Source organism: Pedobacter rhizosphaerae (assembly GCF_900111155.1).
In the GTDB taxonomy this organism is placed as follows: Bacteria; Bacteroidota; Bacteroidia; order Sphingobacteriales; family Sphingobacteriaceae; genus Pedobacter; species Pedobacter rhizosphaerae.
In genome coordinates, this window is record NZ_FOGG01000017.1 from 1 (window position 1) to 57,671 (window position 57,671).

Annotated in this window: 45 protein-coding genes and 1 pseudogene (1 of these 46 running past the window's edge); 28 read left to right on the plus strand and 18 right to left on the minus strand. The window is 40.2% G+C overall.

Annotated elements, in window-relative coordinates; all coding sequences use genetic code 11:
* Both BMX11_RS14280 and BMX11_RS14285 read right to left on the minus strand, forming a co-directional pair.
* Window positions 1-462, minus strand: a pseudogene (locus BMX11_RS14280) (hypothetical protein); the annotation flags it as partial.
* A 2-nt stretch (window positions 463-464) separates the two neighbouring features.
* Complete coding sequence (locus tag BMX11_RS14285; RefSeq protein ID WP_090885409.1) at window positions 465-860, minus strand: hypothetical protein; 396 nt, start codon at window positions 858-860, stop codon at window positions 465-467.
* Window positions 861-1,011: 151 nt separating this feature from the next.
* Between BMX11_RS14285 and BMX11_RS14290 the strand changes: the two genes are divergently transcribed.
* Window positions 1,012-1,716 (plus strand): hypothetical protein, encoded by a 705-nt coding sequence (locus tag BMX11_RS14290; protein ID WP_090885410.1) that lies wholly within the window; start codon window positions 1,012-1,014, stop codon window positions 1,714-1,716.
* A gap of 21 nt (window positions 1,717-1,737) precedes the next feature.
* Here BMX11_RS14290 and BMX11_RS14295 read toward each other — a convergent pair whose 3' ends face one another.
* Window positions 1,738-2,061: a hypothetical protein gene (locus BMX11_RS14295; RefSeq protein WP_090885411.1), complete on the minus strand. Its 324-nt coding sequence runs from the start codon at window positions 2,059-2,061 to the stop codon at window positions 1,738-1,740.
* 1,549 nt (window positions 2,062-3,610) lie between these two features.
* Here BMX11_RS14295 and BMX11_RS14305 point away from each other — a divergent pair.
* A complete protein-coding gene (locus tag BMX11_RS14305; RefSeq protein WP_090885413.1) occupies window positions 3,611-4,192 on the plus strand; it encodes a YdeI/OmpD-associated family protein in 582 nt (193 codons plus the stop codon).
* Between the two features lie 1,133 nt (window positions 4,193-5,325).
* On the opposite strand, the gene BMX11_RS14310 is transcribed toward BMX11_RS14305, so the two are convergent.
* Both BMX11_RS14310 and BMX11_RS14315 read right to left on the minus strand, forming a co-directional pair.
* Complete coding sequence (locus tag BMX11_RS14310; RefSeq protein ID WP_090885414.1) at window positions 5,326-6,204, minus strand: hypothetical protein; 879 nt, start codon at window positions 6,202-6,204, stop codon at window positions 5,326-5,328.
* Window positions 6,205-6,208: 4 nt separating this feature from the next.
* Window positions 6,209-7,474 carry a YdcF family protein gene (locus BMX11_RS14315; protein WP_090885416.1) on the minus strand — a complete coding sequence of 422 codons (1,266 nt, stop codon included), beginning with the start codon at window positions 7,472-7,474 and terminating at the stop codon, window positions 6,209-6,211.
* Window positions 7,475-7,780: 306 nt separating this feature from the next.
* Between BMX11_RS14315 and BMX11_RS14320 the strand changes: the two genes are divergently transcribed.
* The 4 genes from BMX11_RS14320 (at window position 7,781) to BMX11_RS14335 (ending at window position 14,884) form a co-directional block, all read left to right on the plus strand.
* Window positions 7,781-11,050: a SusC/RagA family TonB-linked outer membrane protein gene (locus BMX11_RS14320; RefSeq protein WP_090885418.1), complete on the plus strand. Its 3,270-nt coding sequence runs from the start codon at window positions 7,781-7,783 to the stop codon at window positions 11,048-11,050.
* Between the two features lie 11 nt (window positions 11,051-11,061).
* Entirely contained in the window at window positions 11,062-12,588 is a 1,527-nt protein-coding gene (locus BMX11_RS14325) for a RagB/SusD family nutrient uptake outer membrane protein (RefSeq protein ID WP_090885420.1), read from the plus strand.
* 83 nt (window positions 12,589-12,671) lie between these two features.
* Complete coding sequence (locus tag BMX11_RS14330; protein ID WP_090885422.1) at window positions 12,672-13,580, plus strand: glycerophosphodiester phosphodiesterase family protein; 909 nt, start codon at window positions 12,672-12,674, stop codon at window positions 13,578-13,580.
* An 833-nt stretch (window positions 13,581-14,413) separates the two neighbouring features.
* Window positions 14,414-14,884 (plus strand): hypothetical protein, encoded by a 471-nt coding sequence (locus BMX11_RS14335; RefSeq protein ID WP_090885424.1) that lies wholly within the window; start codon window positions 14,414-14,416, stop codon window positions 14,882-14,884.
* Window positions 14,885-14,936: 52 nt separating this feature from the next.
* On the opposite strand, the gene BMX11_RS14340 is transcribed toward BMX11_RS14335, so the two are convergent.
* The 3 genes from BMX11_RS14340 to BMX11_RS14350 form a co-directional block, all read right to left on the minus strand.
* Window positions 14,937-15,470 carry an OmpA family protein gene (locus BMX11_RS14340; protein ID WP_090885425.1) on the minus strand — a complete coding sequence of 178 codons (534 nt, stop codon included), beginning with the start codon at window positions 15,468-15,470 and terminating at the stop codon, window positions 14,937-14,939.
* A 99-nt stretch (window positions 15,471-15,569) separates the two neighbouring features.
* On the minus strand, window positions 15,570-16,394 hold the full coding sequence (locus BMX11_RS14345) for a helix-turn-helix domain-containing protein (protein WP_090885426.1): 825 nt from the start codon (window positions 16,392-16,394) through the stop codon (window positions 15,570-15,572).
* 71 nt (window positions 16,395-16,465) lie between these two features.
* Window positions 16,466-17,356: an oxidoreductase gene (locus BMX11_RS14350; RefSeq protein WP_090885427.1), complete on the minus strand. Its 891-nt coding sequence runs from the start codon at window positions 17,354-17,356 to the stop codon at window positions 16,466-16,468.
* Between the two features lie 781 nt (window positions 17,357-18,137).
* Here BMX11_RS14350 and BMX11_RS14355 point away from each other — a divergent pair.
* The 4 genes from BMX11_RS14355 (at window position 18,138) to BMX11_RS14370 (ending at window position 25,030) form a co-directional block, all read left to right on the plus strand.
* Window positions 18,138-19,469 (plus strand): TlpA family protein disulfide reductase, encoded by a 1,332-nt coding sequence (locus BMX11_RS14355; RefSeq protein ID WP_090885429.1) that lies wholly within the window; start codon window positions 18,138-18,140, stop codon window positions 19,467-19,469.
* A gap of 43 nt (window positions 19,470-19,512) precedes the next feature.
* On the plus strand, window positions 19,513-19,737 hold the full coding sequence (locus BMX11_RS14360) for a hypothetical protein (RefSeq protein ID WP_090885431.1): 225 nt from the start codon (window positions 19,513-19,515) through the stop codon (window positions 19,735-19,737).
* 512 nt (window positions 19,738-20,249) lie between these two features.
* Window positions 20,250-23,450 carry a SusC/RagA family TonB-linked outer membrane protein gene (locus BMX11_RS14365; RefSeq protein WP_090885432.1) on the plus strand — a complete coding sequence of 1,067 codons (3,201 nt, stop codon included), beginning with the start codon at window positions 20,250-20,252 and terminating at the stop codon, window positions 23,448-23,450.
* Between the two features lie 23 nt (window positions 23,451-23,473).
* Entirely contained in the window at window positions 23,474-25,030 is a 1,557-nt protein-coding gene (locus BMX11_RS14370; protein ID WP_090885434.1) for a RagB/SusD family nutrient uptake outer membrane protein, read from the plus strand.
* Between the two features lie 668 nt (window positions 25,031-25,698).
* Here BMX11_RS14370 and BMX11_RS14375 read toward each other — a convergent pair.
* On the minus strand, window positions 25,699-26,445 hold the full coding sequence (locus tag BMX11_RS14375; RefSeq protein WP_090885572.1) for a LytR/AlgR family response regulator transcription factor: 747 nt from the start codon (window positions 26,443-26,445) through the stop codon (window positions 25,699-25,701).
* Between the two features lie 10 nt (window positions 26,446-26,455).
* Window positions 26,456-28,378, minus strand: coding sequence for a tetratricopeptide repeat-containing sensor histidine kinase (locus tag BMX11_RS14380; protein ID WP_090885436.1), 1,923 nt, complete (start codon window positions 28,376-28,378; stop codon window positions 26,456-26,458).
* A gap of 742 nt (window positions 28,379-29,120) precedes the next feature.
* Here BMX11_RS14380 and BMX11_RS14385 point away from each other — a divergent pair.
* The 9 genes from BMX11_RS14385 (at window position 29,121) to BMX11_RS14420 (ending at window position 35,951) form a co-directional block, all read left to right on the plus strand.
* A complete protein-coding gene (locus BMX11_RS14385) occupies window positions 29,121-29,315 on the plus strand; it encodes a hypothetical protein (RefSeq protein ID WP_090885438.1) in 195 nt (64 codons plus the stop codon).
* 83 nt (window positions 29,316-29,398) lie between these two features.
* Window positions 29,399-29,599, plus strand: a complete 201-nt coding sequence (locus BMX11_RS14390; protein WP_090885440.1) for a hypothetical protein — start codon at window positions 29,399-29,401, stop codon at window positions 29,597-29,599.
* A gap of 33 nt (window positions 29,600-29,632) precedes the next feature.
* Window positions 29,633-29,836 carry a hypothetical protein gene (locus BMX11_RS14395; RefSeq protein ID WP_090885442.1) on the plus strand — a complete coding sequence of 68 codons (204 nt, stop codon included), beginning with the start codon at window positions 29,633-29,635 and terminating at the stop codon, window positions 29,834-29,836.
* 33 nt (window positions 29,837-29,869) lie between these two features.
* Window positions 29,870-30,067 carry a hypothetical protein gene (locus BMX11_RS14400; RefSeq protein WP_090885444.1) on the plus strand — a complete coding sequence of 66 codons (198 nt, stop codon included), beginning with the start codon at window positions 29,870-29,872 and terminating at the stop codon, window positions 30,065-30,067.
* Between the two features lie 148 nt (window positions 30,068-30,215).
* Window positions 30,216-31,148 (plus strand): grasp-with-spasm system ATP-grasp peptide maturase, encoded by a 933-nt coding sequence (gene gwsG / locus BMX11_RS14405; RefSeq protein WP_175474567.1) that lies wholly within the window; start codon window positions 30,216-30,218, stop codon window positions 31,146-31,148.
* Window positions 31,149-31,219: 71 nt separating this feature from the next.
* Entirely contained in the window at window positions 31,220-31,381 is a 162-nt protein-coding gene (locus BMX11_RS24525) for a hypothetical protein (protein ID WP_217643844.1), read from the plus strand.
* Window positions 31,378-32,460 (plus strand): hypothetical protein, encoded by a 1,083-nt coding sequence (locus tag BMX11_RS14410; RefSeq protein ID WP_090885448.1) that lies wholly within the window; start codon window positions 31,378-31,380, stop codon window positions 32,458-32,460. Before BMX11_RS24525 ends, BMX11_RS14410 begins: the two co-directional genes overlap by 4 nt.
* 1 nt (window position 32,461) lies before the next feature.
* Window positions 32,462-34,654, plus strand: coding sequence for a peptidase domain-containing ABC transporter (locus BMX11_RS14415; RefSeq protein WP_090885451.1), 2,193 nt, complete (start codon window positions 32,462-32,464; stop codon window positions 34,652-34,654).
* A complete protein-coding gene (locus BMX11_RS14420; RefSeq protein ID WP_090885453.1) occupies window positions 34,644-35,951 on the plus strand; it encodes an HlyD family secretion protein in 1,308 nt (435 codons plus the stop codon). Before BMX11_RS14415 ends, BMX11_RS14420 begins: the two co-directional genes overlap by 11 nt.
* A 1,452-nt stretch (window positions 35,952-37,403) precedes the next feature.
* On the opposite strand, the gene BMX11_RS14435 is transcribed toward BMX11_RS14420, so the two are convergent.
* Window positions 37,404-38,498, minus strand: coding sequence for an acyltransferase family protein (locus tag BMX11_RS14435; protein ID WP_090885459.1), 1,095 nt, complete (start codon window positions 38,496-38,498; stop codon window positions 37,404-37,406).
* A gap of 223 nt (window positions 38,499-38,721) precedes the next feature.
* Window positions 38,722-39,588 (minus strand): aldose 1-epimerase family protein, encoded by an 867-nt coding sequence (locus BMX11_RS14445; protein WP_090885462.1) that lies wholly within the window; start codon window positions 39,586-39,588, stop codon window positions 38,722-38,724.
* Between the two features lie 445 nt (window positions 39,589-40,033).
* On the opposite strand from BMX11_RS14445, the gene BMX11_RS14450 reads away from it, so the two are divergent.
* Window positions 40,034-40,438: a hypothetical protein gene (locus tag BMX11_RS14450; protein ID WP_175474568.1), complete on the plus strand. Its 405-nt coding sequence runs from the start codon at window positions 40,034-40,036 to the stop codon at window positions 40,436-40,438.
* A gap of 156 nt (window positions 40,439-40,594) precedes the next feature.
* Here the strand turns inward: BMX11_RS14450 and pepT are convergent, their stop codons facing one another.
* Window positions 40,595-41,851, minus strand: coding sequence for a peptidase T (gene pepT, locus BMX11_RS14455; protein WP_090885464.1), 1,257 nt, complete (start codon window positions 41,849-41,851; stop codon window positions 40,595-40,597).
* Window positions 41,852-41,912: 61 nt separating this feature from the next.
* On the opposite strand from pepT, the gene BMX11_RS14460 reads away from it, so the two are divergent.
* The 3 genes from BMX11_RS14460 to BMX11_RS14470 are packed head-to-tail and all read left to right on the plus strand — an operon-like array spanning window position 41,913 to window position 45,026.
* Window positions 41,913-42,644: a hypothetical protein gene (locus BMX11_RS14460; protein ID WP_090885466.1), complete on the plus strand. Its 732-nt coding sequence runs from the start codon at window positions 41,913-41,915 to the stop codon at window positions 42,642-42,644.
* A gap of 26 nt (window positions 42,645-42,670) precedes the next feature.
* A complete protein-coding gene (locus tag BMX11_RS14465; RefSeq protein ID WP_245738673.1) occupies window positions 42,671-44,410 on the plus strand; it encodes a M14 family metallopeptidase in 1,740 nt (579 codons plus the stop codon).
* 4 nt (window positions 44,411-44,414) lie between these two features.
* The gene (locus BMX11_RS14470; protein ID WP_090885470.1) at window positions 44,415-45,026 is read left to right on the plus strand and encodes a rhomboid family intramembrane serine protease; all 612 of its coding nucleotides are present in this window, start codon (window positions 44,415-44,417) and stop codon (window positions 45,024-45,026) included.
* 77 nt (window positions 45,027-45,103) lie between these two features.
* Here BMX11_RS14470 and BMX11_RS14475 read toward each other — a convergent pair whose 3' ends face one another.
* Together BMX11_RS14475 and BMX11_RS14480 are read right to left on the minus strand one after the other, a co-directional pair.
* Window positions 45,104-46,087 (minus strand): hypothetical protein, encoded by a 984-nt coding sequence (locus BMX11_RS14475; RefSeq protein WP_090885472.1) that lies wholly within the window; start codon window positions 46,085-46,087, stop codon window positions 45,104-45,106.
* A 139-nt stretch (window positions 46,088-46,226) separates the two neighbouring features.
* The gene (locus BMX11_RS14480) at window positions 46,227-47,363 is read right to left on the minus strand and encodes a hypothetical protein (protein WP_090885475.1); all 1,137 of its coding nucleotides are present in this window, start codon (window positions 47,361-47,363) and stop codon (window positions 46,227-46,229) included.
* A gap of 80 nt (window positions 47,364-47,443) precedes the next feature.
* Between BMX11_RS14480 and BMX11_RS14485 the strand changes: the two genes are divergently transcribed.
* On the plus strand, window positions 47,444-48,481 hold the full coding sequence (locus tag BMX11_RS14485; protein ID WP_090885477.1) for a dipeptide epimerase: 1,038 nt from the start codon (window positions 47,444-47,446) through the stop codon (window positions 48,479-48,481).
* A 218-nt stretch (window positions 48,482-48,699) separates the two neighbouring features.
* On the opposite strand, the gene BMX11_RS14490 is transcribed toward BMX11_RS14485, so the two are convergent.
* Window positions 48,700-48,891, minus strand: coding sequence for a DUF6358 family protein (locus BMX11_RS14490; RefSeq protein ID WP_090885479.1), 192 nt, complete (start codon window positions 48,889-48,891; stop codon window positions 48,700-48,702).
* Window positions 48,892-49,012: 121 nt separating this feature from the next.
* Window positions 49,013-49,330, minus strand: coding sequence for a rhodanese-like domain-containing protein (locus BMX11_RS14495; protein WP_090885482.1), 318 nt, complete (start codon window positions 49,328-49,330; stop codon window positions 49,013-49,015).
* 180 nt (window positions 49,331-49,510) lie between these two features.
* Between BMX11_RS14495 and BMX11_RS14500 the strand changes: the two genes are divergently transcribed.
* Window positions 49,511-50,671, plus strand: a complete 1,161-nt coding sequence (locus BMX11_RS14500) for an acyltransferase family protein (protein ID WP_090885484.1) — start codon at window positions 49,511-49,513, stop codon at window positions 50,669-50,671.
* A gap of 66 nt (window positions 50,672-50,737) precedes the next feature.
* The gene (locus tag BMX11_RS14505; RefSeq protein WP_090885486.1) at window positions 50,738-51,757 is read left to right on the plus strand and encodes a LacI family DNA-binding transcriptional regulator; all 1,020 of its coding nucleotides are present in this window, start codon (window positions 50,738-50,740) and stop codon (window positions 51,755-51,757) included.
* A gap of 1,178 nt (window positions 51,758-52,935) precedes the next feature.
* On the opposite strand, the gene nagB is transcribed toward BMX11_RS14505, so the two are convergent.
* The gene (gene nagB / locus BMX11_RS14510; protein ID WP_090885488.1) at window positions 52,936-54,861 is read right to left on the minus strand and encodes a glucosamine-6-phosphate deaminase; all 1,926 of its coding nucleotides are present in this window, start codon (window positions 54,859-54,861) and stop codon (window positions 52,936-52,938) included.
* A gap of 145 nt (window positions 54,862-55,006) precedes the next feature.
* Between nagB and BMX11_RS14515 the strand changes: the two genes are divergently transcribed.
* Together BMX11_RS14515 and BMX11_RS14520 are read left to right on the plus strand one after the other, a co-directional pair.
* Window positions 55,007-56,203 (plus strand): anhydro-N-acetylmuramic acid kinase, encoded by a 1,197-nt coding sequence (locus tag BMX11_RS14515; protein ID WP_090885490.1) that lies wholly within the window; start codon window positions 55,007-55,009, stop codon window positions 56,201-56,203.
* Between the two features lie 245 nt (window positions 56,204-56,448).
* Window positions 56,449-57,671, plus strand: the 5' end (the start) of a protein-coding gene (locus tag BMX11_RS14520; protein ID WP_090885492.1) for a SusC/RagA family TonB-linked outer membrane protein. Its footprint extends 1,864 nt past the window's final position; the window shows 1,223 of its 3,087 coding nt (coding positions 1-1,223); the start codon lies at window positions 56,449-56,451; its stop codon lies beyond the right edge, outside the window.

Below are 57,671 nucleotides of genomic sequence, written 5' to 3' on the forward strand. Positions count from 1 at the left end.
TACAATCTTTCTGGAATAAGCATCAGTAATCAGACTTAAATAACTAAAGCCCAACTGGGTCCGGATGTAGGTAATATCGCTTACCCATAGTTGTTCAGGGGCTGAAAGCAACATGTGTTTTATCAGGTTAGGATACCTTTTTAAGGCATGATTGGAGTCAGTAGTCCTGATAGAGCGCTTCCTTCTACGTATTAATAGCCCATGAAACCTCAAAAGATCATAAAGTTGGTCCCGCCCCATTTTTATATTGTGCTTTTCCATCTCCGGAGATAGCATATGAAGGATTTTGCGTGTTCCTAAAAGTGGGACCTCCGAACGGAATTCGGACACCAGGGCCAATACCACCATGTGGGAGATATCGGTCTTCAGCGCCATTTTCTGTGCCAGATAATACGCCTGGCGGCTTACACCAAACAGTGCACAAAGTTCTTCCAGAGGCTTATCTGGTCGTTTTTGCCGCATTCTTAAGACCGTTTGGTACCACGCTTTTTTCTGATGTTGATCTTAAGTTCGCTTTCCGCAACTTCAATCATGGTTTCTAGTCCAGCATTTTTCAGTTGAGCATCGGCGAGGGCCTTGGTCAGTTCATCAATCTTTTTCTTAAGAAGTCTTGTTTCCTGGTTTTCGTCCATTGCTGAAAGTACGTTTAAAGGGTTGACTTGTGCCAAGATAGTTAAATTACGCTTCTCAAACCAAAGTCCTATGGTACTCCTGGGTAAACTGTATTTTCGACTTGCGGCACTCTTGCTTAGCATCCCTGAATTTATCTCACAGAGGATTTTTTCCTTAACATCCTCACTTAACCGACCCCAAGGTTTCCTGGTCGAAATTTTTGTTTTGTCTTTGTTTTTTGTTGCCATTTTTCAATTTTTAATGACAAGCTATTTCAGGACGAGACAGAGAAAAGGTTATTGATTATTTTCATTGGGGCAAATAACTACCTCGCTAAAATATGCTTAGGTTTCCACTAAGTCCAAGGCTTTTTATTACCAAAATCTATATCTTAGATAAATGTCAGTAGCCGAATTAACACTTGAAATTTTAGGAGAAAGGTTACTCGCCCAGTTCGACAGCAAAAAGTTTGTTGAATGGGCAGTAAGTGCTTTAAAGCTCGGCTGTGAAAGTGAAAATCTTTTTATTCTGGCAGGCCTGGATGATGAGGCCACTGAGGAACGGGAAAAATATTTCTGGAAATCAGTGCAAGACCTCGATATTGAGGTAGCAAGAACCGAAGACGAACTGATCTATTGTTATGCATTGATGATTGCAGATAAGGCCATCAAAAAAGAAATCGGTATTGATTATGCTTTCAGCCAGATGCTTAAAATCGTTTATGCTTCTGATTATGAACACCGCTACCTACCTTTTTTTTATATTAATGAAGACCTGGATTACATAAGATATGATAATTCAATTTGGATAACCTCTGGGCTGACAGCTGAAAATTCAAAAGAATTTATTTTAGAGGAATTTAAGATCTTCGTTGAAATGGAACGCTTAATGATCCCCTGCGGGGAGCGTGACAAATGTTATTGTGAGCGGTGTAAGCAATTAAACACGCCAGTAACCAAAATCAAATACCAATTGAGAAAGCCCTTTAAATGCCTGGTTTGGAGCTGTGGTTTTTGCCGATCAGATAAACTGATATTTGATAGCAGGCATGAGGTAAAAAAGATGATTATCGAAGCATATCAACAATCAGCACCCTATTTATAGATACAGAAGCTAATGCTCTAACTATCCTGCTTTTACCCTTAAACCTTTTTTCTTAAACTGCCAATACACAATAAGGTTCGCAGCGCTGAGTAAAAACAGAAGAACCTGAAGTGTTTCCAGTAATTCACATTTGCTCAACGATTCTTTCCATTCTTTTATTTTCGAATCCCATAGCCTCCAATATTCTTGCTTAGTGATCAAGTGGCTTTGCAATTCCGCCCAATGTTGTATCCTGTAAGCATCGAGTTCCCTGTTCCTTTTATAGTAATGGTAATAAAATCCACATACCAACACGCATAGGGCAAAAAGGAATAACTGTATTTTACGATGGGTTGCTTTTGTCATTTGAGATGCAAAGGTAAATTATTATTTATCTCTCCCGTGTATCAATCATCTCTGTCCCATTGCCTGGCCAGTTCCTCTACATAATCCACAAAACCTGATATGCTAATCTAGATTTTGTGTTTTGAACCAGGTTAGGTAATTCTCGATTTGAGATGCCTGATACCATTTGACAAACTTCAATTCCAAAACTACTTGTTGTTACAAAATTAGGGTTAATTAATCAATATTTCGTCACAGAATTAGGGTTAATTAGTTGCTTTTCTGTCACAGAATTAGGGTAAATATAATTAATAATTGTAATAGAATTAGGGTAAATGGATGTGTTGTTGTAACTGAAATGTTCGCGAAAATCATTTAGTAATTTTCTTGATATTTTGTAGCTGGTTGTATTTACATGATTTTCTAGTGTAAACGAATTCATTTCGTAAATTTGAGTGATAACATTGGAGCCCAATAACAGTCATTTTGGATCGTTAGTGAATAGTAATTGTGTTTTGCAAGTAATTGTTAGTCAAGAGGTTGTTTAAGTAAAGCTTGTTCTGGCTTTGTCGGTTCTTAATAATGCTGCGGGAAGTAAAATAAGGATATTCAATCAGATTGCTTCAGCTCATTCACCCCGGCTTCACAATGATGGAGTTTACATGAACGGCCCTCATTCTCTCGCAAGAGGGAATCTTAAAGCGGTTTTTAGGGTATGAAAAGATATTGTTTTTACTTATTGCCTTTTCATGCCTTCTCCTTCAGGTGTGGGATTTCATTTGCTTTGATAGGGTTAGGACAAAATAAGCTGTGCTTATATTTTCTTCTATGGCTTATATGGTTCGATCCTTTTTTACCATTTAAGGCATGTAAATTCATTGTAATAACCACCCCCGCCACTTCACTCTCCATCTACACCCCCTCCTTGAGAAGTAGGGGAATTGCGACCGCCTAAACCTTCTGGATATTTTTCCGTGTGTTCTGTGTTTCCGAGGCAAAATGCAAGTGATAGGAATTGTTATTTGCTTTGCCTTAGTACAGGTTTTGATTGGCTAAGGTCGTTACATTTTCTTCTATGGTTAAATCCCTTTTTACCATTTAAGGCATATAAGTTCATTGTAATAACCACCCCGCCACTTCACACTCCATCTACAGCCCCTCCTTGAGAAGTAGGGGAGTTGCGACCGCCTAAAGTTTCTGGAGTTTTTCCGTGTGTTCTGTGTTTCCGAGGCAAAATGCAAGTGATAGGAATTGTTATTTGCTTTGCCTTGATACAGGTTTGATTGGCTAAGGTCATTAAATTTTCTTCTATGGTTAAATCCTTTTTTACCATTTAAGGCATATAAGCTCATTGCAATAACCACTCCGCCACTTCACACTCCATCTACACCCCCTCCTTGAAAAGTAGGTGAATTGCGACCGCCTAAACCTTCTGGATATTTTCCGTGTGTTCTGTGTTTCCGTAGCAGATAGTTAATGATTTTGGTGATCTATCATGTTGATTCGTAAAATTAATTCTTGTATTTTACAACATCATTTGTTCGGTTTAAAACTGGCTTGACAACTCAAAATGCAGGAAAAAGAAACAGAAACATTTTATGCCAAAAGCGTTGCAGACTGGCGAAAGTGGCTGCAGGATAACCACCTTTCCAAGCAATCGGTATGGCTGGTTTGCTACAATAAAAGTTCAGATAAAAAATCGATCACCTGGGCTGAATCTGTTGAAACTGCTTTATGCTTTGGCTGGATAGACAGCAAGAAAATAAAAATTGATGAGCAAACCTCCCATCAGTTTTTTAGCAGAAGAAAAGCTACTGGCACCTGGTCTAAAATTAATAAAGACAAAGTTGTGCAATTAATTGAAAGGGGTCTAATGACAGATGCCGGATTAAAAAGCATTGAAGTGGCCAAGCAAAATGGTTCCTGGACCATTTTAGATGAGGTAGAACAACTGATTATACCTGATGATTTAAAAGAGGGGTTTAAAAATCAACCCGCAGCTGGCGATTTCTTTGAAACGTTGAGTAAATCTTCCAAAAAGGCCATGCTTCAATGGCTGGTGCTGGCAAAAAGGCCAGAAACCCGGCAGAAAAGGATTAAGGAGATTGTGGAGCTTGCGGCTCAAGGGCTAAAACCGAAACATATACAGTAGTGAAGCTGACTGAGGTTATATTTTAATCCTTTTTTACCATTTAAGGCATATAAGTTCATTGTAATAACCACCCCGCCACTTCACACTCCATCTACACCCCCTCCTTGAAAAGTAGGGGAGTTGCGACCGCCTAAACCTTCTGGATATTTTTCCATGTGTTCTGTGTTTCCGTGGCTGAATGCAAGTGAGAGTGATTGCATTTGCCTTGCATATTATTGGCTTCTATGGTTCGATCCTTTTTTTACCATTTAAGGCATATAAGCTCAATGCAATAACCACCCCCGCCACTTCACTCTCCATCTACACCCCCTCCTTGAAAAGTAGGGGAATTGCGACCGCCTAAGCCTCATCGAGGATTTTTCCGTGTGTTCTGTGTTTCCGTGGCTGAATGCAAGTGAGAGTGATTGCATTTGCCTTGCATATTATTGGCTTCTATGGTTCGATCCTTTTTTTACCATTTAAGGCATATAAGTTCAATGTAATAACCACCCCCGCCACTTCACTCTCCATCTACACCCCCTCCTTGAAAAGTAGGGGAATTGCGACCGCCTAAGCCTCATCGAGGATTTTTCCGTGTGTTCTGTGTTTCCGTGGCTGAATGCAAGTGAGAGTGATTGCATTTGCCTTGCATATTATTGGCTTCTATGGTTCGATCCTTTTTTTACCATTTAAGGCATATAAGTTCATTGTAATAACCACCCCGCCACTTCACTCTCCATCTACAGCCCCTCCTTGAAAAAGTAAGGGGAATTGCGACCGCCTAAGCCTCATCGAGGATTTTTCCGTGTGTTCTGTGTTTCCGTGGCAAAATGCAAGTGAGAGGAATTGTTATTTGCTTTGCCTTAATACAGGTTTTGATTGGCTAAGGTAGTTACATTTTCTTCTATGGTTCGATCCTTTTTTACCATTTAAGGCATGTAAGCTCATTGCAATAACCACCCCCGCCACTTTACACTCCATCTACACCCCCTCCTTTAAAAAGTAAGGGAAGTTGCGACCGCCTAAGCCTTCTGGAGTTTTTCCGTGTGTTCTGTGTATCTCGCGCTATACAACTTCGTAACGTCGGGTTATTTTCCTAATGGCTACTGCCCTATTGAACCATTGAAACCATTGAACTAGTAAACCAAACTCCCTTACCTCCCGTAAGACAATTCTACCATACTCACATTGTTTTTTCTGGCCGAACTCACGGCAATCCCCTTTGTAACATCAGCCGTTAAGGTAAAACCTTCAAGCTCATCTGCTTTATCGAGGTCAATTACTTTAATCACTTCTTCCTGTCCATTGGCTATAGATTTGGCTAAATCAAGAAAGGTGAGTCTCCATTTACGTCCTTCAATTTGATTTTGAATGAGTACTAAAATGCCTTCCTGCTCTATGAAATGCAAATTTTGCACCCATGCAGCGCAGGTAAATTTCTTAAATAAAAGTCCCTTTTCACTGGTTTTGTTAGCCTTGGCCAGCAATGTTGGATCATATAAGCGCACTTCATTGGCCTTATTGCCATAATCGGCGGTTGCCATAAACCATTTACCTTTGTACCTTACATACTCAGGTCTGGCACCTTGAATGCAGGCATCATCTTCAATGGTTTTAATTAAATTTCCATCCAGGGTTTTGCTTTTCAAAAATCCATCCCAGTTTATGGCATAAATAAAGGCTTTCCAGGCAGTACCCGAAGCATTTTGCCGAACAGAGTTGCCTACAAAAGTGGGTAGCCGCTTTCGGTAAGCAATGCCGGTAGGATGTTTGATGATATTTTCGCCATTGATGGTAAAACGGTATTCTGTGTTTTCATAAATCAAGGAGTCTTTTATAAGGCTATAGGCGCGCATCACCCCCACTTCGCGGTCGCCATATAAGAAGTACTTTCCATTTTGAAAAGATATGCCCTGACATGCCCCGAGCGAATCGAGGGTAAAGGTTTTGCTTATTGTTGCAGATAAGGGTTTCTGGCTAAATGTACTTATAGCCAAACAGCTTACAATAGCCGCTATACCGAAAAGTTTCATGGGCTTAAGGATCTAAAGGTTCGTCAAAATCAATTTGTAGGGAAAGACTGTTGGGGAAAAATTCCACTTCGGTAGCGCTCAGTGTTTTGCCTATCTGGTAGGGATCATAACCCAACTCCTTTCTACAGCGTTCGGCCAGGATGCCGGCAATGTAAGGAATGGTAGATGCCGTGGTACTCACCAAGCCGGGCTTGTTTAGCGGCATGCCATAGCGGAACATCAGGCGAACACAATTGCGCATATTGGTAGTGGTATGCCTGGCCTGTGGCTCCATTATAATCGCATTTTCGGGAATATGCAGCGTGTTGATCATGAATTTCTTCATTTCATAAGCTTCGCTATACTTGGTTTTATAGGGATGCACCCGCCCGCCAGAAACCACCACAAATGGTGCTACACCTTTATGGTATTGGGCAGCTGCAATGCGGCAACGGATCATTCCACCAGCGCTTAGTTCCGTATCCCGGTCTTCGGGCCCTGCACCAGGAACCAGTATTACGCTATAGAGATATTTGTTGAAGTTCGTTTTCTTAATCTGGGCTATCGCATTTGCATTGGGGCCACTAATAAGGGGTTCGTAATCGGCCGCATCCAACCTGCCATTTAGCTCCAGTGCCCCGAGTGCGAAATTCATCGTCGGCTCAAAGAATAGTGTTTCTTTTTCGGAGGTATTGAGCAAGAGATTTGATTGAATAAGTGATGCGAACGCTTTATCGCCAGGCTGAAAGGAAATGGAGTCTATTTTAGGATAATTGGGCTTCTGTCCCTCAACATAAACACCAATTGCATAATTAACGGCCTTGGCATCCTGTTCCCAGGCTTTGGTTAGCACCGTTTTTTCTGGCAGCTGCTGGTATAAACCATAACAGCCCGAGGGTAATAAATGGTTTTTGATGGTGGTTCCGAAAATATTGTCGGTTTGATACAATGCAGAAAGCCTTTCACTTACTTGGGTAATTTCGGCATCGGTAAACTTAATACTATTGGCTAAACAGCCGATATCATTTTTGCAGGTCTTTAAGGCCGAATTACCCTTGCTTAATTTACTTCGCAGCAGTTGCTTTAAAACCTGATCTGCTGCTACAGCCTTTCTCAAATCTGGCAACTCTTGCATCAGCGTAAGTAAATAATAGTTTTTGTGCTGTACGAAGGGATTGTAGGCAGAAGTTTTGCCCACAACCAGTTGGTAGGCTTGTACAGCGGTATGCTGTTGTGCCCCTGCCCTAAACAAAGTCAGCAGCAGCAAAAATAGGGCGATTGGTAACCTCATAAAAAATTTTTGCAAGCTATACAATGTTCATTAAGCCAGTATTAATGCTGTATTAATTCGCACGAGGGATTTTTTTAGAAAAAGCATCCCCAGGCGGGAATTCGATTTTTTACCGCTGAAATATTCTTGCAGACTTAATATTGAGTATACATAGTGTTAAAAGTACACACCTAGTTTTGGCGCAATTAAAGCACTCGAAATATCCTGGTTATGAATTAACACAATGCCTATGTGAATCTTACTTCGACATGCCTTTTTAACACCATATCAAAAACAAATTAATCAAACATTACTAACAACTAAGAGATGACATCATTTTCTTTTATTGCGGGTTTAAAGCCTACCTGCAGGAAATTGCTTTTGCCTATAGGATTACTGGCCATTTGCAATTCGCCTATCATGGCCTCCTATGGCTATAAAAACAAGCTATCTGATTTTAGCCGCAAAGCAGCTTTTACCATTAGCGGTACAGTAACCGACGAGCAGCACCAGCCTTTACCAGGTGTGAGCATTTACGATAAGAAAAATAAGAAAACCACTGTAACTGATTCAAATGGTAAGTACATCCTTGCTGTGCAGGAGCAAACTACTTTGGTTTTTGCTTTTGTGGGATACACTACACAGGAAGTTGCGGTAAGCGGATCGCGCACCTTGAACGTTATTTTACGCGAAAGCACCAATACCTTAGATGAGGTTGTGGCTATTGGTTACCAAAAAGTACGAAAATCTGATCTTACAGGTGCAATTAGTAGCGTAAAGGCTTCAGAAATGAACCTTACCTCGCCAACTATAGGCCAGGCTTTGGTGGGTAAAGTGGCTGGTGTACAGGTTTCGCAAACCAGTGGTGCACCCTATGCAGGTACCAAGATCAGGGTTCGTGGTGTAGGTTCTATTAATGCCAGTTCTGATCCATTGTATGTAATTGATGGTTATCCGGCAGGAAATAATGTATCTATTAACCCCGAAGATATTGAAACGATAGATATCTTAAAGGATGCGGCATCGGCAGCTATTTATGGTTCAAGAGCTTCTGGAGGTGTGGTATTGATTACCACCAAAAGAGGAAAAGATGGCAAAGGCCGCTTTGAATACGATGTGCAGGGAGGTGTTTCTCAACTGGCCAAAAAGATTGATCTGTTAGATGCCAACCAATTTATCCAATTGCTTATTGATGGCCGTAACAACGCTTATAAAGATTTATGGGTAAACTCTGGCAAGACCTGGAACGATTCGATGTTTGGCGATGCTAATGCTACCCGTATCGCCAATGTGGGTAACGGTAGTAGCGTGAGTATCCCTACAGACCTTTATAACTTCTCTACTCAACAGGCCATTCCTGCAAAATACAATACCGATTGGCAGGATGAATTGTATAGAAATGCGGCCTTTCAGCGCCATAATCTCTCTTTTAATGGAGGCAATAAGGATGTGAAGTATTTTATAAGTGGTGGCTACCAGAATAACGATGGTATTGTAACCAATACCAATCAAAAAGTACTCAACTTTAGGGCAAATATTGATGGCAACGTGAGCGAACGCTTGCATGTGGGTGCGAATGTATCTTATACGCAAAACGACAATCGCGAGGTGCAGGAAGGGCGTTACAATTTAAGCCCGATGATGTCTGCCTTGCTTTATCTGCCTTATCTCCCGGCAAGGGATGCAAATGGCAACCCGATTCAGTTTGGCATGGCCGCTCTGGCATCTCAGTTTGGTATTCAAAACCCCGAGAACCCTTTGGCTACCGTAGAGCAGTTAAAAATAACCCGCAAAGGAAGCAGAAGTACTTATAATGCCAATGCAACCTATAAAATTCTTAATGGCTTAGATTTTAAAGCCAATTTGGGTACACAAACATACAATGAAAAGTACGATTATTATTTGCCAACCAGTTTAAGTAGTGGCAATAACCCACCTTACTCTACGGCCTCTATTACGGCAGCCAATGCCATTGCAAGAACGCTGAGCCAGCTAGATCGGTTGGCGGAGTTTACATTAAATTACAGCAAGGAATTTGGTAAACATAAATTGGATGTTTTAGGCGGTTATTCTGCACAAAAAACTACCAGCGATGTGATCCGTGTTTCTGCTAAAGGTTTCCAGAATGATTATATCGGCGAGATTTCTGATAAAGGTGCAGATCCAAGTTTCTTTGCGCTGGATAATGCAGCAAAATCTACCAATACGCTACTTTCTTATTTTGGCCGCGTGAGTTACAACTATGCGGGTAAATATTTCTTGTCTGGAACTTTCCGTCGCGATGGTTCTTCCAGATTTGGTCCCTTAAACCAGTATGGTAATTTCCCGTCTATTTCGGCAGGATGGAATCTTTCTGATGAAGATTTTTACAATAATTTACTGGGTGAGCATTCTACCGTAAAAATCAGAGCGAGCTGGGGCTTAAGCGGGAATAATAACATTCCGGATTACAGAACACAACAGGAAATGAATGCTCCGGGAGGGGTAGTATTTGGAAACACCATTTCTACTGCCATTTGGCCTAATTCTATTCAGGACCCAGGTTTAGGCTGGGAATCTACCTCTCAGTATAACATTGGTACTGATATTGGCTTGTTCAGAAACCGCCTTTTTATCATTGCCAATTACTACCTCAGTAATTCTTATAACCTTTTGTTTAATCAGCCTATATCGGGTGTTTCTGGTAGCGCTTCTATATTGACCAACCTGGCCGATAGCAAGGTTCGCAATACGGGTTTTGATCTTCAGTTAGATGGCAGGATTATACAAAACCAGGATTTTACTTTAGGACTTAGCGGAAACATTGCCCTAAATCGCAACAAGGTATTGGATATGGGGGGTGCAAGTACCATCTTTACCAACGGTGCAGAACGGTCTTACATTACCCACGTTACCCAACAAGGCCAGCCAGTAGGTATGTTCTATGGGTTTAAGGTTTTAGGCAGAATTACAGCAGAAAACCTCGGTAAAGTTGCTCCATCGGCTTCTACTACCAATCCGGCTAAAATTGGCGATTTGTACTTTCAGGATACCAATGGTGATGGAATTGTGAACGATGCAGATAAAACGGTTATTGGAACGCCATATCCTAAGTTCACTTACGGATTTGCAATAAATGCTTCTTATAAAACGATCGATTTCAGGGCTTCGTTTAATGGCTCGCATGGCAACCAGGTATTGGATGGGCAAGATTATTATTTATACAACTTTGAGGGTTCTGGTAATCAATATGCAGAAGTTGCAGACCGTTACCGCAATGAGGCTAATCCGGGCAGTGGCTTAAATTACAGGGCATCGCGTGCTGGAACGCAAAGTAATAACACCCGTTTATCTTCTTTCTATCTTCAGGATGGATCTTATTTCAGGTGTACCAACATTACCCTGGGCTATAGCTTCCCGAAATCAATTGCCAACACGCTTAAAGTAAGCAATATCCGCATTTATGCGAGTGTAGATAACGCCTTTACCATTACCGATTATAAAGGTTATAACCCTGAGGTTGACTACAATAACGGCGCTAACTTAACGCCTGGGGTAGATTACGGAAATTATCCTTTGGCAAGAAACTATAACCTTGGTGTTAAACTGACCTTTTAGAATCTAAAAAAATGAAAAAATATATTGTAATGGCTGCAATAGGCACAACAGTTTGTTTAAGTGCTTGTAAAAAGGAATTCTTGCAGCAAAATAACCCCAATGCAGTAACGATTGAGAATTATTTTAAAACAGAGAATGATGTGCTTCTTGCGGTTAATGGTGCTTACCAGGCTTTAAGAAGTAGCAATACCCTAGGTGAGAACAGTGGCTTATTTACCGACGAGCGTTCTGATGATACGGGAAGAAATGACAATCAGAGTAATGCCGGAGAACCCTTTCAGTTTAACGATTTCTCACTTTTGCCAAGTAACTCTTACTTAAAGTCACATTGGCTTGCGCTGTATAACTCGATTACGAGAAGTAATGTGATTCTATCTAATATTGATAAAGTTGCTTTCGCTAATCCGGCAACCAAAACCAATTACATTGCAGAGGCCAAGTTTTTAAGGGCCTTAATGTACTTCCAGTTGGTACGCAAATGGGGGCCGGTGCCCTTGGTTACCAGGCAATTGGTTACAACTGATGAGGTTACCGCTGCTACTTTCCGCGTACCTGAAGTGGATGTTTATAACCAGATCGTTGCAGACTTAAAGGATGGCTTAAATAGCTCTTTGCCAAACTTTCAGCCTACTGCCGGAATTGGCAGGGTATCTAAAGCGGCTCTCAATGCCTATTTGGGTAAAGTATACCTTACCATGGCTGCTACACTTCCGAATAATAAAGCCGAAAACCTAAGCAATGCCAATACCTATCTTTTGGCTGCTTATAACATGAAAGCTTTCGGAAATTTAGCTGAAATTCCTTATGCAGATGTATTTGATGTGGCAAAAAAGACTACTTGTAAAGAACTCATTTTCCAAATTTCTTACAAGCAGGGCGATGTTAACTACAGCTCAAGCATTGCCGCAAACAACCAGGCCAAAGGCGAAACCATTAACTCATTAAAGGTAGCCACCGGTATTGGCGGTAACGTTACCTTGGATTTAATTAACGAATATGAAGCTGCTGATAGCAGAAAGGATTTCTCGGTGAAGTATGCCAATGATCCTATTGTGAAGGATTGGTTCATTACTAAATTTAGAGATGCGAGCACAGGCGCAACGTTGAACGGATACGGTGGTAACGACTGGATTTTGATGCGCTATGCAGATGTTATTCTGATGCTTGCCGAAGTAAACATGCTTCAGGGAAATGATGCCCTGGCTATTCAGTACTTGGATATGGTGAGAACGCGTGCCGGAATGCCAGGCTATGCGGTTTCGAGAACAAATGCCGCTTATGCAGCCGCTTTCCCAACCTTAAAGCTGGCCATTTTACACGAGCGCAGAGTAGAGTTTGCTTTTGAACACCAACGCTGGTTTGATCTGATCAGAAATTTTACCGCAACTGAACTGGTAACTTATTTAAAGGCTAAGCCTCAATCTGCATTCGGTATTGCCAAGCTTGCCAATGTAACCACTAAAGACAGGTATTTCCCGATTCCTTTCGATGAGGTTAAGCTTGATCCGGTTAGAATGTATCAAAACCCAGGCTATTAATTATTGGGTAAATTCTTCAATTGAAATGGTGGCTGAGCTTTGGCCACCATTTTCATATATACTTTTAAATTAAAACGTTATTTATGATTAAAAACAGTCCCTTTAGCTTTCTTTTGCTGGGCGCATTGATTTGTACAGCCATAGGCGCTTTTGCGCAGCAACCAGACCAAAAGCTTGCTTCAATATTCCAGAAAAACAAAAAAGAGATTTTAGTTGCTGCACACCGCGGTGATTGGAGAAATGCTCCGGAGAACTCTATGCAAGCCCTTTTAAACAGCATCGAAAAAGGCTTCGACATTATGGAACTTGATGTGAAAATGACCAGAGATAGTCAAATGGTAGTGATGCACGATAATACCATCGATCGCAGCACTAACGGAAAAGGAAAGGTAAGCGATTATGCTTTGGCAGATCTTCAGAAATTCCGATTAAAAAACGGTCTGGGCAGAGCAACTCATCATGGCATCCCAACCTTAAAAGAAATGATGATTGCTGCTAAAGGCAAAATCATTATCAATGTAGATAAAGGTAACGACCACCTGAAGGAAGTATTCCAGATTCTACAGGAAACGGGTACTTTGAATGAAGCCATAGTTAATGTTGGCGATAATATAAATTACGAACTTTTGAAGCGTCAGGAGGCTATTCCTGAGCAGGCTTATCTAATGGTCGTGGTCAACATGAAAAGAGCAGATGCCATGCCCATTATGAACAGCTATCAGCCTAATCTGAAAAGTATCATCCAGCCTATTTTTGATACTGACACTATACAAAATCTGAATTTACTTCCTGAAGTGGCTAAAAAACAGGTGCTTTGGCTCAATAGCTTATGGCCATCTTTAAATGGCGGTCATGATGATGATCTTGCTGTAGATGAAAATAAAAAGGTGGAAAGCTGGGGCTGGCTAATAGATAAGAAACCAGCTATTCTACAAACAGACAGGCCTACCGAATTACTCCTCTATTTGAAAAAAGAAGGTTTTCATCAATAGGGGTTTGTTTGGAATGGAGTAAAGAGTGTTATTGAATGGGTAACCAAAAATCAAGGCTTTTAAACTACCGGTTGGTGTCCCACCCAACGCTATTAACTTAAGCTAAATGCTGTCAGGCTGAGCTTCTCGATGTGAAATCGGGACAAGTAGTCGAAGACCTTCTTAATAAGTCGAAAACTAAAATGGATTACCCTTCGACAGGCTCAGGTTGACAATCTATTTTAGTTTTCTCCTTAAAGTTAACAGCATTGGTAGCGTCTCGCTACGACTTTGCATTTGCCTTATTGTTGGCGGATAGGGAGTGGTACTTATGGTTTCTTTTATGGCTTACATGGTTCAATCGTTTTACCATCTAACGCATGTAAGTCCATTGCAATAACCACCCCGTCTACGCACATTCCATCCCGCCCCCCCTCCTTGAAAGGAGTGGAGTTGCGACCGCCTAAACCTTCTGTAGGATTTTTCCGTGTGTTCTGTGTTTCCGTGGCTGAATGCAAGTGATTTTAAACTACTGGTTGGTGTCCCACCGACCGGAATAATTCCTTTTGTTTTATGCTTTTGAAGAATCTTGGTGAAAAATAGTAACCTCCAAATGGATTCTAAAAGATGATCCACTAAAAATGTAATAGAAATCTCATCAATTCAAAAAATATATTTTTCTTGAAACAAATCGAAAAGTTAGGCGTTTTAGCTATAGTTTGTTTGGTTTAGTTTTATCAGTGGATACTCATAAAACATTCTATATGGCCCCATCATAGTATGGGGCTTTCTCGTTTTTAAAAAGTTGATTTAGAAAATTATGATTATAATTGGTTACTAAATCATGTGTATTAATGCTCTATTTTAAGAATGTACTTTTCCCTGTTGGAGTTAAGCAACCGCAAGTTGAATCGGCCTTAAGAAAATATGCGTTGAAAAAGACTTCTCCGTTAGACTTTCAAAGCACGACGATAAATATCGGGACAGACAAGGTTTTTATGGGCTTTGAGCGTAAAACAGATCTTCAGTTTAGCCGAATCAAAACTTCTTTTGTATTCATGCTACCCAAACTAATCATAAGCTTGCCCTTAGATCAGTCAGCAACTGCTTACCGCATACGGTTGGGAGGCATACCTTTAATTATTAGTTTGTTTTTAGCTTTCTGTATATTGGTGATCATCAAAAGCGTATTTAATGGCAGAACCGAAACAGCGTTCAGTATTTTCATTCTTGCTTTTTCGATTGCCTTTTATTTTTTAGTACGATTTGAACTTAAACTTACCCAGTCTCGTGTATTGAAATGCTTAGAAAAAGCAGTAAACTAAAAAAGGCCTTCAAAATAAATTGAGGCCTTTCCAATGGTGATAAGGATTTAAATTAATTCTGAACTTTGATTTCTGTTCTTCTGTTTAACATTCTTCCCTCTTCGGTTGCGTTGCTGGTAATGGGTTCTTTCTCTCCGTGGCCTACGATAGAGAAATTTGCCGCATTAATTCCTGCATTTACAAAATAAGATTTAACCGAATTGGCGCGATCTATAGATAAAGACATATTATGCTCTGGTGTACCTTCGGCAGATGAGTGGCCATTTAATACAAATTTAGTGTTAGGAGCTTTCTTAATTTCAGCTACGGCCTTATCTAAAATAGCAAAAGAAGCTGTTTTTAAAACGGCCGAGTTAAACTCAAATTGGATGTTACCAATATTAAAATTCGGTTTTTCTTCTGGTACGGGCTTTTCTGCGGCAGGCTGTGGTGCAGGCTCAGGCTTTTTCTCTTCTACTGGCGGTGGTGGAGGTGCTACAGGGGCCGGTGCAGGTTTTGCTGCAAGCTTCTTGGTTTTGCAAGAATACATGGTTAATGTAGATAATCCGATAAGCGCTGTAAAGAAAAGTTTTTTAGTAATGTTCATTTTAAACTGTTTTTAGGTTCAATTGTGTTTTGCAATATGCACAATTTATTCATTACAGCTATAACGATACTTTTCTAAAGAACGTGTGTAAAGTAGCGATTAAGTAAAACTAAGCAGCTTCGAAGGCGGCATTCCATACTGCTTTTTAAACACAAAGGAGAAGTGGGAAAGGTCTTCAAAGCCCAGTTCCAGATATATATCAGATGCTGTTCGCCCTTTTTCGCTAATTAAGTAATGAGCTTCTTGAAGCCTTCTTTGCTGCAGCCATTTGCTTGGCGAAGTGTGAAAAATGTGATCAAAGTCTCGCTTAAAAGTCGCCAAACTCCTTCCGGTAAGGTAGGCAAAGCGCTTAAGTTGTACATTGAAGTGAAAATTTTTATTCATAAAAGCTTCCAGATCGATCTTACCGGGCTCACTGAAATCGAATAAAACATCCTTTAATTCGGGCCTAAGCCGCAACAAAAGCATAATGGCTTCCCTTTGCTTCAAATTCTGAAGTGGGCCATTAATTGCCTGGTCGCCCTGAATATAAGGCCAAAGCGAATCCATAAACCCTGTAAAGAGCGGATTGGGCGCTAAAGGGGTTACAGCATCAGACACTAAACCATTAACATGATCTGACTGATAGCCATATTCCATAGCAAAACTCCTTAAAGCAGCCTGGTCCAGGTAAATGGAGATGGCCTTAAACGAACCCCCTGGCGCAGGTTCTTTATTAAATTTAATGAGTTGATTACGTTTGATAAAACGAAAATCTCCTTCCTTAAAAACATTCTCCCTGTCGCCTGTATTAATGGTTAACATTCCTTCTATCTGATAGCTAAAAACATGCTCACTGGCAAACTGTTCTCCTTCGCGGTTACGTGAAAAATAACAAGAATATGCAATAACGGGAACGGGATGATCTATTTTAGATTCGGCCATATACAAAGTTAAAAAAAAGCAGGCAGCTATACTGGTAAAAGACTAGCCACCTGGTGTAAACGATAATTGAATTAAACTTTTCTGGAAATACCTTTGGTATACCACTTCCCATCTTCACTATTTAAAAAGTCTGTTGATTCTTCATGATCGGTAGATAAAGAAACGTTCAGCCATGCTTCCATCTCCGCATTGCGCATTTCATTGGCATTTTTTAATATCCCAATGGCCTCACTTCCCAATACCAAATGAACTGGGGGGCTGGGATGATTGGCCAAATCGACCATTACTTTTGCCGCTTTATCGGGATCGCCAACAGGCACGAAGTTACCACCTTTGAAAAAGTTTACGCGCTGGTTTACCTGCTCATACTCTTCCATTTCTCTGGCATAACTCATAGAATCGCCCGCCCAATCAGTACGGAAGCCGCCCGGCTCTACACTTGTAATATAAATACCCAAAGGCGCAACCTCTTTTGCCAGGGATTCAGTAAAGCCGCTCAACCCAAATTTTGCTGCCTGGTACATGGTTAAACCCGGATTGCCTACACGTCCACCTACCGAACTGATCTGTAAAATACGCCCACCGCCTTGTTTGCGCATATAGGGCAATACCGCCCGGGTAATCTCTATGGGGGCATATAAATTGGTTTCCAGCTGACGGCGTACCTGCTCCTCTGTGTAAGCTTCGGCTGCGCCAGTAATTCCGAAACCTGCATTGTTAACCAATACATCAATTTGTCCGAAATGCTTTACCGTTTCGGCTACCGCCTGGTATACCTGCTCATAGTCGGTTACATCTAAAGCTATTGGAAATATTTGATCGGGATATTGCTGAACTAAATCATCTAACTGACTAATATTGCGTGCTGTTGCGGCTACCTGATCGCCGTTTGCTAACACTGCTTGTGTAAGGCTACGTCCTAAACCACGGGCACTGCCTGTTATAAACCATACTTTTTTCATTGTCTTATCTTTAATAATTACAATACAAAGTTATGGTATGGAACAGCCCCTAGCTTTGCTGTAAAGCTCAAAGTTGGTTTGTTGTAAAGCTCGTTATTAGTGATTGGTTCATTAGGCATGAGTTCATTGGGCTGGATGTATAGACGCATTGCTACCCTGAGTACGCTTATCCTTAAAAGGGAACTCCCCAAGAACGTGCCAATCATTGCCGTGATACCTTTAAACTCGGTGCAGAGATTTTAGAATCAGATTTAACAATCGAAGTAGCAGAGGCGATTAGGGTCGTATTAAATGGGTTGTGGGTTATGAGTTACAGGTTACGGGCCTGGAGGCCTAAACTACCATCGCTTATAGTTTCTTACATGGAAGATGTTTTAATGGAAGATGAGCCAAAAAACACCCCCGCTAACACACAACCTTACGTCCCCCTCCTTAAAAAAGCAGGGGAGTGGCGATCCGCCAACTAGATGGATTAGGTGCCTTAGGTGGTTAAAATGGTTACGGGTTATGAGTTGCGTATTACAAGCTGGAGGCCTAAACTTACATCGCTTATATTTCTTTTGTGTGTTACATGTTGAAAAAAAATGTAATAAACCTTTACCATATAAGACATGAAGCTCATAAAAAAGACCCACCCCCGCTAACACAATCACAGAGTTATCTTCCAGTAACTAAACTTTATCTTTCCCATCATCGTTTCAGTTTTCCGCAAAAGTGTAGGCTAGTTAAATTGAATTACTTATATTTAACCTAATTCTAACCATCTAATTAGCCCTCAAGCATGAAAAAGATTTTATTTTTATTACTTCTTAATCTTTTTGTTTTCTACAGTTATTCTCAATCACCTCTTCATTGTTTACCAGATTCATCAATAGTGATATCGTTAAATAAAAATGTAGGTTTTGGCCCATCGGGGCAGGTGAGTTCTGCCATAGGCGCAACTCATAATAACAGTAAGGAGGAAATAGCACTCTATCCTGTTCTCACTAATATTCCAGCTCTAAAAGATGTACAAATCTTTTTTTTCATTTACAACAAGCCCCAGCATTATTATCAGAATTATATAGCTGGAAAACTGAGCAAAGATTTGTTATTAGAATGGTATAAAAGAGATAACTTAACCTTATCAGACACATTACTCCTATCAAAAAATAGCATGAATACGGGAATTTCTGTTGTGAGTGCAAAAGACTCCACAGGCAAAAAGGTATTTATGGTTGATGCCAATCATAATTATGATCTCTCTGACGATGTGATAAGAACACTTCCTGATGATGGCTATATTTCTAATATTATGGAGCTTGCCACTAAGATCTCCATAGAATCTTTTTCCAACAATAAGATAAAGCAGGAAGATGTTTTGTCACTAATCAGGTTCAGTAGAAGCAGTACCGATAAAATGCCTCTTATATCTTTCGCATTTCCCGAATTTCGTTATGCGCGGTTTAGCTATAAAGGCAATCAATATCTCATCTGTTCCGATATGTTGGCTCCCACAAAATCTGTTTTCCTATTGCCAGATCTACCCTCGTTTAGTCCGGCACCAAAAGAGGCCAGGGTTAACCTAAACCAGTTTATTAAATTAGGCAATGACGACTTCCAGTATGAAAGAGCAGAAGACAACGGACAGCGTGTAATCTTTAAGAAAAGGGCGAAAAATGAGAAGTCAATGCATGATACTTCCGAAAATCCGTCTTCACAGGCCGGATACTTTGCTCCCGAAATCAAGGGGCTAAACTTGATTGATGGAAAGGATATTAGCCTAAATGGCTTGAAAGGAAAATATGTATTTATTGATTTTTGGAGTACAAGTTGTGGGCCATGTATTGCAGATTTCCCAAATCTGGTTAAACTTTACAACAGTTACGATAAAAATAAGATAGAGTTTATTGGCATGGCAGATGAGCGGCAAAATGGAAAAGTATCTGAGTTATTGAGCAGACACAAAATTACATGGCCAACTTTGATTTCCAATAAACAAACCACATTTTCCAAGGGATACAACATCTTTTCTTATCCAAGTTCTTTTCTGATTGCCCCAGACGGGCGCATTGTTAAACTGGATCTTAGAAGCGAGGAGTTAAAAAATGTCCTCAATGCCTTATTGAAATAACCTGGTACATTCGCCAAAATCCCGCTATTGCAAATTTTTATTGATGGAAAAAGCATTAAATTTTCTTGGAATTATCTTTAGTATTTGGTTTCTGCTTACCGCTTGGGTATGGACTTACAATGCAGCACTGTTTATCTCTTACCCTATTGGAATAATTGCCCTGTTGATTTTAATATTTTCATCATCCCGCTGGGGTAAAAAGGTAATTAAAACTATCTTATTGATTGGTTTCATCGCTTCAACCGCAGCCTTATTTTTATACAAATAGATATGATTAGGATCTAAAAAACCTTCTTCATAACCTCATATCATTTTTAATTGACAGTTTTTTTAAAAATAAATCCAAACCCAGGTAGGTAAATGCTAAATCGCTGGTTAGCAAATCGTTTTACCAGTTAAAGAAGAGCTTCACCATCAATTTCATGTTCAAAAAAAATGAACGTTGTAAAAGGAATCATACTGTATTTAAATTAATACTTAAACGTAAAATAACGCTTAAAAATTTATTCTTGTTGTTATTACAATAAATACGTAACATTGAATTGATAAATCGTTTTATCAATAACCAAATATAAATATTGAGCCAGGTTATCCTGAGTGTTTTTGCGTTTTGATCTGTCTGTGTAATTGATATAAGTTGTACTGAATTTAATTACATGTGTATAGGGGGCAGCTCCTTTCCGCAAAAATTAACATCCCCTCAATCATTGTGTTTGAATATTGCCTACAGCGCCTTATCCATTAAACACCATTAACTAACCATTTACTAAACCTAAACCTATGAAAATCAATCTACTCAAGATTTCAGGGCTCTCTGCGCTTTTTTTGCTCAGCCACCCTGCCTTTTCAAAGCACCTTCGAGCCGAAAATCCAAGCGGATTTTCATTCATTGAGCCACAAGCTGTGCAGGTCAAAAGCCGAAAAACAGTTACCGGAACAGTGCTCGATGAAAAAAACATGCCCATCCCCGGTGTCGGGATAAAAAACCTAAGTTCGGGCAAAACGACTGTAAGCAACGAGTCCGGAAAATTTAGCATTGAAGCCGATGCAAACCAGGTTATCCGTTTCTCTTATATCGGTTACCAAAACAAAGACATTACCGTTGGCAATGACAACAATATCAGCGTTAAAATGGTTCCAGCAGAAGCCAACAAACTGGAAGAGGTGGTTGTAATTGGATACGGAAGTGTTAAGAAAAGCGACCTGACGGGTTCTGTAGGTGTGGTAAAGGCCAGCGAACTTCAGGAACGGCCTTCTTCATCACTCAACCAGGCATTGGCGGGTAGAATTTCCGGAGTTCAGGTGAACACCAATTCAGGTCGGCCGGGTGGTCAAACCAATATCAAAATCAGGGGCTTCAGTTCCATCAACACCAGTAACAATCCGCTGTATGTAGTAGACGGTGTGGCTCTACCTGTAGGTTCTCAAACCCAGAATAGTAATGCCATAGATTATATCAATCCCAGCGACATTGCTTCTGTAGAGGTTTTAAAAGACGCTTCATCTACAGCCATATACGGTGCAAGGGGTGCTAATGGGGTAATTCTCATCACCACTAAAAAAGGAACTGCGAATGCTCAGCGCATCAGCTATGACGCTGATTTTGGGGTAAATACGCTTGCGGCGCATCATGTTAAAATGCTCGATGCCTATGAATATGTAAAGGTTCAGGATCTGGCCTATGAAAACATTAAGGTATATGATCCGGTAGGCTGGGCAGCAGGAAATTACGCTTCTACACCTGTACCTAAAGCCGCCAGAATTGCCTTACCTCAATTTTTCGACGCAAGTGGAAATCCTCTTTATAATACCGACTGGCTAAAGGAATCAACCCAAAATAAGCTCTCGCAAAATCACCAGCTTGGTTTTACGGGCGGCAATGAAAATAGTACCTATGGTGTATTTGCCGGCTATCGCGATGACCAGGGGCTCTTATTGAACTCTTATTTAAAACGCTATTCTGGCAGGTTCAATTTTGACAGTAAAATTAAACCCTGGTTAAAAGTGGGAGGAAATCTAAGCTATAACAACCAGGAAGAGAATATTGTAGATCAGGGTACTGGCGGACTTAATTCTGTTAGGATGATCACAGAGGCTTTTCCCTTTCTTCCAATCAAAATGGCTGACGGGAAATGGGGCGATAACAAGCTGATTCCCTGGGCAGAAGGCGGCTCCAATCCGGTTCATATCCTAACCGATCAAAAGTATGGCATGATTACCCAAACTTCCCTTGGAAGCATTTATTCTACCATAACCTTTAGCAAAGACCTTGAATTCCGCACACAGTTAGGTGCCAACATTGTGAGTCGCAATATCAACGAATATAATGCGAAGCAACTATACGGAATTTCTGATGGACAAAATGGAACGGCCAATGTAACCAACGACAGGGAAACGTTCTGGTCGCTGGAGAACTACCTGACCTATAACAAACGTTTTGCCGAATCTCACGCCATTAATGCCTTACTCGGTATTTCCTGGCAGGCAACCAATTTTTTCAGCAACACCAGTCATGCAGAGAACTTTGTGACCGATTTTTATGGCAACAACAACATGGGATCGGGCAGTAAGTCTATTACCACAGGCTCGAGCAGAAACCGTTCGGCATTTAATTCTTATTTCGGCAGGTTAAACTATGCCTTTAAAGACAAATACCTGGTAACCTTTACGGGAAGGGTAGACGGCTCGTCTAAATTTGGGGAGAACCATAAATTTGCCTTTTTCCCTTCTGCCGCCCTGGCCTGGAAAGCATCTGATGAGGAATTCTTAAAAGGTAATAAAACCATCTCCAATTTAAAGTTCAGAACCAGTTATGGCTTGAGTGGAAATTCAGAGCTTCCTGCTTACCAGTCGCTTTCTACACTGGTTAATAATTCGGCCATTATCAACGATAGCCGGGTAACGGGTATAGGTATAGGCAGGCTCGCTAACCCTGATCTCGTTTGGGAAAAGACTGCACAGTACGATGCCGGGCTGGAACTGGGCTTGTTTAATAACCGCATCAACTTGGAAGCCGATTTATATTACAGAAAAACAACCGATATGCTCCTGGATGCACCAGTACCGCGCACAACAGGATATGCTGTGATCAGAAAAAACATTGGTTCTATGCAAAACAAAGGTATCGACCTCGGTATCAACACGGTGAATATCCAAACGGATAATTTCACCTGGAAAACCGCATTCAATATCTCACTGAACCGAAACAAGGTATTAGCCCTGGCTACGCCTGATGATATTTTCGGGGTAGGTAATCCGAACTTTACCAACCAAACCGGTATCATTAGGGTTGGCGAACCAGTAGGATCTTTCTGGGGCCTTGTGCGCTTGGGTACCTGGAGTGAAGCTGAACGCGCAGAAGCAGCTAAATACGTGAGCTACCGCGGGGGTAAAACCTTGCTTCCTGGTGATATTAAGTACCTGGATGTGAATGGCGATAAGGCCATTACCGATGCCGACCGCCAGATTATCGGAAACGGAACACCTAAAGGCTGGGGGTCATTTTCCAACTCCTTCCGTTATAAAAACCTAGACTTAATTGTAGAACTACAATATTCTTATGGAAATGATGTGCTAAACATGACGCATCACTCGGGTGAGGACAGACAAGTACAGGCCAATAGCTTTGCCAGTGTGCTCAATGCCTGGACACCTCAAAACCAGGATACACCGGTAGCTGCAATCAGAGATCAATCTGCCGGATATGTAACCAATGTGGATACCCATTGGGTAGAGGATGGCTCATTTATTCGGGGTAAAAACCTCTTGTTGGGCTATAACTTCAATAAAACCCTTGTTGAAAAATTACGCTTAAACAGGCTTCGTTTGTATGCCTCCGTGCAGAACTTTTTCCTGGCTACCAAGTACACAGGTAATGATCCGGAAGTAACCACTTACGGCAATGCATTTGCACAGGGCCAAACATTTTTCGATTATCCAAAGCCAACAACTTTTACGGTAGGCTTAAATATTGGATTATAAACATTAACTAGAAAGGATATCATATGAAAATCAATATAAAAAATCTCGTTGCACTGCTTTTATTGGGCGGAACCATAATAGGAAACTCGGGATGTAAGAAATTTTTGGAAGAGACAGATCCAACCAACCTATCGCCAAGCAGCTTTTATACCTTACCCGAACATGCCGAAGCTGGTATTGCTGCTGTTTATGCTGAAATCCGATTTATTGGCAACGGAGCAGGTATTTACTCCAATAACTGGCAGATGCTGGATGCGCCAACCGGTATACAATCTACTGAAACGGCACAAAACTCCGATTTGAATAACCTTTATTCGCTGATTTATGACGGCACCAATTTGCATGTGAACCAGAACTGGAGCGGATTTTACAAGGTCATTGCACAAGCCAATCTGGTATTGGATAAAACTCCGGGCATCAGCCCGATGGATAATGCACAGAAAAAGCGCATTCTGGGTGAGGCTGCTTTTGTGAGGGCCTGGGCCTATTTTTATCTGGTACGCTTGTGGGGCGATGTGCCCTTAATTGTAAAGCCGATTACGAGTGCTAACGATCCTAATTTTGCTCCTGCAAGAACACCACAGGCGGATGTATATAACCAGATTGTTGCTGACCTTACTGCTGCTGAAGCCGCAGGCCTACCTTTTATGGATGCGAGTGGCAGGGTTTCTACTGCGGCCATCAAATCAGAATTGGCTAAAGTATACCTTACCATGGCAGGACAGCCACTTAACAAAGGTGCCGCTTACTATAAATTAGCTGCCGACAAAGCGAAAGAAGTAATCGACTATTCGACAGCAAACCCTGCTACACTTGGATTATTCCCTTCGTATGCGGCATTGCATGATGCCAAAAACGACAATAAGGTAGAGCACCTGTTTGGTATTCAGTATAATGATGCCGCAGGAGCGGGAAACCCTTTGCAATCAACCTACCTACCCTTACACCAACCTTTAGTATCTAAAATTGATGGAATTGGAACAGCTATTCCAACAGGAGATTTTTATGCTTCATACGAGGCGAATGATTTGAGGGCAAAAAACAGAGAAGGTTATTTCTTTACCGATTATTATACTGACGGATTTAAAATGCCACTGGTTAATCGCGGTAAACCTTATATTTTTAAACATTTCGATTTGATTGCCAACGGTACATTAGGTGTTGAAGGTACCAGCCGCAGCGATCTGAATATTCCACAAATCCGCTTTGCAGAAACCTTGCTCATTTATGCTGAGGCTCAGAACCGGGCGGACGGGGCAGCAAATACAGCAGCATATGCTGCGGTAAACGCGGTTAGAAAAAGGGCACAACTTTTAGAGCTTGCCGGCCTGAATCAAACACAGTTTGAAGAAGCGGTTTGGAGAGAACGCTGGCATGAGCTGTGTTACGAAGGTATTATCTGGTTTGATATGGTTCGCTTGCGCAAAGTTTACAATGAAAGCACCAATGGGTTCGATAATTTTGTTGGGCACATCAATAAGAGTGTAAATCAGCCCCTGCAATCTAAAAACCTGCTTTTTCCAATTCCTACCCCAGAAATTAAAAATAACCCGAAGCTAACGCAAAACCCGGGTTATTGAAAAACATAAGTTAGTTTGTTAGTTTGGTGAGGGTGTCCGAGTTTGGGCACCCTTTTTTACGTCCCCCCCTGGTCCGTGACACATGGAACAGTTTGTGTGTTTTTAACTCCAAATGAATTTAGGCATATTGCCCCGGTAACCCACACCCATTTAACCACAAAGTACGCAGAGGGAAAGGCGCAGAGGACACAAAGCCAGTTGTCTATTCCCCTGGTCCGTGACACACGGAACAGTTTGTGTGTTTTTAACCGCAAATGAATTTAGTCACATTGCCCCCGTAACCCACAACCCATTTAACCACAAAGTACGCAGAGGGAAGGCGCAGAGGACACAAAGCCAGTTGTCTATTCCCCGGTCCGTGGCGCACGGAATGCTATGAACTTAAGGAGAAAACAAAAATGGATTGTCATCCTGAGCCTGTCGAAGGGTAATCCATTTTAGTTTTGTCCTTATTAAGAAGGTCTTCGACTACTTGTCCCGATTTCACATCGGGAGGCTCAGACAGACAGGGTTTAGCTTAAGTTAATAACATTGGTGACATACGGAACAGTTATAAAATCCAAAGAGCTTAGGCACTTTAACCTATAACACGCGACACACAACCCATAACCCTCCCCCGGTCCTTGGCGAACGGAACAGTTGTAACGCAGGGAACAGGAGGAAATCAACTACGCAATATTCTCTAAATACCGTAGTACCTCTTCTTTTTTTCTGCTGGATACGAGAATACTTTCTTTGTTTTCCATTTGCAGGTAACCTTCCCGGTAATACTTTTTCACGTATTTAAAATTGACCAAAAAAGACTGATGACACCTGAGGAAACCAAAGGGTGTAAGCAAACTTTCGTACTCTTTCAAGCCTTTAGAAACCAGAATTTCACTTCCATTATTTAAGTAAAACGTGGTATAGCCCTTATCACTTTTGCAGTACAGGATATCTTCAATTGCTACCACTTCTATATATTCCAGGCTCTTTAAAGCAATCCTTTTAGCTGCCGCTACACCCTGAGCAAGATAGTGTTCTTTAGCAATGGCGAGTTGTTGCTGCCCTAAAATTTCCTGTTCGCGGTGATGGTAGCATTTATTTAAATGGGCCGTTAGTGATACCTCATCAATAGGCTTAAGTAAATAGCCAAAGGCACCTAGATTAAGTGCCTGAATAGCGTATTGATCATACGCTGTCAGAAAAATAACCTGAAAGTCAGTAGCCCCGATCTGATCAAACAGCTGGAAACTATCGCCATCCTTCAGCCGGATATCGGCCAAAATAATATCTGGTTTTAGGGCCGGTATTTCCTGCTTAGCCACTACAATTTCAGCGGCAGAGCCTACTATTTCCAGATATTCTATTTTTTTTACAATCTGTAAGATATGTTGTAAAATCCGGATTTCGTCTTCTAAAATATAAAGCTTCATAGGCTTTTGATTAATCATTAATTATTGGAATCTGTATTTCAACAAATACCCCCGTATTGGCGTTTCCGCCTTTATCATTTACTTTAAATTGCGCCTGCTGTCCTTTGGCTGTAAAAAGCAAATCTATTCGCTCTTTTAGAATTATCTGCGCAAGCGATTGTTTCTTCGGATTTTGTGTCGGCTTTTTGCTTAGTCCACTTCCGTTGTCATCAATTTCAATGAGCAACATTTCGTCTTTGATGCGGAAAGATATGGATAACAATCCCTTATAAGCAATGTTTCTAAAACCATGTTCAATGGCATTTTCAACGAAGGGCTGAATCAGCATCGGCGGAATAAGGGTTTCGTTGATATTCAATTGCTCGTCAACCGTAATTTTATATTCGAAAGCATCGGCATAGCGCATTTGCTGCAACTGCAGATAATTGTTGAGGGAACACATTTCCTCTTCGATTTCGATAAAGTCCTTTCTGTTTTGTTCCAGAATACCACGCAATAAGCCAGAAAAAGATTTGAGGTAACGTACAGATTCTTCAATATGCCCCGAAGCTACAAGGCTTTGTAAATTGGCAATGGCATTGAAGATAAAATGTGGGTTTAACTGTGCTTGAAGCATTTTCTGCTCTACATTTAACCTTTGATTTTCTGACAACAAGAGTTTGTTTTTTTCTCTCAGTCGTTGCTGGCGATAGAAGATATAGGAGAAAGAGACCACCCCTACAAAAACGAGCAATGTTAAAAAGATTGTCCAGCGTTGCTGTTTAATAATAGTTTCGTTAAGTCTGTTGCGGCTATTTAATTGAGCAATATTCTGATCTTTTTTTTCCGTTTCATACTTCTCACTCATTTCTGCAACTTTAACAGCTTCTATTGCCTGATAATTACGCAGCTCAATAGTGTAGGCAGAATCTGCGGCTTCGAGCGCATTTTTAAAATCGCCTTTCATCTTATAGGCATCTACTAAGCCATTGTAGTACATATCCTTCTGTTTACCTGGCGTAACGCGTTTTTCGAAAGCAATACCTGCCCTAAAATACTTAATGGCAGAGTCTGGTTGATGATCTTCGCTAAAAGCTGTAGCAAGGTTGTTGAAAGCCACATCATTTAGGGTATTAGACTTTTTAAGGTAGTTAAAATAGATTTTACTGCAAGCTAAAGCCTTGGCCGATTGCTTCTGCTGACTATAAATCTGCGCTTCATTGTCGTAGGTACGCGCTATAGCCAAACTATCGTCAAATTGTAGTGCTAACTTTCTGGCCTGGCTGTTGTAGAAGGCCATCTTTTTGAAATCGTTTAACCGGTAAGCCAGCAGAAATGAAATATCAAAATAACGCTGTTTAATTACCGGATGATAATTGAAAGGATGGTGTTTAAAATAAATTGCAGCATATTCAATTGATTTTTTTTCGTTATGGTTCTGAAAATAAGCCTGTGCAAGTAAATCATAAAAATAATAAGTGATCCGGCTATGCTTTTGCTCTGCGGTTTCCAGGGCAGCATAAATCTGACTCATCAAAGCCGATTCAACAGCCGAACCATTAACCATTTTCCGAAGCAAAATGGCATAGGTTTTTAAAAGCTCTACATCATCGTGGGGCTTTAAGCCTTTCATCTTTTGGTAGGTAATTAGTGCGCTGTCGCCTTTCTTTTCATAACTGTACTTTCTACCCTTAAAATAATAGTAAAAGGGATTAGAATCCTTATTGTCCATTTGATTGAACAGGCTGTCTTCCAGATATATTTTTTTCTTTACCGCAGCAGAGGATAAGGTATCAAAAGACATAAAAACAGCCAGATAGTCTTTTTGCATAGTAGGCTTGTTGCCGGGTTGTTCCTTCACTTCAGGACGCCTTTCTTTATCTCTGCATGAAGAGATGATTAGAAAACATAAAATAGTACAAAAGACAAATATGGGTTTGAGGCTGACGTTCATTCACAAAAAATTAGCTAATCATAATTACAGCTTAAAAGTATAAATAGTAATGTCTAAAAAAAACTACTGGTCAATATCTGTTGGGTTTCATTTTATATCTGTAAGGATTGAGTGTTTATCTGAACCGGAAAGTTTGTTGTGGCTACGTGGTATCGGGTTGACCCAAAAGTGCGTAACCCCCCTGGTCCGTGACCCACGGACCAGCAAATAAAACCTACATGGGTTGTGAATACAAACCACCCCTACCCCTTCACAACCTTGCCCACCCCCTCCTTGAAAAAAGGAGGGGAGTTGAGAAGCCCCGAGTCCGTGACCCACGGACCAGCAAATAAAACCTATATGGATTGTGAATACAAACCGCCCCTGCCACTTCACAGCCTTGCCCACCCCCTCCTTGAAAAAAGGAGGGGAGTTGAGAAGCCCCGAGTCCGTGACCCACGGACCAGCAAATAAAACCTACATGGATTGTGAATACAAACCACCCCTACCCCTTCACTGCCTTACCCCCCCTCCTTGAAATAAGAAGCGCAGTTAATCACCCAGCATCACCATACAACTCAGCCACACCATTTTTACGAATATTAATGCAGCATTCACGAAAAGATGCTCAAACCGCTCACATATCAACTGTCCCTTGTAATCCCTCCCGTTTGTATCGAATTTTAGATTGATTAATCAACAAAACCCAAACGCCAGGGTGAGATGGCGAAATTTACCTATCTATTTTAAATTTTAATTTATTATGAAAACAAACAAAAGCTTATTCGAAAAGAAAATCGAATTAAAAGATTGCCAGATTAATGGTGGAAAACTTGGTATTAGCAACCAGTTATCAGTTGCAGAAACAGGAACAAGAGACAACCCTGATTCATGCACAGACATTGGCTTTGACCAACCAGGAACTGGCTTACCAATAGGTTTCGACACTACTTTATAATTGGTAAGTAATACCTGCAAGGGTAAACTTTTAAAAGTTATCAATCGAAAAAATATTGAAGTAGAAAACTTAACCAAAGGAAAATGAAAAACAGCAACAAATTGTTCGAGAAACAAATCGAACTCAAGAATAGCCAGATTAGCGGTGGACGTGCTTCAGGGGAGAGTTATAAAAATGTAAACCGTACTTACACCAATCAACATGGTTGTACAGTAACCGTGTCAGAAGTACGCACAGATGGCAACGTACTGGTTGAAGAATGTTTTTTCACAAACTGCCCATAATAACCATCTATTAAAAAAAATAATTTCTAAGTTATGAAAAACAGCAACAAATTGTTCGAGAAAAAAATCGAACTCAAGAACAGCCAAATCAGTGGTGGACTTTCTTCGGATGTAACCTATAAAACCGAAACAAAAGTATATCCTAAAAATGACAAGGGCTGCACCAGCACTTTATCACAAGTACTCACAGATAAAAACCAACTGGTTGAAGAATGCTATTTCTCGCATTGCCCATAATAACCATCTATTAAAAAATTTAAATTATTAAATATGAAAAACAGCAAAAAATTATTAGAAAAAAAAATAGCACTAGATAGCTGCCGGGTTAACGGAGGCCTTGCTATGGGAAGTCTTGCTACTTGCAGCAAATTTACCTATGGTGATCATTGTGAGGATAAAACAACCACAATTTACGACGATCAGGGCAACACACTTGGCTACCCTGTGAGTTCAGCATGGCAAGTTTAAATAATTAGGTCAATTAATCATCGGGCGAGAATAAGCCCGATGGTTAAATTAAAGCAATGCTATAACCTGGACATCATTCTTACGCAAATAAATAACAATAGGCACAACAGCCGACTGAATAAGCTATAAAATTATAACATCGAGTGACGTGATATTAATATTCTCCATTAACAGCGATTATTCTACCAGTGCAGTAATTAACTGGCTTATACAGCTGAAAAAGCCGTTTATCAGAATAAATGAAGATACCTTACTGGAACTGCTTTGGCTTAATTCTTCAGACTTTGCCATTAACATCAATGGTAAAACAGTTTTGGGCAGCCAAATTACCAAAATGTGGTACCGCCGGGGGGCATTGGATCTGTTCGCAAAATTTAAGCATACTTTAATTAAAGACTATCTGCGTACTGAGCATACTGCACTGATAGCCTATTTTTATCATAGACTGGATAAAATTCCGTCGGTGAACAAATTTAAAAATAGCGATATCAACAAATTATATTTAATGGACCTTTGTCAGCAACACGATATTTTAGCCCCTAAATACCTGGTTACTGGCTGCAAAAACGAAGTTGCCAGCTTTTTTGAGCAAGAAAAGCATATTATTTCAAAGCCCATTAGCTCACCTTTTTCGTTACAGGATGAGGAAGATTTCTCGCACATGGCTTATACCTCCATGGTTAATCGGGAAGACATTGATGCCCTGCCTGAGCAATTTGTGCCCACTTTTTTTCAGCAGGCCATTGCGAAAGCTTATGAGATCAGGGTGTTTTACCTCAACGGCAAATTTTACGCCATGGCTATATTCTCCCAAAACAATAGCAATACAAATGTAGATTTCAGAAATTATGATAGAGATAAACCCAATCGGGTTGTACCCTACACACTGGAAGAAAGCTATGAAAAAAAACTTAAAAAAATGCTCGATGCATATGGCCTCAACTGCGCCTCATTCGATGTGATTTATTCAAGTGATGATGCTCAATATTATTTTTTAGACTTAAATCCCGTTGGCCAGTTTGGGATGGTATCAAGCCCTTGTAATTACAATCTGGAGAAAGAGGTGGCGTTGGCACTTTAATTTTAACCCCTCAGGTTTGAATACTAAGCAGGCCAAACACATCAATAAATTAACCCACATCCATACTACCTATGAAAAAGATAAAAGATCTGATAGATAGCGGGGAAGCACCTTTGCACATCAAATCATTGGTAAAAAAGCCCAAGCCTACCTACCTTATTAAAACGAGGGTTTCTAAAATTTACCATACCAACAGTTTACAGCTCGACCTATTCTTTAAATCACCGATATGACCAGATTATACCTTCGAAACCAATTGTGCATTCCGGTAATGGGATTTAACCGGGCTATTATTTACGATTTGGGGCGCAAAGACTATCACTTTATTTCAGAAGCGCATTACCATATGCTAAACACCGATGGACTTATTAATTTTGATGGGATTTCAGACGAATCTGAGCGTAGCGAACTGATCGATTTTCTTTTAGATTTAGAGATTGTTTTTGAGGTTGCATCTGCACACGAAGCGGAAAGATTTCCGAAAATATCAACAGCTTTACATCATACTAACCCGCTCAGCCATGCTGTAGTACATACCAATATCAGCCGCAATTTTATCGATTTTATCAGTCAGAACCACCTCCAGAACTTGAGTATCATTTCAGCGCAAATGAACGATGAGGTTATCCGTGTAATTAACTCATTTGCACATCTGGAAATTGATGGTATATATCTCTATATTGAAAAATTTGATCCACACAGCCTTTCTCTCTATGAGCGGGAATTAGCCCGGCTGCCAGCTGTGTTCTCTGTTAATTTTTTTAAGGCCGATAAGCCGCATACGAAACTGGAAGCTAACATCTACTATAATTTTTTCACTGAAGGTTTTGGAGACTATAAACAGCTGCTAACCGTAGATAAGTTGTATGTAAATCAGGATTTTTTTCTGGAAGCATACAACAAACACTCCTATTATAACGGCAAAATATATATAGACCCTAGTGGTAATATTAAAAACGGACTCAATAACACACAAATTTTCGGCAACATTAATTCAATGAGCGATGATGAATTTCATCAAACCATCAATAGTGAGCTATTTTTAGCGCTTGGCAACATTAGCAAGCAAAAAACCCTGGTTTGCCAGCATTGCGAATTCAGATATATGTGTACCGATACACGCGTGCCCGAAAAGGAAGCTGAACACTGGTTTCATCATGCTGAATGCGTGTATAACCCTTATATTTCTAAATGGAACAATGAAGAAGGTTATCTTAATTTAAAAGCATCCGGAATCACCGTTTCAGCATCAGGCTGTACCATAAATAAAGATCAATTGTCAGAAACCTTTAATAAAATCTGGTCAGAATAGAATGAAAAAATTCCCCTTTTATAAACAACCAGATGCCAAAGATTGTGGCCCTACCTGTTTGCGTATTATAGCTAAACACTATAAACGGAGTATTGCCTTACAGCCCATCAGAACGCTTTCTGAAACCACCAGAGAAGGAAGTGGCTTACTCGGATTGAGTAATGCGGCAGAGCGTTTGGGCTTTAGAACATTGGGGGTTAAAATCGATTTTAATACGCTGGTTGCCGATGCTCCCCTGCCTTGCATTGTACATTGGAACAAAAATCACTATGTGGTGGTGTATAAAATTGATAAAGCCAACAGGGTATATGTGTCAGATCCGAGTTATGGCCTGATTACTTACAGCAGGGAGGAATTTATTAAATACTGGATTGGCGAAAATGCCAACGAAAATACGGAAGAGGGTATTGCCCTTATTTTAGAAACAAGCCCTTCATTTTATAAAACTGAGTTTGAAGAGGAGGAGCGAAAAACCAGCTTCTCCTTTTTGTACCGGTACTTATTTAAATACAAATCGCTGGTTATCCAGTTAGCTGTTGGCCTGCTGGCGGGCAGTTTACTATCACTTATTTTTCCATTTCTTACCCAAAGCATTGTTGATGTAGGGATCCAAAATCAAGACATTAACTTCATTTACCTGGTGCTGCTGGCCCAGGTGATGCTTTTCATGGGCAAAATGGGCATCGACATTATCCGCAGCTGGATTTTACTTCATCTTTCTACACGAATTAACATCTCCATTATCTCCGATTTTTTTATCAAACTGATGAAATTACCCATCAGTTTTTTCGATACCCGGATGACCGGTGATATTATGCAACGAATAAATGATCACCATAGGATAGAGCAATTGCTTACCAATTCTTCGCTCAATACCCTCTTTTCTATGGTTAACCTCTTCATTTTTAGTATTGTATTGCTGCTTTATGATTACCGTTTGTTTGTGGTGTATTTACTGGGTGCTGCGGTATATGTAGGCTGGATTACTTTCTTCCTGAAAAGGAGAAAAGAGCTGGATTACAAAATGTTTTCTCAGGTTTCGCAAGAGCAGAGTACCGTGATTGAACTGATTAACGGCATGCAGGAAATAAAAATGCATAATGCCGAAAAGCAGAAGCGCTGGGGCTGGGAGTTTTTACAGGTAAGGCTATTCAAAATCAAAATTAAAGCACTTTCTCTTGAACAATGGCAATCGGTTGGTGGAGGCTTCATAAACCAGATCAAAGATATTCTGGTGAGCTTTCTGGCGGCAAAACTGGTGCTAAGCGGCAACCTCACCCTGGGGATGATGCTTTCTGTGCAATATATTATCGGCCAGCTCAACAGCCCCTTACTACAACTGATTGATTTTATTAAACAAACGCAGGATGCCAAAATATCGCTCGAACGCTTAGGCGAAATACACGATAAAGAAGACGAAGAAAGTAATGAAGAACAGTATGCAACTGAAATTCCACAAAAAGATATCGAACTAAATAATGTTTCTTTTAGGTATACCGGGTCTGATGCGTTTGTTTTTCAGGATTTGAACCTGGTGATTCCCTATCAGAAAACTACGGCTATAGTTGGGGCCAGCGGAAGTGGCAAAACTACCCTGCTTAAGCTCATCACTAAGTTTTACGAACCTAACCAGGGCGATATCAAAATTGGCAGTACAGATATGAAAAATATCTCGCCCAGATTTTGGCGCGATCACTGCGGCGTAGTGATGCAGGAAAGCTATGTATTTAACGATACTATTGCCAACAACATCGCCATTGGCGAAGACACCATTGATAAGCAAAAACTGAGAAAAGCCATCGAAATTGCCAATATACAAGGCTTTATAGAAAGTTTGCCCTTAAGCTACAATACCAAAATTGGTAATGAAGGTATTGGCGTAAGTGGCGGGCAAAAGCAGCGATTGTTTATTGCCAGAGCAGTTTATAAATCGCCTGAATATATATTTTTCGATGAGGCTACGAGTGCACTGGATGCCAATAACGAAAAGATTATTATCGAAAATCTGGAGCAGTTTTTTAAAGGAAAAACGGCTATCGTTATTGCCCATAGATTATCTACTGTTAAACATGCCGATAAAATTATTGTGCTGGATAAGGGGAAGGTTATCGAAGAGGGCAATCACCAGGAATTGGTGGCAAAAAAAGGAGAATATTACAGATTAATTAAAAACCAGCTCGAACTTGGAAACTAGAAAAGATAAATTAGAAGAGATCAATCTTCGCTCAGAGAGTGTACAGGATGTTTTAGCAGAGCCACCGCACTGGATGTTCCGTTGGGGCAATGTGGTGATTTTGGCTATTCTTTTAATGATTCTGTTAATGAGCTATTTCATTAAATATCCTGAATTTGTGCCTGCCACAATCATTGTTACCTCGCAAAATCCACCAGAAAAACTCCAGATCAGGGCAGACTCTAAAATCGAAAAAATATTTATTACCGATCACCAAAAGGTAAAAGCGGGCGAAATTTTAATGGTTTTACAATCTACTGCTAATTATAAAGATGTTTTGCAGCTGCGTAAAATAGTGGATGGCCTTTCCGCTGATGAGCTGGTATCCTTTCCACTGAACCAAGTTTCGGCTTTTAAATTAGGCGAGCTACAAGGCGATTACAATAATTTTGCAAAAGCACTGCAAGATGAAAAGTTATTTACCAGGCTTAAACCTTATGCTCCTGAAAATGTAGCTACCGCAGAAAATATATTGGCAAATAAAAGTAGAATCGTTACCCTGAAGCGGCAGAAAACCTTTGAGCTTTCGAAATTTGAACTGGTGAAGAAAAATTATCTGCGTGCCCAGCAACTATTTAACCAGAAGGTAATTTCAAGCTTTGAATTTGAAACTGAAAAAATGAAGTTTTTGCAAGCGCAGCAAAGCCTGGAAAATATAGACCTTACCTTGTCGCAAACTGAGGAAGCGATTTCTAATCTCCATAAAACCAAAAGTGGGGCAAACATCAATGCCGAGAAAGACAAAATCAATTATGCTTCGCAAACCACCCAGTTGCTGGAGCAATTAAGGCGTTCGTTAAGGTCATGGGAACAAAATTATCTGGTTATTTCTTCTACCGATGGTATAGCCAGTTTTCAGCAGTTTTGGGGCGAAAACCAATTCGTAAAGCGTGGAGATGCTGTTTTATCTATTCTGCCCGACCATAAAAAGGCACTCATTGGCAGGATGTTTGTTCCTGCGGTTAATTCAGGGAAAATTGCCAAAGGAGAAAAGGTTTTAATCAAACTGGACAATTACCGTTACCAGGAATATGGTATTGTAGAAGGACGGGTTCAAAATATCTCTTTCACGCCAGATGACAAAGGCAATTACTATGTGGATGTAACGTTGCCTAAAGGACTCAAGACCTCTTATACTAAGATTTTACCCTTTGATACAGAGCTTAAAGGCAATGCAGAAATTGTAACGGAAGATTTAAGGTTAATTGAGCGGTTCTTTTATCAGTTTAGAAAACTGATGGGATATCAAACAGAATAAATGGGTTACGAGTTGCGGGTTGTGGGTTACGAGTCTGGGCGCATAGCCACGCTGAGTTTTTTACCCATAACAGGCAATTCACAACCTGTAAGATAAACAAAGGGTGTGGATGGCGTGTGAAGTGGCGGGGGTGGTTATTACAATGAACTTACATGCCTTAAATGGTAAAAAAGTATCTAACCATATAAGCCAAACAAGAAAAAATAAGTTTCAATTTAAACCGCAAAGTTTAACGCAAAGCATTAACCACAGAGATAAAGAGGATTTCACAGAGCACACAGAGAAAGCTTCGCTATTGGTAAAAGCTCATAAAAAGAGAAGCAGGGTGCCTTGAGTGGTAAACAAAAATTCCGTGCATTCCGTGTTTCCATGGCTAAAAAAACATAATGCATTCAGAAAACATCGAGATCCCAACTCCCTATTTTTTTCAAGGAGGGGGTGTAGAGGAAGTGTGAAGTGGCGTGGGTGGTTATTACAATGAACTTACATGTCTTAAATGGTAAAAAAGTATCGAACCATATAAGCCAAATAAGAAAAAATAAGTTTCAATTTAAACCGCAAAGCCCGCAAAGTTTAACGCAAAGCATTAACCACAGAGATAAAGAGGATTTCACAGAGCACACAGAGATAGCTCCGTTATTGGTAAAAGCTCATAAAAAGAGAAGCAGGGTGCCTTGGGTAGTAAACAAAAATTCCGTGCCTTCCGTGTCTCCGTGGCTAAAAAACGCAAAGCATTCAGAAAAACAAATCGAAGTTCCCAACTCCCCTACTTTTCAAGGAGGGGCTGCGGATGATTGTGTAGTGGCGGGGTGGTTATTACAATGCACTTACATGCCTTAAATGGTAAAAAAGTATCGAACCATATAAGCCAAATAAGAAAAAATAAGTTTCAATTTAAACCGCAAAGCGCGCAAAGTTTAACGCAAAGCATTAACCACAGAGATAGCTTCGTTATTGGTAAAAGCTCATAAAAAGAGAAGCAGGGTGCGTTGAGCGGTAAACAAAAATTCCGTGTATTCCGTGGCTAATAACTTAACTTCCCTTAACTCCTTAATGTTTTTTTCACCATATAAGCCATATAAGAAGAAATAAGCTTTGATCCTACTAACCGCCAAGCCCGCAAAGTTTCACGCAAAGCATTAACCACAGAGATAAAGAGGATTTCACAGAGCACACAGAGATAGCTTCGCTATTGGTAAAAGCTCATAAAAAAGAAGCAGGGTGCATTGGGTAGTAAACAAAAATTCCGTGCCTTCCGTGTCTCCGTGGCTAAAAAACGCAAAGCATTCAGAAAAACAAATCGAAGTTCCCAACTCCCCTACTTTTCAAGGAGGGGCTGCGGATGGCGTGTGAAGTGGCGTGGATGGTTATTACAATGAACTTACATGCCTTAAATGGTAAAAAAGTATCGAAACATATAAGCCATAAAAGAAATATAATCACTTTACCCTATCAAGACCTGAACTGCTCAGTCTTTCTTTTCCTTTTGAGGAATTTTCTTACCGGTGTATCAAAAATAACCATCGCCAGATAACCAAATCCAAGCAATAGAATTGTTCCTGCAATAATCACTAATGTAAGCTGTTGTGTATTGGGTTTGTAAGCCTGATAATAATTTCCAAACATCCAGATAAAGGCATAGTGGGTCATGTATAGCGGGTAGGAGATCTTCCCCGAAAAGTTGCAGAGTTTTTTCAAACCTTTGGAAAGTTTAGCACCTGCGCCTAATGAAACCAGTAGCGGGAAGTAAAGCAATACAACCAAAAGTTGAGTTAGCCAGTTGAGCTTACTGTCTGGCATGATGAAGGGTAATATCAACAAAACAGCCAAGCCAATAAAGCCGATTTTGGTTTTAAGGATCAGGTTTGCACGATAAATTAAAATCCCCGCCAAAAATGAGAATAAAATACGCGCGCCTCCATCCCAAAAAGAATCTTTGTTCCAGCCGCCAAGTAAACCGCCCTCGCGATAGCTAACAACAGCCAAAGTTATTGCGGAAATACAAAATAAAACCCATAAAATACGACGGGGAGTTCTGTATAATATAAATGCATAAACAATGTTGGCAACATATTCCCAGAATAACGACCATGAGGGTGCATTTAAACCGAAATTATTAAAAGCTCTCTCTTCCATCATCGGAAAGGGAATTAAAAAAACCGAAGCTAAAAAGATGAGCACGACTTTACCAATACTATAGGCATCTGCTTGTCCGCCAAAGGGATCGAACAGAAAAGTAATTAAGCCCAACACCGATCCCAAGATTACTAATGGATGTAGCCTGATCATTCGGGATTTGAAAAATTCGGTAATTCCCATCCTGCCCATACGGTCATCATAAGCATAGGCAATTACAAATCCAGATAAGCAGAAGAAGAAATCTACAGCCAGAAAGCCATGGGCAATAAAGTTTTTATCGGGTAGATATACCATCTCCATAAAGTGGAAGATCACTACACAAAGTGCCGCTACACCTCTTAATCCATCAAGAATTTCAAAATGTTGTTTCGTTTTTAAGAGCGTAGGGTCAGTGGTGTTAAATGTCATCATGAAAAGTATAGCCAATAGAATCGGGGGTCAAGATTACAGAAATCTTATGGCATGCACAAATGTTGCAGGTGACAAATTAGAGACAAAGGGCGACAAGTTGTTTTGCCGCCGTAGTTTTCGGATTGCAAATTTCCTCTCCATCAAAGTAATTTTACAATGGCAGTATTTTGCTAAACTGCTTATTTGCAATATGTAATAGGGTGTTTCGCTAAATTAATCGTTAAAAACATTCTACTTCCCAAAATCTGGTCCAGCTTTCCCCCTTAGGCAGTTTAATAATGCCTTCTTTCCTGGTCAGATCTTGATTATGATTTATGCCATCGGCAACACCACACCAGGGTTCTAAGCAAACAAATGGTGCCTGGGGCGCTGCCCAGATACCAAAGAAGGGAAACTCTTCGAAATGGAAATGTAATCCGTAGTCGTTTTTGGTATTTAAAAGGCTGATGCAACTACTTTGAAGGGTTTTAAAAACCAGTGCATCATTATCAAAAAGTGAGGCTTTGAGGTTTAGTTTATGCCCGTTCAAATCGATGTTTTCTGTTTCATTGTCTACTAAGCCATCGGCTAATTTCCAATAGGTGAGTTTTTCATCATCGTTGAAGGCTAAATAGTAATCTTCATAAACCGTATCAGGAGTATTAGGTACGGCAAATGCCGGATGTGCTCCTAAAGAAAAGTACATGGCCGATTTGCCTGTATTCTTTACCTCGTACGTCAGGTTCAGTTTTCTGTCTATTAATTCGTATTTGAGTTTTAAATCAAAATAGAACGGATAAACCTTTAAAGTGTCATCAGTTTGTTTCAAGCTGAAAACAACTTCTGAATCGCTATTTTGCATTGCAGTAAAAACATGATCGCGGGCAAATCCATGTCTGGGTAGGCTGTAATTTTTACCTTGAAAAATATAGCTGTTATCTTTGAGCGAGCCTACAATTGGAAATAGTACAGGGCTATGTTTTGCCCAAAATTTTGGGTCAGCGTTCCACAGGTATTCCAATGCTGTTTCTTTACTATATAGGCTTTGAAGCTCTGCTCCTTTGTCGGCCAGCTTAACTTTTAAATATTGATTTTCTAAGGTTATCATCACATTTTAAAAATAGCAATTTCCCTGTGGTATAGAATTTTTTTAATAAAAAATAATACATTTTATTTAATGATCGAATTTCGGGGTAGAGAAGGAGTGAATTTTGAATAGCGATTGCCTTTTATTTTGTCATTCTCTCATTCATTCATTCTCTCCTTCATTCATTCTGTCATCCACTCATTGATTCGTCCACTCATTCATTTTACTTCGTAGCGAAAAATTGGCGTTATGTCTTATTTTATTTATTTTTGATGCGATCATCCCTGTTGTTTTATATTTTATTTTAAGTAGAAATAGAGAGAATGGCAGATAAGCAAAAAAAATCAGCCCTTAGTCTTCTTCCCCAGATGGAAAGGAGCACAAGTATAACTGATAATAAGTATTCGATAAGCATGATTTTGGAAGGTGGCACACAGGCCCTTTCAAGTAAATTGGAATTAGGCTTATGAGAAATACGATGATATTACTTTGCCTGTTGATAGGCATTACCGCATCTGCTCAAAAACCAGTTACCAAAGGCGTACAACTCGATCTGACGAAAGTATCTAACTTACAGATTAAAACGGCTATTACTGCACTTCAAAATAATGATGCGCGCACCTGGTTTTCATTATTTACCCCCAATGTAATATTTTGCTATGACGGCTATCAGACCTCGTTTAAAGGTTTTTTCAGAAAATCATTCGGTCATGAGCATTTTACCAGCATTGATCGTGTAGAAAACAATGGCCTGGATATTTACGGGAGCTTTCATTCCGATCAATGGGGCGACTTTAAAACTTATTTTAAGTTTCAACTCAACAAGAGCGGTAAAATATGGCGACTTGATGTTGGCCAGGCGGCTTATTAATTATAAAGGATTGAATTTTGAATTAGAGAATGAGTGAATTTTAGCAGCGACTGCCTATCATTCACCCATTCCATCATTCCATCATTCACTCATTCATTCATTCAATCAATCAATCATCCACACATTCAATCCCTCACTCATTCAATATTCATCAGTTTATTTTGCTTTTTCTTCCCAAATACAGGCAATATTGATGATGGTTTGTACTGCTTTCTCCATATCCTGAATGCTTACCCATTCCTGTTTGCTGTGAAAAGCATGCTCACCAGCAAAGATGTTAGGGCAAGGTAATCCCATAAACGATAGTCTTGAGCCATCTGTTCCGCCTCTAATGCTTTGTTTTTTAACAACAACACCTGCGCGTGTAATCGCTTCTACCCCATAGGCCACAATTTGTGGGTGTTGGTCTAGAACTTCTTTCATGTTGCGGTATTGAGCTTTAATTTGAAGGTTATAACTAGAATTAGGATAGTTTACCATCACCTTTTTTATCGTCTCTTCCAGCAACTCTCCGTGCGACTGAAGTTTGGCATTATCAAAATCGCGGATAATGAATTGTGCTTCTGCTTCCTCTACCTGACCTTTAAAGGCCACAGGATGAATAAATCCTTCTTTTAATTGAGTAGTTTCTGGGGTTAGGGTATCTGTTGGAAGCGCATTTAAGATTTCGGTGATTATTCTGATTGCACTTTCCATTTTTCCTTTGGCAAATCCGGGATGTGCACTCACACCTGTAACCGTTAGTTTTGCACCATCGGCCGAAAATGTTTCATCCTCAATAGAACCTAAGGTTTCTCCATCAATGGTATACGCAAAATCTGCAGCAAGCTTTTTAAGGTCGGCCTTGTCTACGCCTCTTCCAATTTCTTCATCGGGGGTAAAGAAAATTTTAATCGTTCCGTGCTTTACATCCGGATTTTGCATTAAAAAAGCAGCCGCTTCCATAATTTCTGCCAGGCCAGCCTTATTGTCTGCTCCGAGCAGGGTTGTTCCGCTAGCAGTAATAATGCTGTTGCCAATCTGATGTTGAAGGTCGGGGTGTTCAGCCATTTTTATGATCACTTTATTATCATCTGGCAGAATCAGGTCCTCACCTTGATAATTATCATGAATAATTGGTTTAACATTTTCACCACTGCTATCAGGTGAAGTATCCATGTGTGAGCAGAAACAAATTACGGGAACTTGTTTCGTGGTATTGCTTGGAATGGTACCATAAACATAGCCGTTAATATCTATTTCTGCATCAGAAATACCCATTTCTAACAACTCGGCCACCAATGCTCTTCCCAAATTTTTCTGCTTTTCTGTAGAGGGGCAGGTGGGTGAACCAGGGTCTGATTGCGTGTCAATCTTGGCATATTTTATAAATCTGTTCTGTAACGAACCATTGGAATTGTTGTATTTACTCATAATTCAAAGGTAAAAAGTTATGGATATTCAATAAACATATTATTTTTGAAAAAAAAACGATATGATCCCTAACTTATTGAAAACTATCTCTGTATCACTTTTCTTCGTTTTGATTACGGGTTCTATTTTTGCGCAATCAAATTATTTTAAGCTTTCGTATGGTTTTGGTGTGGGTGCTAACCGCTCATATACTGACGTAGTTAAGGGCGGAACAGGCTACACTGCATACGGTGTTTTTGATGTGCATGTTACCCCGTTTGTTACTGCAGGATTGGAAGCTCAATATGGTATGGTTCAGGGAGGAGATATTGTTACAGATCCGCATAACAGACAGTTTATTAATAAATATACTGCTGTTAGTGCTAACGTTAAGTTTATGCTGGGGGAGGTGCTTCGCTATGAAAGAAGCGACTTTTTATACAATATTCGCGGTTTATATGTTGGAATTGGCGTTGGGGTGATTAACAATAAAATGGATGACATAGTGCGCTATAAGCCATCTTGGGCCGCTTATGACCCAGGCTTTGGACCCTTTCCTGGTAAAGATAAAAGTTTAAACCTCGTTACACCCGTTAATTTAGGCTTTAACTATTTCATCAATGATGGTTATGGATATATGAGATACATCATTAATTTTAATGTTCAATCGAATATCACTTACGGTGAAGGTTTAGATGGTTATGATGACCCGAGCCGCAATTTTGAAAATTATTCGCCAGATATTTATAATACCTACACTATAGGTTTCCGTTATATGTTTGGCAATATCAAGGTTTACCGTAAAACACTTTAAAGCCCCCCTGTTTACCGTTAATTGCAATGAGGAAATTTCTCCTATGGGCATCAGTTCTTTTCTCTTTAAGTACGATGGTACAAAAAACACCCTACGAACAAAGCGGGAAAAAGGAAACGACAACCTATACCGCGGCTATCTCCTATTATGAGCATTTGGCGAAGGAATATAATGAGGCCAAACTACTCACTTATGGTTTAACAGATTTCGGGAAGCCTTTGCACCTCCTGGTTTTGTCAAAGGATAAGATTTTTGATCCAGTAGCCATCAAACGCAGTAACAAGCGTGTCTTATTAATTAATAACGGTATTCATCCGGGAGAACCCGAAGGTATAGATGCTTCAATGATGCTCGCCAGAGATTTATTGCAAAAGCATCAACTGCCCAAGGATGTGGTGATTTGTATCATTCCCATTTATAATATTGATGGGAGCTTTAACCGGACAAGTACCTCAAGGGCCAATCAAAACGGGCCTGCCGCCTATGGTTTTAGAGGAAATAGTAAAAATCTGGATCTTAACCGCGATTTTATCAAAACCGATTCTAAAAACTCAGCAGCCTTTCAACAGATATTTAATAGCTGGCAACCAGAGATTTTTGTAGACACGCATACCAGTAATGGAGCCGATTATCAATATGTAATGACGCTAATTCCTACTCAAAAGGATAAGCTCAACCCATTGCTTTCTAATTATTTAACGCAGGTGCTTGTCCCGGATCTCTATCAGGGTATGGAGAAACAGGGCTATCCAATGGTTCCCTATGTTAATGCTATTGGCGAAACTCCAGAAAGCGGAATCACGGGTTTTATCGAGTCGCCCAGGTACTCTACAGGCTATACCACACTGCACAATACCATCGGCTTTATGCCCGAAACGCATATGCTTAAAGATTATCATCTTCGGGTAGATGCTACCTATAAACTATTGGAGCAGTATATACACATCACGCAAAGAGATGCAAAAATAATTGGGGAGAATAAACGCAAGGCAGATGAAGCGGTAGCGGTACAAAAGATCTTTCCTTTAGCCTGGAAGTTAAATCAAGCTGAATATACAGATTTGCGCTTTAAGGGATATGAAGCCGGCAAGAAAACCAGTGCCGTAAGCGGAGCTGATCGGCTATATTATGATCGGAGTAAACCCTACACCAGGAATATAAAGGAATGGAATAAATTTGAGCCCGCAGTTACAGTAGAAAAACCTATAGCCTATATTATTCCAAAAGCCTGGGATAGGGTAATCGAACTGCTAAAACTCAATAATGTAAAACTAAAACAGCTTAAGGCAGATACCAGAATAACTGTTGAAAGCTATTACATTGCTGATTTTAAAACCACTACCCGGCCGTACGAAGGGCATTACCTGCATTCGGGCTTGAAGGTTGAACCTGTTTTTCAGGATCTACAGTATTATGCCGGTGATTACGTGGTCTACGTAAACCAGCCTACTAACCGGTACATTGTAGAAACGCTCGAACCTCAGGCTACAGACTCTTTCTTTAACTGGAATTTCTTCGATTCGATTTTGGATAGGAAAGAACATTTTTCTGCTTATGTGTTTGAAGACACCGCGGCAGAACTCTTAAAGAAAAACCCAAAACTGAAAGCGGCGTTGGAAACAAAGAAGGCTACAGACAGTACATTTGCTAAAAATCCTGCTGCTCAGCTTGATTTTGTCTATAAAAATTCTGATTATTACGAGAAAACACATAATCGATATCCTATTGGGCGCTTAATTTCTGCTCAGGAGCTCGATTTAAAATAATTTTATGGAATATTTAAACGCTGCACCCGTAGCTTCACTCATCTTCGTTTTTACCCTCATTACGAGTTTATATGCCTTTTACGATCACAGTATTTACGGTAAGTTTATGCTCCACCCATACAGCGTATCTAAAGGCCATCAGGTTTATACCTTAGTTACCAGCGGATTAATTCATGCCGATTGGATGCATTTGTTTTTTAACATGTTTACCTATTATGCCTTTGGTTTTGCCTTAGAAGGCTTGCTTGGGAGCTGGCAGTTTGGTTTACTCTATCTTTTGTCGCTGGTTTTAAGTGATTTGCCAACCGTTTTTAAATACAAAGACAACTACAATTACCACAGTTTAGGGGCCTCTGGAGCCGTAAGCGGATTGCTGTTTAGCTTTATACTTTTTAATCCGATGTCTAAAATATATATCATGTTTATTCCGATTGGAATTCCTGCTGTGGTTTTTGGCGTTTTATATCTGATTTACTGTGTTTATGCATCCCGCAATTCCAGAGATCATATTAACCATGATGCACACTTTTTTGGGGCACTTACAGGATTGATTTTCACCATTATCTTTAAACCAGGTATTATTATGCATTTCTTTGAAGCACTTACTGGAAGGTAGTTTGGAGTATCAGTCTTCAGTCTTGATTAACGATTTAACTCCTTAATGTTTAATATTTTTTCAGCGATTCCCATCCACTACCCTGCATTCGGCAAACAAGGCTTTTCAAAAAAGCTCATAGGCTCTTCAGGGTTTTTAATAATCTCGAACAAGACATAGCCCCAGGGTTTCCAGAAATTTTCTAAAACCTGACCATAAGTTTTATGTTGCCAGGCATCAAACAGGGGTTTGCTCATGTTTCCCCTTAATGGCATAGCCTCAATATAAGTGATCCCCTCTACAGGCATAAATGTATATTCGGGCAGGCGATTAAAAAGGTAGGCTGAATAATAGAACCTCGCGCTTAGCTCTTCAAATTGCTCTGCTGTGAGGGCTTTACCCTGTATTTCATTAATAATATCCTGATGGTAACGCTTGTTGGTTCCGTTATCCTGAAGGCAGGCAATGATGCCAAAATCCTTCATTTTTAAAGAAAAAGTGAGCGTATTAATCTCGTCGCGGAAACTGAAAGGAGTGGCTTCGTCAGCAAGCTTAACCACGGTGATAGACCAGGGAGTAAAATCCTCAAATTCAATCTGCGTATAAAGATTCTGCATCATGAAATTAAGGTTAGCAAATTTCATCATCAAAGACTGCGACATATTTAAACCGTCAGCAGTCATTTCTTTGCGCAAGGCCGAATGCATCTCAATGTAGATAAAGCCATAAAGGAATTTGCCTATCCAATTAAAAAGGTCTAATTCTGATAATGCAGAAACCCCGGCGTAACCTTGCTTAAAAGCATCACTGATTTTAGCTTCCAAAGGATTTAGAAATTGCTCGTTAATCTCTGTATTAACAGGGATAAATAAATCCTGATAAGAACGGATACTCTCATCCAAAAATTGAATTTGCTCCTCACCTGTTAATCGCGCAAGGTTTAATAGCCACTGTGGTAAAAGCGGAACCTGGACTACAGGAGAATTAAAGGTTTTGCCACTTAAGAAGCAGGTTTTGTATAGAAAATCGAAATTTTGGAATGGATTGTATAAGCCGTTATTCATCGCTACAATATTAACCATTATATTTTTAGGCCATTGTACCGGCAGGAATAAATGACTGAATTTTGAATGAGAGAATTATTGAATGAGAGAATGAGAGAATTTTGAAGGGCGCATGATGGACAGCGTTACTAAACTCACTCATTCAAAACTCACTCTTTCAATAATTATTGTAAAAGGCCCCCACCTGATCAACCAGCTGGTTATATATTGGTTTGGTAAATTCTACAAATAAAGTGCTCGGTGGCGGAGGTACAATTTGTTTTCTCCTCGTTAAAGCCAATTGTTGCTTGCTCAAAGCACGTTCATCTCCCTTAAAACTAGCCCATCTGTCTCTCCAAACATAAGTGCCGGGAAACTTTTGTTGGTTTACTATTTTTCTGCTTTGCCAGTCGGTAATGGTCATGTCCAATAAGCCTGATGAAGATATGTTTTTCTCAAATATGCTTAAAGTAGCCTTAACCGTTCCATAGATAGGCTTTCCATCACGGGTTTGCCCAATTTCTACACTATCGCGTTTAAGCTTTTCTACCCTTTCTTTCACGTAAGTTTGTCCAACAATGAAATCATCAAAATCCAGGCTTAACACCTGATCTGGAGCTATTTTCTGATTAGTTGCCTGTTGTTCGGTATAAAAAACAACGAACTTATTTCTGGCATAATCGGCAATAAACTGATCAATCTGCTGTTGAAAATAGTCGGCACTTAACTTATAAGTCGGGCTATTTACCCTAATCGGTTGAATAACTACTCGTGTTACGGCGGCCCAATAGGCATCTTCCAGTTTAATTTTGATATCCTTATAGTTAGCCTGCAGGTTTTGTACCTTCTCAAATTCATAGTAGGCTTTCTTAGCCGATTGACGGGTGTTTACTTCAAGATAGCTTAATCCCGAATTGTATCGGGCAGTAGCTGCATTGTATTTACTTTCCTCAACCGCTTTAATGTATTTCCCTGCATTGGGAACAATTACTAAACAAGCCGGACAGCTGTTAATTTCATCAGCCAGTTGATTGAGCTTTTGATAATCATATAAGATAGATTCCCAACGGAAAGGATCATTGCTGAGTTTGGCATCTTCAATTTTTCTTAAATGATCTTGTAAGGCAAAGCTATAGGCAGTTTTTAAAACTTCCTGTGCTTCTGTATTTTTAGGTGAATTTTGCAAGCGACCTACTGCTTTCAGCACAGATGCGTCATAATCGCCTTTTTGAAGTGCTTTTTTGCCAGTGGTACATCCTCCTATAATTATTAAGGATAAATAAATAAAATACCGTAATCTTGAGATGTTTTTCATGACAGCGCTTTTTTGTGTTAATGAACAAATATACTTTTGTTAGGCGAAAAATAGCCTACTTAATTAGATGACGATTGATGATGAAAATAAGTTGCAAGCCGTTTGAATTAGAATTAAAGCATCCATTCTCGATTTCAAAATTTACCCGAACCAGTACCCCCTTAATGCTACTCCAGGTTCAGTATGAAGATGTAATCGGGTATGGAGAAGCTTCTATGGTGCCCTACATGGGCGAAAGCTATGAAAGTGCACAGGCTTTTCTAAACTTAATAGATTGGAGCCGGATTCAGTATCCATTTAATTTTCAGAAGATTATTGCTTATCTGGATCGTTTAGCCCCCGGTCAGCCAGCCATTAAGGCGGCCGTGGATATTGCATTGAATGACATAAACGGCAAAGTATTGGGGAAACCCTGCTATGAGATTTATGGCGCAGACCCAGCCAAAATGCCTGTCACTTCTTATACCGTGGGAATTGATACGCCAGAGGTAATCAGAGAGAAGTTAAAAGATGCCGCAGCATTTAATGTTATTAAGGTTAAACTGGGAAGGGATAACGATCAGGAAATTATCGAAACCATTAGGAGCATGACGGATGTGCCCTTGTATGTAGATGCTAATCAGGGCTGGACAGATAGAATAAAATCTATCGACCTCATTTATTGGCTCCATAGCAAGGGGGTTGTGCTCATAGAACAGCCTATGGATAAATACGATATGGAAGGGAATGCCTGGTTAACAGAACGAAGCCCGATTCCGTTATTAGCCGACGAAGCCATGCAGCGCCTGGCCGATATGGATCAATTAAGAGGCGTTTATCATGGCATCAATATTAAATTGATGAAGAGTTGTGGCATGTACGAAGGTCATCAAATGATTTTAAAAGCACGCTCCTTTGGTATGAAAGTACTAATTGGCTGCATGAGCGAAACCAGTTGCGCCACCTTAGCAGCAGCAGCCCTAGCCCCCCTCTGCAATTGGGCCGATTTGGATGGACCTTGGTTAACAACCAATAATCCATTTACCAACCCAGCTTTTGAAAATGGAAAATATCAATTGCAGCAACTACCGGGTTTAGGGTTAACGGGCATTGATCCTGGTTTTTTTGGTGGTATTTAATTATTGAATTATAGAATGAGAGAATGATGGAATGACAGGATGAGAGAATGACAAGATGATTAGAGGCAATCGCTAGATTCTATCATTCTAAATCCACTCATTAAATTATAGAATTATAGAATGATGGAATGACAGGATGAGAGAATGACAAGATGATTAGAGGCAATGGCTAGATTCTATCATTCTAAATCCACTCATTCACTCATTAAATTATTTCGCTACTTTTTTTCTTTAAAAGATTTGCGGAGCTCTTTAGTAAGCTGATATTTGAAATAGAAGAGACAAGCGGCTACGCCTACCAAAAAAGCGGAAGGCAGGTATTTATGGTTCTGATAACACCAAACCACGCCACATATAGATAAAATAATAGCGAGGTTGTAAAAGATATTTAAAGCAAATTTCTTACCCATCAAGTTAATTGTTGAATTAGAGAATGATTGAGTTTTGAGTAATTGAATTTTGAATGAGCGAATGATGAGGTTGATCGCTACATTCCTCGCATTCAAAATTCAATCATTCACGCATTAATATTTAGTAAACAGGCATATTCGGGTCAAAAGCTTCTTGCCAGGCTAAAATCCCGCCTTTTAAATTGTATAAGTTGTCGTAGCCATACTGTTGCTCCAATTGCATTACTGCTGCAGCACTTCTTTTGCCACTGCGGCACTGAATAATTACAGGCTTGTCTTTAGCTACTTTGTCTGCTTCAATTAAAATACCTCCCAAAGGGATATTTTCTCCATTAAGATTAGAAACCTCATATTCAAATGTTTCACGAACATCTATTAGCTGAAAATCTTCGTTATTATCGATTTTCTCTTTTAGTTCTTGTACCGATATTTCTTTCATTTTGTCAAGTGTATTTATGCAAACTTAGATAAAACTAAGCAGCATTGTGTAAAAATTAAGCAAAAGTTTATTAATGGAAAGGGATATTCCCAAAAGCATTTAAAATAATGATGCAGGGATATTTCGAATTATAAAAACAATAATCTAAATTAGGTTGCTTAACCAAACTATACTACACCAATGAGTGAACCCAAACCACGTCTGCTTTCATTAGATTTTTTTAGGGGATTAACTGTAGCAGCAATGATTTTGGTTAACAATCCGGGCAGCTGGGGACATATTTACGCCCCTTTAGAACACGCAGAATGGAATGGCTGTACACCTACAGATTTGATTTTTCCTTTTTTTCTGTGGATTGTAGGCGTTTCTATCGCTTTTGCTATGAGTAGCAGCAAAGCAAATCCAGAACTTCATGGCAAAACCATTTTAAAGGCCATTAAAAGGGGTTTAATTTTATATGGCTTAGGCTTCTTTTTAGCCATTTTTGGAAAGATTATCTCGGCCATTATCCAGGATACCTCCATTTGGGAAGCTTTTAGAACGGTGCGCTTACTGGGTGTATTGCAACGTATCGGAATTGTTTTTATCATCAGCAGCATTATTTTCCTGAAAGTATCCAACAAAGCTATTTTTAAAGCCTTAATTGTGATTTTAGCAGTTTATTGGGCGCTAATGACCTTTGTTCCAGTTCCTGGGGTAGGTTATGCCAATATGGAGAAAGAAACGAATTTGGCCGCCTGGATAGATCGGGGAGTTTTAACAGAAGCACATACCTGGGCATCATCTAAAACCTGGGATCCCGAAGGGATTTTAAGTACGCTACCAGCCATCGGAACTTGTTTGTTTGGTATTTTGGTGGGCGTTTGGATGCGCAGAAAAGACGTAGACAATGCCTCAAAAGTGGCCTGGTTATTTACAACAGGAACTGCTGCGGTTGCCTTGGGCTTATTGTGGGATTTGCAATTCCCAATTAATAAAGCGTTGTGGACAAGCTCATACGTCCTTTACGCCGGAGGTTTGGCTTCTATAAGTCTTGCCTTGTGTTATTGGATTATTGATGTGCAGGGATATAAGAGATTTACCACGCCATTTGTTGTATATGGCGTTAACGCCATTACCGTTTTCTTTTTGGCCGGGCTGATGCCAAGGGTATTAAACCTGATTTCGATTACTCAAGCTGACGGGACTAAAACGCCTTTATTGGTATATTTCTACAATACCTGTTACCAGCCATTCTTTTCTCCTATAAATGCATCCTTAGTTTGGGCCATTAGTTATGTGCTCGGCTTCTATGTGCTATTGTATTGGATGTACAAAAAGAATATAATCATTAAGGTTTAATTGAGTCAGTACAGCTGATTTTTTGTAAATTTATTTCCTGCAATTACATTTTGCTTATTCTAATCATTGAAAAAGAAAACTACTATATATGACATCGCCAAGGCACTTAACATCACGGTATCTACAGTATCGAGAGCATTAAGTGGTTTTCCTGCTATAAGTGATGCCACACGCACAGCTGTGCTGGAAACGGCACAAAAGCTCAATTACAGTCCCAACAAGTTGGCCTCGGCACTTAAATCTGGTAAAACGCATATTATTGGTGTAATTGTTCCAAGTGTTCAGGCGCATTTTTTTGCTTCTATTATTCATTGTATCGAAGATGGGCTAAAGGATAGTGGCTATCGGGTTATTATTTATCAATCTAACGAATCTGTAGAAAACGAAATTAATGGTGTAAAAACGCTACTGGAGGCACAGGTAGATGGCATTATGGCTTCCATGTCTTTAGAAACGGAAAATGTAGATCACTTTGCAGAAATCATTAAGCAAAACAAGCCCCTTATTCTATTTGATAGGGTACATCAGGATCTAAAGGTTCCTACCATTACCTTGAATGATTTTAAAGCAGGCTATATGGCCACGCAGCACCTGATTGATCAAGGGTATGAAAGAATCGCCTTTATTACCACCATTCATCAAATTAAAATCTTTAACGATAGGCTAAAAGGGTATAAGGCCGCTTTACAAGATAACGGTCTACCTGTTTTAGAAGAACACATAGTTTTTGGAGGTTTATCCATTAAGGATGGCCGATTTGGATCAGGCAAACTCATGCGCAGTAAGAATAAGCCCGATGCCATTATTGCCGGAGATGATTTTACTGCATTGGGCGTGATTAAGAAGCTCAAAGAGATTGATGAAACGCCGCCAGAAGTGGGTGTAATCGGTTTTGCCAATGAAGCATTTTCTGCCTATATCACGCCTAACCTGTCTACCATAGATCAGCATGCACCACAGATAGGGAAAGAGTGCGCCAAAATGTTCCTAAAAATGGTTAAGCAAGAAGATCCTTTTGAGGAAATAGCACATATTGTGTTAGATCCAAGCCTCATCGCAAGACAATCAAGCATTAAGGAACCGTAGCCGTTCATAGAAAACACGTCATCACATAACCGGGCTGAGCAACATCTTCCAGGAGGTTTAGGCGGTCGCAACTCCCCTCCTTTTTTCAAGGAGGGGGTGCGGATGGAATGTGTGTAGGCAGGGGTGGTTATTACAATGAACTTAAATGCCTTACATGGTAAAAAAGGATCGAACCATATAAGCCAACATGAGTACCTCTCCATATCAGCCAATAATAAATGTTAAGATTCCCTCCTGCGAGGAAATGACGACGGTTGAGGGGTTAGGCATCATGCTAACTGCCGAAAATAATTTACAGTCCTTCCCGAAGCACGCCCTCCGGCCTAGCAGCATTTCGCCGGATAGGACAGCCGAATGCTTGCAGTTTCAATCGGTTACGTACTGCCCAAGGGAATAAGCAGCGAGGGCTGGCCAGAAGTGTAAATGCCTAAGCCTCTTATTACCGCCATCTGCATTCGGATGCTCATAGCCAAGAAAGGGTGCAAGCCTTGGCTTTTCGGTACCTTTTTGCCAAGAAAAAGGTACGAGCCCTTCCGGCGGCGAGGAAAAAAAATATTATGTCATAACGAGAAAAGGAATTATTCCGGCCGGTGAGACACCTACCGGTAGGTTAAAATCACCTGCATTCAGCCACGGAAACACAGAACACACGCAAAAATCCTCCAAGAGGTTTAGTCGATGGCAACTCCCCTCTTTTTTCAAGGAGGGGGTGCGGAAGGTGTGTGAACAGGCGGGGGTGGTTATTACAATGAACTTACATGCCTTAAATGGTAAAAAAGGATCGAACCATATAAGCTATAGAAGAACATGATAGCCTCTCCCTATCAGTCAATAATAAGGCAAATGCAAAGTCGTAGCGAGACGCTACCAATGCTATTAAGTTAAGCAAAATGGTGTCTGAGCTTCCCGATATGAAATCGGGACAAGTAATCGAAGGCCTTCTTAATAAGGATAAAACTGAAATGAATTGCCCTTCGACAGGCTCAGGATGACAATACATTTTAGTTTTCTCCTTAAGTTAATAGCATTGGAGACGCTACAACTAGGAAAAAGTAAAAGAAAAATTATTCCGGTCGGTGGCATACCTACCGGTGGTTTAAATATTTAACCCCATCAAGGGCATAAAAAAACCTGCTCTGAATAAACAGTAGCAGGTTTTTCTTTATGAAGAAGATTGATTAATCTTCAAATTTCCATCTTACAAAAGCTTCCATCGCCTCGTATTCTGCAAGACCAAGCTCATCATAAGCTTTTGCAGTATCGCGGTTGCGGTCTTCAGCACGTTGCCAGAATTCTCTTGCGTCATCCCCAGGGAAAACAGCTCTGTCTTTTTGGCTCTGGTGTTTGAAGATTGCATATTTCTTGCGCTCAAGCTCCTGTGGAGAAATTGGAACAGCCATCTCGATTTCATAAGTTTCAAACTCATGCCAAGCACCACGGTACATCCATAACCAGCAGTCTTTAGCCCATTCTTCGGTTAAACGAAGACGTTTTAAGGCCGCTAAGATAATGTTGAAACATACAATGTGTGTGCCATGTGGATCCTCAAAATCGCCTGCCGCATATACTTGCTGAGGTTTTACTTTTTGAAGAAGCTCCATTGTTAATTCGATATCCTTATCGGTAACCGGATTTTTCTGGCTTTTTCCGCTTTCATAGAAAGGAAGCGCCTGGAAGTGGATATGATCATCTTCCAATCCGCAGTAACGTGCACCGGCAATAGCCTCACCTTTTCTAATCAAACCTTTCACAGTTTGTATTTCAGGGGTATCTATCTGGTTTGGTTTTTTATTGTCGATGAAAGTACGCATGTTTTGGTATAAACTTTTCAGTTCTGAATTGTCCATGCCCATTTTCTCGGTAAAATCTACGTTGAATTCTACAAAACGTAATGCGTCATCGTCCCAAACAGCAGTGTTACCTGAAGTTTGATAAGCCACGTGAACATCGTGTTTCTGATCTACCAAACGGATGAATGTTCCGCCCATAGAGATCACATCATCATCGGGGTGTGGGGAGAAAATAATAACCCTTTTTTTCGCAGGCTCGGCCCTTTCCGGACGTTGAGAATCATCTGCATTGGGCTTACCTCCCGGCCATCCGGTAATGGTGTGCTGTAATTTATTGAAGATATGGATGTTGATGTTATAAACCGGACCTCTTTCTGTGGCCAGTTGCGCCATACCGTTATTGTTATAATCGTCTTCTGTTAATTTTAAGATCGGTTTTTTCAAGGTGTTGGCTAACCAAATCACCGCTTTGCGGATCAATACTTCAGTCCATACACAATCTTTAACCAACCAAGGGGTGTTGAAACGGGTCAGTTCTGAGGCTGCAGGTGCATCTAAAATGAACTCTACGTTTTCAGAAAGCTGAAGATAGGTTGCCGGAACATCTCCAGAGATTTCTCCTTCTACCGCTTTTTTAATAATAGATGCTTTTTTACGGCTCCAGGCCATCAAAATGATTTCTCTCGCTCTAAAGATGGTACCAATACCCATGGTAATCGCCTTTGTAGGTACGAAAGATTTACCACCGAAATCTCGTGCAGCATCACGTCTGGTTAAATCGTCTAGCGTTACTAAACGTGTTCCAGAGTTTGGTGCAGAACCCGGCTCATTGAAACCAATGTGACCGGTACGACCGATACCCAGAATCTGGATGTCTAAACCACCTAGATCACCAATTTTCTTTTCGTAATCTAAGCAGAATGCCGGAATGTCTTCCAGCGCCAACGTCCCATCAGGAATGTGAACATTGTGCTTTTCGATGTCGATGTGGTCGAAAAGGTTTTCATTCATAAAGGTCACATAACTCTGTGCCGCCGTTGGCTGCATCGGATAATACTCATCCAGGTTAAAGGTGATCACATTTTTGAAACTTAAACCCTCTTCTTTGTGCAGTCTTACCAGTTCGGCGTAAACTGCGATTGGGGTAACACCTGTTGCTAAGCCCAGTACTGCAGGTGCGTTGTTTGCTTGTTTGGTTTTAATGAGGTTGGCAATTCTGTGCGCCACATTAACCGAAGCAATTTTTGGATTTTCGAACACGCTTACGGGTAATTTCTCGAAACGTGTCTCCTCCAGTAGATTTAATCTAGCCATTTTTTTGTTATGGATTTTAATGTACGGAGCAGTAAATATAGAGACTTATAGTTAATTTTTAGTAAAGGATAGCTACTTTTATTGCAAGTATTCTATTAATGATTAAAACAAACGTTTGATCTTTTTTACTTTTAAAACTGTTCTTATGAATAACCAAATACAAAGCCTGTATAATAAAGCAGCAAAGGCTGAGCGTTTAATTATTGGGTTGATGAGCGGCACCTCTATGGACGGGTTGGACATCGCACTTTGCGCTGTTGAAGGGAGCGGTTTGGATACCGAGATTAAAATTCTTCATTTTAAAACCGGTGATTATACAGTAGATTTCAGAGAGCAGATCAAAGCTATTTTCTCTAAACGGGAGGTAGATTTACAGTTGGTTTGCCTAATGAATGAATACATTGCTAATGTTCATGCAGCGCTGATTAATGAAGCCTTACAAGAATGGGGTTATGAAAGCCAACAGATAGATTTTATTGCCAGTCATGGACAAACTATTTTCCATGCGCCAAAATCATTGCACCAACTTGAAAACTATCCAAATGGAACTTTGCAAATTGGTGATGGAGATCATTTAGCCGTTAAAACAGGGATTATCACCTTATCTGATTTTCGACAAAAACACCTCGCTGCGGGTGGAGAAGGCGCGCCATTAGCGGTTTATGGAGATTATCTTATTTTCTCTAAAAAAGGGGAAGACCGCATTATGCTAAATATTGGCGGGATAGCCAATTTCACTTATTTGCCAGGCGTGCTGGATGCTGCTCAAATTTTTTCGACTGATGTTGGTCCGGGAAATACCTTAATGGATCAATACATGCAAAAGCACTTTAACCGGTTCTACGATAAAAATGCTTCAGTGGCCAAACAAGGGGATTGTAATCAGCAATTATTAAAAGCTTTGTTAGATTGTGATTTCTTCGATTTGGATTTTCCTAAAACAACAGGACCAGAGTTATTTAATCTCAGCTATCTGGAAAATGCACAGCAAGTATCCGAAACAAGCGATTTAAAACCTGAAGATGTAATGGCTACTTTGTGCCATTTTTCTGCTTCCGGGATTGCCGATGCTATACATAAATGCTTTGGAGAAGAGGCTAAACCGCATATTTTTACGAGCGGTGGAGGCATGCATAACCCGCTGTTAATCGAACTATTAAAGATAAAGCTTCCTCAGGCTACTTTCCTAACTACAGACGATCTGGAAATTAATCCAGACGCAAAAGAAGCTGTTCTGTTCGCCATTTTAGCCAATGAAACCCTATGTGGAGAACCGATCAATTTTGGAAACAGACAGGGCGTGCCTTCGGTTTGCATGGGGAAAATTAGCCTCCCAGCGTAATTGGAATGATTGAGTTTAGCATGATGGAAGAATTGAACCCACGATAATATACCCATTCACTAATTCAATCATTAAGTCATTCATTCATTCACTCACTCAGTCATTCACTAATTCAATCATTCACTAATTCATTCATTCTCTCCGTATTTTGTATACTTAATTGTACAACTATAAACTTTTGATTGTCAGTTAATTTATTAAATTTGTTATCATGCGAATCTAATTAATTAACCAAACCAAATTTTATGGAAAAAAGTTACCCAAATTGGTCACCAAAGTTTCTTGCAATTTTGATGATCCCATTTCTGCTGCTCTTATTTTCAGAAATGGCCCAGGCGCAAAACAAGCGCTACACTATCAGTGGAAAAGTAACAGATGCTTCAGGAAACGCCGCCATTCCCGGAGCAGTAGTCAAAATTTTAAACACCACATTAGTAACGAGTACCTCTTCCGCAGGGAATTATACTTTTGCAGTAGATCTGGCACCTGGCAAATATCAGATCCAGTTTTCTTATGTCGGTTATAAGTCAGTTACCCAATCAGTTGACTTGGGTACTGGTAATACTGTTCAATTAAACGCCAGTCTTTCAGGGGATGCTGTTGGTTTGGACGAAGTTATTGTAACGGGTACTTCTCAGGGTACCACCAGGAAGCAACTGGGAAGTTATGTAAGTACCGTTAAGGGCGATGATTTGAATAAGGCACCAAGCGGGAATGCTTTAGCTTCCCTTCAGGGAAAAACTCCTGGCGCTCAAATTAGTCAAAACTCCGGAGACCCTGCGGGTGGTATATCTGTTCGGTTAAGGGGGATCAGCTCGGTTAACTCCTCATCAGAACCACTTTATATTATTGATGGCGTAATTGTAAATAACTCAACCACAAGGGTAACCAATACTTCAGGTAATTATGATGGAGGAAACTTTGTTGGAAGTATTGGCCAAAATAGAATGGTAGATATCAATCCAGCGGATATTGATCACATAGAGGTATTAAATGGTGCTGCGGCTGCCGCAATTTATGGATCGAGGGCCAATGCAGGGGTAATCCAGATTTTTACCAAAAGAGGTAAAACCGGAGAGCCACAGGTAAGTTTCAATACCAGTTTGGTCATCAGCGAACTTCGTAAGCAGATAGAGGTTAACCAGGCACCTATCAAATTTGGAGGATCAGTAGATGCACAAACACAAGATATCTTGACCCCAACCTTAACCAATACCACTCCGGTAACCAGATATAACTATCAGGATTACATTTTTAGAACAGGTATTGGTACAGATAATTCGGTGTCGGTTTCCGGAGGTAATGATAATACTAAGTTTTACACCTCTGCAGGATATTTCTCTAATCAGGGGATTATTAAAAACACTGACTTCAGAAGAATGAACTTCAGGGCCAATTTAGATCAAAAGATTAATAATTGGGTACGCATGACAGCTGGTTTTAATTATGTCCATAGTGATGCCAATGA

Excerpts from the sequence above, each read along its gene's own strand:
- BMX11_RS14285 (WP_090885409.1), bottom strand. The coding sequence starts at position 860 with ATGGCAACAAAAAACAAAGACAAAACAAAAATTTCGACCAGGAAACCT.
- BMX11_RS14290 (WP_090885410.1), top strand. The coding sequence starts at position 1,012 with ATGTCAGTAGCCGAATTAACACTTGAAATTTTAGGAGAAAGGTTACTC.
- BMX11_RS14295 (WP_090885411.1), bottom strand. The coding sequence starts at position 2,061 with ATGACAAAAGCAACCCATCGTAAAATACAGTTATTCCTTTTTGCCCTA.
- BMX11_RS14305 (WP_090885413.1), top strand. The coding sequence starts at position 3,611 with ATGCAGGAAAAAGAAACAGAAACATTTTATGCCAAAAGCGTTGCAGAC.
- BMX11_RS14310 (WP_090885414.1), bottom strand. The coding sequence starts at position 6,204 with ATGAAACTTTTCGGTATAGCGGCTATTGTAAGCTGTTTGGCTATAAGT.
- BMX11_RS14315 (WP_090885416.1), bottom strand. The coding sequence starts at position 7,474 with ATGAGGTTACCAATCGCCCTATTTTTGCTGCTGCTGACTTTGTTTAGG.
- BMX11_RS14320 (WP_090885418.1), top strand. The coding sequence starts at position 7,781 with ATGACATCATTTTCTTTTATTGCGGGTTTAAAGCCTACCTGCAGGAAA.
- BMX11_RS14325 (WP_090885420.1), top strand. The coding sequence starts at position 11,062 with ATGAAAAAATATATTGTAATGGCTGCAATAGGCACAACAGTTTGTTTA.
- BMX11_RS14330 (WP_090885422.1), top strand. The coding sequence starts at position 12,672 with ATGATTAAAAACAGTCCCTTTAGCTTTCTTTTGCTGGGCGCATTGATT.
- BMX11_RS14335 (WP_090885424.1), top strand. The coding sequence starts at position 14,414 with ATGCTCTATTTTAAGAATGTACTTTTCCCTGTTGGAGTTAAGCAACCG.
- BMX11_RS14340 (WP_090885425.1), bottom strand. The coding sequence starts at position 15,470 with ATGAACATTACTAAAAAACTTTTCTTTACAGCGCTTATCGGATTATCT.
- BMX11_RS14345 (WP_090885426.1), bottom strand. The coding sequence starts at position 16,394 with ATGGCCGAATCTAAAATAGATCATCCCGTTCCCGTTATTGCATATTCT.
- BMX11_RS14350 (WP_090885427.1), bottom strand. The coding sequence starts at position 17,356 with ATGAAAAAAGTATGGTTTATAACAGGCAGTGCCCGTGGTTTAGGACGT.
- BMX11_RS14355 (WP_090885429.1), top strand. The coding sequence starts at position 18,138 with ATGAAAAAGATTTTATTTTTATTACTTCTTAATCTTTTTGTTTTCTAC.
- BMX11_RS14360 (WP_090885431.1), top strand. The coding sequence starts at position 19,513 with ATGGAAAAAGCATTAAATTTTCTTGGAATTATCTTTAGTATTTGGTTT.
- BMX11_RS14365 (WP_090885432.1), top strand. The coding sequence starts at position 20,250 with ATGAAAATCAATCTACTCAAGATTTCAGGGCTCTCTGCGCTTTTTTTG.
- BMX11_RS14370 (WP_090885434.1), top strand. The coding sequence starts at position 23,474 with ATGAAAATCAATATAAAAAATCTCGTTGCACTGCTTTTATTGGGCGGA.
- BMX11_RS14375 (WP_090885572.1), bottom strand. The coding sequence starts at position 26,445 with ATGAAGCTTTATATTTTAGAAGACGAAATCCGGATTTTACAACATATC.
- BMX11_RS14380 (WP_090885436.1), bottom strand. The coding sequence starts at position 28,378 with ATGAACGTCAGCCTCAAACCCATATTTGTCTTTTGTACTATTTTATGT.
- BMX11_RS14385 (WP_090885438.1), top strand. The coding sequence starts at position 29,121 with ATGAAAACAAACAAAAGCTTATTCGAAAAGAAAATCGAATTAAAAGAT.
- BMX11_RS14390 (WP_090885440.1), top strand. The coding sequence starts at position 29,399 with ATGAAAAACAGCAACAAATTGTTCGAGAAACAAATCGAACTCAAGAAT.
- BMX11_RS14395 (WP_090885442.1), top strand. The coding sequence starts at position 29,633 with ATGAAAAACAGCAACAAATTGTTCGAGAAAAAAATCGAACTCAAGAAC.
- BMX11_RS14400 (WP_090885444.1), top strand. The coding sequence starts at position 29,870 with ATGAAAAACAGCAAAAAATTATTAGAAAAAAAAATAGCACTAGATAGC.
- BMX11_RS24525 (WP_217643844.1), top strand. The coding sequence starts at position 31,220 with ATGAAAAAGATAAAAGATCTGATAGATAGCGGGGAAGCACCTTTGCAC.
- BMX11_RS14410 (WP_090885448.1), top strand. The coding sequence starts at position 31,378 with ATGACCAGATTATACCTTCGAAACCAATTGTGCATTCCGGTAATGGGA.
- BMX11_RS14415 (WP_090885451.1), top strand. The coding sequence starts at position 32,462 with ATGAAAAAATTCCCCTTTTATAAACAACCAGATGCCAAAGATTGTGGC.
- BMX11_RS14435 (WP_090885459.1), bottom strand. The coding sequence starts at position 38,498 with ATGACATTTAACACCACTGACCCTACGCTCTTAAAAACGAAACAACAT.
- BMX11_RS14445 (WP_090885462.1), bottom strand. The coding sequence starts at position 39,588 with ATGATAACCTTAGAAAATCAATATTTAAAAGTTAAGCTGGCCGACAAA.
- BMX11_RS14450 (WP_175474568.1), top strand. The coding sequence starts at position 40,034 with ATGAGAAATACGATGATATTACTTTGCCTGTTGATAGGCATTACCGCA.
- pepT (WP_090885464.1), bottom strand. The coding sequence starts at position 41,851 with ATGAGTAAATACAACAATTCCAATGGTTCGTTACAGAACAGATTTATA.
- BMX11_RS14460 (WP_090885466.1), top strand. The coding sequence starts at position 41,913 with ATGATCCCTAACTTATTGAAAACTATCTCTGTATCACTTTTCTTCGTT.
- BMX11_RS14465 (WP_245738673.1), top strand. The coding sequence starts at position 42,671 with ATGAGGAAATTTCTCCTATGGGCATCAGTTCTTTTCTCTTTAAGTACG.
- BMX11_RS14470 (WP_090885470.1), top strand. The coding sequence starts at position 44,415 with ATGGAATATTTAAACGCTGCACCCGTAGCTTCACTCATCTTCGTTTTT.
- BMX11_RS14475 (WP_090885472.1), bottom strand. The coding sequence starts at position 46,087 with ATGGTTAATATTGTAGCGATGAATAACGGCTTATACAATCCATTCCAA.
- BMX11_RS14480 (WP_090885475.1), bottom strand. The coding sequence starts at position 47,363 with ATGAAAAACATCTCAAGATTACGGTATTTTATTTATTTATCCTTAATA.
- BMX11_RS14485 (WP_090885477.1), top strand. The coding sequence starts at position 47,444 with ATGAAAATAAGTTGCAAGCCGTTTGAATTAGAATTAAAGCATCCATTC.
- BMX11_RS14490 (WP_090885479.1), bottom strand. The coding sequence starts at position 48,891 with ATGGGTAAGAAATTTGCTTTAAATATCTTTTACAACCTCGCTATTATT.
- BMX11_RS14495 (WP_090885482.1), bottom strand. The coding sequence starts at position 49,330 with ATGAAAGAAATATCGGTACAAGAACTAAAAGAGAAAATCGATAATAAC.
- BMX11_RS14500 (WP_090885484.1), top strand. The coding sequence starts at position 49,511 with ATGAGTGAACCCAAACCACGTCTGCTTTCATTAGATTTTTTTAGGGGA.
- nagB (WP_090885488.1), bottom strand. The coding sequence starts at position 54,861 with ATGGCTAGATTAAATCTACTGGAGGAGACACGTTTCGAGAAATTACCC.
- BMX11_RS14515 (WP_090885490.1), top strand. The coding sequence starts at position 55,007 with ATGAATAACCAAATACAAAGCCTGTATAATAAAGCAGCAAAGGCTGAG.